The organism is Rhodoblastus sphagnicola, from assembly GCF_002937075.1.
GTDB classification, from domain to species: Bacteria; Pseudomonadota; Alphaproteobacteria; order Rhizobiales; family Beijerinckiaceae; genus Rhodoblastus; species Rhodoblastus sphagnicola.
Window position 1 is genome coordinate 1 of sequence record NZ_NHSJ01000126.1, and the last position, 56,737, is coordinate 56,737.

General features: G+C 64.2%; 52 protein-coding genes, 2 tRNA genes and 1 riboswitch (1 of these 55 cut by a window edge). Of the genes, 37 read left to right on the forward strand and 17 right to left on the reverse strand.

The window, feature by feature from the left end; genetic code table 11:
- A partial coding sequence (locus CCR94_RS20335) for a TonB-dependent receptor (protein WP_104509653.1) occupies positions 1–2,107 on the forward strand: 2,107 nt, incomplete at its 5' end.
- A gap of 100 nt (positions 2,108–2,207) precedes the next feature.
- A complete protein-coding gene (locus CCR94_RS20340; protein ID WP_104509654.1) occupies positions 2,208–3,125 on the forward strand; it encodes an ABC transporter substrate-binding protein in 918 nt (305 codons plus the stop codon).
- A gap of 477 nt (positions 3,126–3,602) precedes the next feature.
- On the opposite strand, the gene CCR94_RS20345 is transcribed toward CCR94_RS20340, so the two are convergent.
- The 4 genes from CCR94_RS20345 to pstB form a co-directional block, all read right to left on the reverse strand.
- Positions 3,603–3,872, reverse strand: coding sequence for a hypothetical protein (locus CCR94_RS20345; protein WP_104509655.1), 270 nt, complete (start codon positions 3,870–3,872; stop codon positions 3,603–3,605).
- A 542-nt stretch (positions 3,873–4,414) separates the two neighbouring features.
- Positions 4,415–5,995, reverse strand: a complete 1,581-nt coding sequence (locus CCR94_RS20350) for a PEP/pyruvate-binding domain-containing protein (RefSeq protein ID WP_104509656.1) — start codon at positions 5,993–5,995, stop codon at positions 4,415–4,417.
- Complete coding sequence (locus CCR94_RS20355) at positions 5,988–7,910, reverse strand: DUF47 domain-containing protein (RefSeq protein ID WP_158254852.1); 1,923 nt, start codon at positions 7,908–7,910, stop codon at positions 5,988–5,990. The genes CCR94_RS20350 and CCR94_RS20355 overlap by 8 nt, the downstream gene beginning before the upstream one ends.
- Positions 7,911–8,013: 103 nt before the next feature.
- Positions 8,014–8,877 carry a phosphate ABC transporter ATP-binding protein PstB gene (gene pstB / locus CCR94_RS20360; protein WP_104509658.1) on the reverse strand — a complete coding sequence of 288 codons (864 nt, stop codon included), beginning with the start codon at positions 8,875–8,877 and terminating at the stop codon, positions 8,014–8,016.
- 443 nt (positions 8,878–9,320) lie between these two features.
- On the opposite strand from pstB, the gene CCR94_RS20365 reads away from it, so the two are divergent.
- The gene (locus tag CCR94_RS20365; RefSeq protein WP_104509660.1) at positions 9,321–9,536 is read left to right on the forward strand and encodes a hypothetical protein; all 216 of its coding nucleotides are present in this window, start codon (positions 9,321–9,323) and stop codon (positions 9,534–9,536) included.
- A gap of 110 nt (positions 9,537–9,646) precedes the next feature.
- On the forward strand, positions 9,647–10,048 hold the full coding sequence (locus CCR94_RS20370; RefSeq protein WP_104509662.1) for a hypothetical protein: 402 nt from the start codon (positions 9,647–9,649) through the stop codon (positions 10,046–10,048).
- A gap of 41 nt (positions 10,049–10,089) precedes the next feature.
- Here CCR94_RS20370 and CCR94_RS20375 read toward each other — a convergent pair whose 3' ends face one another.
- A complete protein-coding gene (locus CCR94_RS20375; protein WP_104509664.1) occupies positions 10,090–11,430 on the reverse strand; it encodes a globin-coupled sensor protein in 1,341 nt (446 codons plus the stop codon).
- A gap of 189 nt (positions 11,431–11,619) precedes the next feature.
- On the opposite strand from CCR94_RS20375, the gene CCR94_RS20380 reads away from it, so the two are divergent.
- From CCR94_RS20380 to argC, 7 genes are all read left to right on the forward strand, one after another.
- Positions 11,620–12,426, forward strand: a complete 807-nt coding sequence (locus CCR94_RS20380; RefSeq protein WP_104509667.1) for an RMD1 family protein — start codon at positions 11,620–11,622, stop codon at positions 12,424–12,426.
- 125 nt (positions 12,427–12,551) lie between these two features.
- Positions 12,552–14,357, forward strand: a complete 1,806-nt coding sequence (locus tag CCR94_RS20385; RefSeq protein WP_425332350.1) for an ABC transporter ATP-binding protein — start codon at positions 12,552–12,554, stop codon at positions 14,355–14,357.
- 28 nt (positions 14,358–14,385) lie between these two features.
- Entirely contained in the window at positions 14,386–14,835 is a 450-nt protein-coding gene (locus tag CCR94_RS20390) for a PaaI family thioesterase (protein ID WP_244594158.1), read from the forward strand.
- A 143-nt stretch (positions 14,836–14,978) separates the two neighbouring features.
- Entirely contained in the window at positions 14,979–15,449 is a 471-nt protein-coding gene (gene rplM / locus CCR94_RS20395; protein ID WP_104509670.1) for a 50S ribosomal protein L13, read from the forward strand.
- Positions 15,450–15,451: 2 nt separating this feature from the next.
- Complete coding sequence (gene rpsI / locus CCR94_RS20400) at positions 15,452–15,931, forward strand: 30S ribosomal protein S9 (RefSeq protein ID WP_104509673.1); 480 nt, start codon at positions 15,452–15,454, stop codon at positions 15,929–15,931.
- 204 nt (positions 15,932–16,135) lie between these two features.
- The gene (locus tag CCR94_RS20405; RefSeq protein ID WP_104509676.1) at positions 16,136–16,777 is read left to right on the forward strand and encodes a hypothetical protein; all 642 of its coding nucleotides are present in this window, start codon (positions 16,136–16,138) and stop codon (positions 16,775–16,777) included.
- A gap of 67 nt (positions 16,778–16,844) precedes the next feature.
- Positions 16,845–17,756 (forward strand): N-acetyl-gamma-glutamyl-phosphate reductase, encoded by a 912-nt coding sequence (argC, locus tag CCR94_RS20410; protein WP_104509856.1) that lies wholly within the window; start codon positions 16,845–16,847, stop codon positions 17,754–17,756.
- 8 nt (positions 17,757–17,764) lie between these two features.
- On the opposite strand, the gene CCR94_RS20415 is transcribed toward argC, so the two are convergent.
- The gene (locus CCR94_RS20415) at positions 17,765–18,166 is read right to left on the reverse strand and encodes a hypothetical protein (RefSeq protein WP_104509678.1); all 402 of its coding nucleotides are present in this window, start codon (positions 18,164–18,166) and stop codon (positions 17,765–17,767) included.
- A gap of 83 nt (positions 18,167–18,249) precedes the next feature.
- Entirely contained in the window at positions 18,250–20,079 is a 1,830-nt protein-coding gene (locus CCR94_RS20420) for a PHA/PHB synthase family protein (RefSeq protein ID WP_104509681.1), read from the reverse strand.
- 222 nt (positions 20,080–20,301) lie between these two features.
- On the opposite strand from CCR94_RS20420, the gene CCR94_RS20425 reads away from it, so the two are divergent.
- The 4 genes from CCR94_RS20425 to CCR94_RS20440 all read left to right on the forward strand — a co-directional run bounded on the left by CCR94_RS20425 (position 20,302) and on the right by CCR94_RS20440 (position 24,745).
- Entirely contained in the window at positions 20,302–20,655 is a 354-nt protein-coding gene (locus CCR94_RS20425) for a hypothetical protein (protein WP_146090122.1), read from the forward strand.
- A 109-nt stretch (positions 20,656–20,764) separates the two neighbouring features.
- Positions 20,765–21,979 carry an LL-diaminopimelate aminotransferase gene (locus CCR94_RS20430; protein WP_104509685.1) on the forward strand — a complete coding sequence of 405 codons (1,215 nt, stop codon included), beginning with the start codon at positions 20,765–20,767 and terminating at the stop codon, positions 21,977–21,979.
- A gap of 131 nt (positions 21,980–22,110) precedes the next feature.
- On the forward strand, positions 22,111–23,814 hold the full coding sequence (locus CCR94_RS20435) for a methyl-accepting chemotaxis protein (protein ID WP_104509688.1): 1,704 nt from the start codon (positions 22,111–22,113) through the stop codon (positions 23,812–23,814).
- Positions 23,815–23,980: 166 nt separating this feature from the next.
- On the forward strand, positions 23,981–24,745 hold the full coding sequence (locus CCR94_RS20440) for a TIGR01458 family HAD-type hydrolase (RefSeq protein WP_104509691.1): 765 nt from the start codon (positions 23,981–23,983) through the stop codon (positions 24,743–24,745).
- On the opposite strand, the gene hisI is transcribed toward CCR94_RS20440, so the two are convergent.
- The 3 genes from hisI to CCR94_RS20455 form a co-directional block, all read right to left on the reverse strand.
- The gene (gene hisI, locus CCR94_RS20445) at positions 24,742–25,134 is read right to left on the reverse strand and encodes a phosphoribosyl-AMP cyclohydrolase (RefSeq protein ID WP_104509693.1); all 393 of its coding nucleotides are present in this window, start codon (positions 25,132–25,134) and stop codon (positions 24,742–24,744) included. The genes CCR94_RS20440 and hisI overlap by 4 nt on opposite strands.
- A 102-nt stretch (positions 25,135–25,236) precedes the next feature.
- Complete coding sequence (gene aspS / locus CCR94_RS20450) at positions 25,237–27,069, reverse strand: aspartate--tRNA ligase (RefSeq protein ID WP_104509695.1); 1,833 nt, start codon at positions 27,067–27,069, stop codon at positions 25,237–25,239.
- A gap of 85 nt (positions 27,070–27,154) precedes the next feature.
- The gene (locus tag CCR94_RS20455) at positions 27,155–27,985 is read right to left on the reverse strand and encodes a pyruvate, water dikinase regulatory protein (RefSeq protein ID WP_104509697.1); all 831 of its coding nucleotides are present in this window, start codon (positions 27,983–27,985) and stop codon (positions 27,155–27,157) included.
- A 103-nt stretch (positions 27,986–28,088) separates the two neighbouring features.
- On the opposite strand from CCR94_RS20455, the gene CCR94_RS20460 reads away from it, so the two are divergent.
- Both CCR94_RS20460 and folE read left to right on the forward strand, forming a co-directional pair.
- The gene (locus CCR94_RS20460; RefSeq protein WP_104509699.1) at positions 28,089–29,897 is read left to right on the forward strand and encodes an aminopeptidase P family protein; all 1,809 of its coding nucleotides are present in this window, start codon (positions 28,089–28,091) and stop codon (positions 29,895–29,897) included.
- An 89-nt stretch (positions 29,898–29,986) separates the two neighbouring features.
- On the forward strand, positions 29,987–30,619 hold the full coding sequence (folE, locus tag CCR94_RS20465) for a GTP cyclohydrolase I FolE (protein ID WP_104509701.1): 633 nt from the start codon (positions 29,987–29,989) through the stop codon (positions 30,617–30,619).
- A gap of 33 nt (positions 30,620–30,652) precedes the next feature.
- On the opposite strand, the gene CCR94_RS20470 is transcribed toward folE, so the two are convergent.
- The 3 genes from CCR94_RS20470 to irrA form a co-directional block, all read right to left on the reverse strand.
- On the reverse strand, positions 30,653–30,994 hold the full coding sequence (locus tag CCR94_RS20470; RefSeq protein WP_206605875.1) for an NINE protein: 342 nt from the start codon (positions 30,992–30,994) through the stop codon (positions 30,653–30,655).
- Complete coding sequence (gene thrS, locus CCR94_RS20475; protein ID WP_104509703.1) at positions 30,991–32,916, reverse strand: threonine--tRNA ligase; 1,926 nt, start codon at positions 32,914–32,916, stop codon at positions 30,991–30,993. Before thrS ends, CCR94_RS20470 begins: the two co-directional genes overlap by 4 nt.
- Positions 32,917–33,552: 636 nt before the next feature.
- Positions 33,553–34,026, reverse strand: coding sequence for an iron response transcriptional regulator IrrA (irrA, locus tag CCR94_RS20480; RefSeq protein WP_104509706.1), 474 nt, complete (start codon positions 34,024–34,026; stop codon positions 33,553–33,555).
- 141 nt (positions 34,027–34,167) lie between these two features.
- Positions 34,168–34,290: riboswitch (TPP riboswitch) on the forward strand.
- Positions 34,291–34,346: 56 nt separating this feature from the next.
- Between irrA and CCR94_RS20485 the strand changes: the two genes are divergently transcribed.
- From CCR94_RS20485 to CCR94_RS20525, 9 genes are all read left to right on the forward strand, one after another.
- Positions 34,347–35,375 carry an FAD-dependent oxidoreductase gene (locus CCR94_RS20485; RefSeq protein WP_104509860.1) on the forward strand — a complete coding sequence of 343 codons (1,029 nt, stop codon included), beginning with the start codon at positions 34,347–34,349 and terminating at the stop codon, positions 35,373–35,375.
- Positions 35,344–35,541 (forward strand): sulfur carrier protein ThiS, encoded by a 198-nt coding sequence (thiS, locus tag CCR94_RS20490; RefSeq protein WP_104509709.1) that lies wholly within the window; start codon positions 35,344–35,346, stop codon positions 35,539–35,541. Before CCR94_RS20485 ends, thiS begins: the two co-directional genes overlap by 32 nt.
- Positions 35,542–35,664: 123 nt before the next feature.
- Entirely contained in the window at positions 35,665–36,021 is a 357-nt protein-coding gene (locus CCR94_RS20495; RefSeq protein ID WP_146090123.1) for a hypothetical protein, read from the forward strand.
- A 74-nt stretch (positions 36,022–36,095) separates the two neighbouring features.
- Positions 36,096–37,400, forward strand: a complete 1,305-nt coding sequence (locus tag CCR94_RS20500; protein WP_104509715.1) for an efflux RND transporter periplasmic adaptor subunit — start codon at positions 36,096–36,098, stop codon at positions 37,398–37,400.
- Positions 37,397–40,516, forward strand: a complete 3,120-nt coding sequence (locus CCR94_RS20505; RefSeq protein WP_104509717.1) for an efflux RND transporter permease subunit — start codon at positions 37,397–37,399, stop codon at positions 40,514–40,516. Before CCR94_RS20500 ends, CCR94_RS20505 begins: the two co-directional genes overlap by 4 nt.
- Positions 40,513–40,809, forward strand: a complete 297-nt coding sequence (locus CCR94_RS20510) for a copper-binding protein (protein WP_104509719.1) — start codon at positions 40,513–40,515, stop codon at positions 40,807–40,809. Before CCR94_RS20505 ends, CCR94_RS20510 begins: the two co-directional genes overlap by 4 nt.
- 144 nt (positions 40,810–40,953) lie before the next feature.
- Positions 40,954–42,954: an ATP-binding protein gene (locus tag CCR94_RS20515; protein ID WP_104509721.1), complete on the forward strand. Its 2,001-nt coding sequence runs from the start codon at positions 40,954–40,956 to the stop codon at positions 42,952–42,954.
- Complete coding sequence (locus tag CCR94_RS20520) at positions 42,951–43,145, forward strand: P-loop NTPase family protein (RefSeq protein WP_104509723.1); 195 nt, start codon at positions 42,951–42,953, stop codon at positions 43,143–43,145. Before CCR94_RS20515 ends, CCR94_RS20520 begins: the two co-directional genes overlap by 4 nt.
- A gap of 429 nt (positions 43,146–43,574) precedes the next feature.
- Positions 43,575–44,813, forward strand: coding sequence for a glycosyltransferase family 4 protein (locus tag CCR94_RS20525; RefSeq protein ID WP_244594159.1), 1,239 nt, complete (start codon positions 43,575–43,577; stop codon positions 44,811–44,813).
- 30 nt (positions 44,814–44,843) lie between these two features.
- Here CCR94_RS20525 and CCR94_RS20530 read toward each other — a convergent pair whose 3' ends face one another.
- Together CCR94_RS20530 and CCR94_RS20535 are read right to left on the reverse strand one after the other, a co-directional pair.
- Positions 44,844–45,554 (reverse strand): DUF2161 domain-containing phosphodiesterase, encoded by a 711-nt coding sequence (locus CCR94_RS20530; protein ID WP_104509725.1) that lies wholly within the window; start codon positions 45,552–45,554, stop codon positions 44,844–44,846.
- 206 nt (positions 45,555–45,760) lie between these two features.
- A complete protein-coding gene (locus tag CCR94_RS20535) occupies positions 45,761–46,180 on the reverse strand; it encodes a secondary thiamine-phosphate synthase enzyme YjbQ (protein ID WP_104509727.1) in 420 nt (139 codons plus the stop codon).
- A gap of 192 nt (positions 46,181–46,372) precedes the next feature.
- On the opposite strand from CCR94_RS20535, the gene CCR94_RS20540 reads away from it, so the two are divergent.
- From CCR94_RS20540 to CCR94_RS20570, 7 genes are all read left to right on the forward strand, one after another.
- Positions 46,373–46,591: a hypothetical protein gene (locus CCR94_RS20540; protein ID WP_146090124.1), complete on the forward strand. Its 219-nt coding sequence runs from the start codon at positions 46,373–46,375 to the stop codon at positions 46,589–46,591.
- Positions 46,592–47,066: 475 nt separating this feature from the next.
- Positions 47,067–47,438, forward strand: coding sequence for a 30S ribosomal protein S12 (gene rpsL / locus CCR94_RS20545; RefSeq protein WP_088520448.1), 372 nt, complete (start codon positions 47,067–47,069; stop codon positions 47,436–47,438).
- Between the two features lie 15 nt (positions 47,439–47,453).
- Complete coding sequence (rpsG, locus tag CCR94_RS20550) at positions 47,454–47,924, forward strand: 30S ribosomal protein S7 (RefSeq protein WP_104509733.1); 471 nt, start codon at positions 47,454–47,456, stop codon at positions 47,922–47,924.
- Positions 47,925–47,948: 24 nt separating this feature from the next.
- Positions 47,949–50,024, forward strand: a complete 2,076-nt coding sequence (gene fusA, locus CCR94_RS20555; protein WP_104509735.1) for an elongation factor G — start codon at positions 47,949–47,951, stop codon at positions 50,022–50,024.
- A 35-nt stretch (positions 50,025–50,059) separates the two neighbouring features.
- On the forward strand, positions 50,060–51,250 hold the full coding sequence (gene tuf / locus CCR94_RS20560) for an elongation factor Tu (RefSeq protein ID WP_104509738.1): 1,191 nt from the start codon (positions 50,060–50,062) through the stop codon (positions 51,248–51,250).
- Between the two features lie 70 nt (positions 51,251–51,320).
- Positions 51,321–51,839, forward strand: a complete 519-nt coding sequence (locus CCR94_RS20565; protein ID WP_104509741.1) for a P-loop nucleotide/nucleoside kinase family protein — start codon at positions 51,321–51,323, stop codon at positions 51,837–51,839.
- 111 nt (positions 51,840–51,950) lie between these two features.
- Positions 51,951–52,026 (forward strand) — tRNA-Trp (locus CCR94_RS20570).
- Positions 52,027–52,365: 339 nt separating this feature from the next.
- Here the strand turns inward: CCR94_RS20570 and CCR94_RS20575 are convergent.
- Positions 52,366–52,441, reverse strand: a tRNA-Glu gene (locus CCR94_RS20575).
- Between the two features lie 238 nt (positions 52,442–52,679).
- On the opposite strand from CCR94_RS20575, the gene CCR94_RS20580 reads away from it, so the two are divergent.
- Positions 52,680–53,564 carry an ion channel gene (locus tag CCR94_RS20580; RefSeq protein WP_104509743.1) on the forward strand — a complete coding sequence of 295 codons (885 nt, stop codon included), beginning with the start codon at positions 52,680–52,682 and terminating at the stop codon, positions 53,562–53,564.
- 37 nt (positions 53,565–53,601) lie between these two features.
- On the opposite strand, the gene CCR94_RS20585 is transcribed toward CCR94_RS20580, so the two are convergent.
- Entirely contained in the window at positions 53,602–54,345 is a 744-nt protein-coding gene (locus CCR94_RS20585) for an amino acid ABC transporter ATP-binding protein (RefSeq protein WP_104509864.1), read from the reverse strand.
- 72 nt (positions 54,346–54,417) lie between these two features.
- Between CCR94_RS20585 and CCR94_RS20590 the strand changes: the two genes are divergently transcribed.
- From CCR94_RS20590 to CCR94_RS20600, 3 genes are all read left to right on the forward strand, one after another.
- Entirely contained in the window at positions 54,418–55,278 is an 861-nt protein-coding gene (locus CCR94_RS20590) for an aldose epimerase family protein (protein ID WP_104509746.1), read from the forward strand.
- Positions 55,279–55,509: 231 nt separating this feature from the next.
- Entirely contained in the window at positions 55,510–56,727 is a 1,218-nt protein-coding gene (locus CCR94_RS20595) for an MFS transporter (RefSeq protein WP_104509748.1), read from the forward strand.
- Positions 56,724–56,737, forward strand: partial view of a bifunctional 5,10-methylenetetrahydrofolate dehydrogenase/5,10-methenyltetrahydrofolate cyclohydrolase gene (locus CCR94_RS20600; protein WP_104509751.1) — the 5' portion only. It continues 904 nt past the right edge of the window; the window shows 14 of its 918 coding nt (coding positions 1–14); its start codon is at positions 56,724–56,726; its stop codon lies off the right edge, out of view. The genes CCR94_RS20595 and CCR94_RS20600 overlap by 4 nt, the downstream gene beginning before the upstream one ends.

Consider the following 56,737-nt stretch of genomic DNA (forward strand, 5'->3'; position numbering starts at 1 on the left):
CGCCCCCCCGCCCGTTTCCGTCGCCCCCACGCAAGCGCCGGCCGCGCCCGGCGGCGGCAAGCCCCTGACCGGCAAGGCCGAGGAGGGCTACCGCCAGACCCGCGTCAATATGGGGCCTCTTGGCGACCGCAAGATTCTGGACCTGCCGTTCACCGTCCACACCATCCCCGAGGCCATCATCTCCAACCAGGACGTCCAGACATTTTCGGACCTGACGAAATACATGCCCTCGCTGCAACAGCAGGGGCATCCCGGACTGGAATTCGGGCCGCCGGTGATCCGGGGCCTCGTCGCCGACGATTCCTCCGCCAACACCCGCATCGACGGCATGAACGTGCGCGGCGACACGCAATTGCCGCTCAGCCTATACCAGAGTTTTGAAGTGCTCACGGGACCGTCCGGCGCGCTCTACGGCTTTTCCTATCCCGCCGGCACGCTCAATGGAATTTTGAAGCGCCCGACGGACGCGCCGTCCCTGAACGCCACGCTCGGTTATGTCTCCGCCGCGCGCCCGGAATTTTCGATCGATTTCGGCGGCCCGATCCCCGAAACCAACGGCGTGTTCGGTTATCGCCTCAACCTGCTGCACAGCGCCGGCGAAAGTTTTGTCAGGGGCAGCGACGTCAAACGCGACGTGCTCGGCCTCGGCGTCGATGTGAATCTCACGCCGGACACCAAGATCGAACTGAACGCCAACCGCTACCGCTATGAGCAGGACGGCCTGCCCGCCGGCTTCGCCTACAAGGGCGGTTCGGTCAAGCTGCCCTCCGCCCTCGACCCGACCAGGCAGGGCTATGGCCAGAACTGGAGCGCGCTGATTGCGCAGACCGACATCACCGACGCGAAAATCATCCATCACTTCAACCAGGACTGGAGCATCGAGGCCGGCGTCCTGCGCCAGGAGGCCGACCGCTGGTTCAACAACCGCCTGACCAACACGCTCAACGGAGACGGAACCTACAAGGCGACCTATTCCAGCAGCGCCAGCCTGACCACCGTGGTGAGCAATTTGTTCAACATCAACGGCGTCGTTTACACGGGACCGCTGAAGCATGAACTGGTGTTCGGAACCAATGGCTTCCGCACCGACGCCTATGCGCTGGCCTCGTCCGCGACCTATACGCTGGGTTCGAAAATTCCGCTCTACGACCCGCTGGTGTCCTCGACCTGGACGCCAAATTGGACGGGCGCGAAATATCTTTCCTCCACCATCACCCAGCAATCGCTGGTGCAGAACGACACCGTGCATTTCAATGAACAATGGTCGCTGCTGCTCGGCCTGAGCGAGAGTTGGCTGGACAATGTCAACTATGGTTCGTCGAGCCCGCACGCGCAGCAAAGCGAGTTCACCAAGAACGCCGCGCTCAGCCCGGTGACGGCGTTGATGTTCAAGCCGCGCGAAGACATTTCGACCTATGTGTCCTGGTCCTCGTCGGTCCAGTCCAACACCGCGCCATCCACCGGCGTCAAAAACCCCAACGCGGCGCTGGAGCCGCTGCGCAGCTCGCAGGTCGAGGGCGGCGCCAAGGCGTCCTTGCGCGGCGTGGACCTGGGCGGCGCGATCTTCTATGTCGAGCGTCCCTATGCCGCCACCGACGCCGACGGATACTACAAGAACCTCGGCAATCAGGACGATCTCGGCGCCGAATTCACCGCGCGGGGCCAGGTGACTGAAGACCTGACCGTGGTCGGCGGCGTCACCTGGCTCGACACGAAACTGGCGGACATGAAGGGCGTCAACGCCGTCAACAACGGCCATCAGGTCGTGGGCATCCCGCGCTGGCAGGGCAATTTGCTCGCCGAATACGCCGTGCCGGAATTGCGCGGCCTGACTGGCTTGCTCAACCTGCATGTCACCGGCAAGCGCGCGGCCGACGCCGAAAATTATTCCTCGGCGGCCGGCTATTTCACCACCGACATCGGCGCGCGCTACCAGTTCGATGTCGGCGCGCAAAAACTGACGCTTCGCTTCATGGTCGAGAACCTGTTCGACGAAAAATACTGGGCCTCGATCAACGGCGACATGAGCGGCTCAAATGGCGCGACCAACACCGCCTATCTCGGCGCGCCCCGCACCTACAAGGCTGCGCTGTCGGTGAATTTCTGACCGCCGCCGCACTGGAAAGACGCAAACCATGATCCGCTCTCTTTGTCTCGCCCTCGTGCTCTGAGCCGGCCTCGACGCCCGCGCGGAAAACATCGTCGATATGTCCGGCCGCACGGTTTCCGTCCCCGACGACATCAAATCCGTTTACGCCATGACCCACGCCATGCCGCTGGTCGTCGCGCTCGCGCCGGACAAACTCGCCGGCTTCGCCAGCCCCCGCGCCATGAGCGCGGAAGCCCTGAAATTGCTGCCGCCGGAGCTTTCCAAACTGCCCAATCTCGGCGGCGGTCCCGACGCCAATCTGGAAAAGCTCAAGGACATGAAGCTCGACATCGCGCTGGGATGGACCAGTCCGGGCGAAAGCTATCCGGCGCGCCAGATCGAGCGCATCGGCCTGCCGGTGGTCAACATCGAGGTCGACCGGCTGGATCAGTATCCCGCCACCTTCCGCTTCCTCGGCCGGCTGTTTCACCGCGAGGCGCTGGCGCGCGCGCTGGAGCGGGAAATGGCGGAGGTGCAGGCCGCCGTCGCGGAGGTGAAGACGCCAAAACCCCGCGTCTACTACGCGGAATCCCAGGATGGCCTGACCACCCAGTGCGACACGTCCGACCGCGTCGAGGTCATTGCGCGCGCAGGGGGCGTCAATGCCCTGCATTGCGAGCCCGGCGCGCCGTTCGCCGCCAATTATCCGCTCGGTCTCGAAAGGTTGCTCACGCTTGATCCCGATGTGATCGTCACCCGTTTCGCCGCAACGGCTGAAGCGATCCGCAAGGATCCGCGCTGGGCGCAACTCAAGGCGGTGCGGGCCGGCAAAATCTTCGCCGCCCCCAATGCGCCCTTCAACTGGTTCGACCGTCCGCCGTCCTTCCTGCGGGCGCTGGGCGCGCGCTGGCTGGCGGGCAAGCTACATCCGGAAGTGAAACTCGGCGATCTCCGCGCGGATGCGCGCGCCTTTTACGCGCTGTTTTTCGGCGTGACGCCCACCGACGCTGATCTTGATCAACTGCTCGCGCCATGACGGCGTTCGTGTCCGTTGCAGCGCCCGCGGGCGCATCTTCCACAATGGACCGCCCAGCGAAGTGCTGACGGATGAAACAATCCGCTTGCTCTACGGAATTGAATCCGTTTAATAATTTGGCGCCGAGACTGTCCTGTTCATTCAAGACTCTTGATTGGGTCCGAGATCTCCTCGGAATTGGTCCGCACACCCCTTGATGCTGTGAGGAGTCCGCTTCCGAATGATCAGTTCATTGCCCAAGGCCAACGACCGGTCCGGATCTGTTCGCGATCATTCGTTGTCCGACCGCTCCCCGCCGCGCATCTGCGCTTTCTGGAAAAACTTCCTTTTTCATATAGATCGGGCGAATATGTCTTCGTCCACGCCGGTGTCGATACGGGGGCGCATGCGAGCGGCATCCTGACGGCTGTCGCCTTGAGCGCGGCGACAAACCCCAGGTTTCTGGCGACGTTAAGAACGTGAACTCAGGACGATCGGTCAATCGCCCTTTTGCTTGCGGTAACTATCAAAGGCGAGTTCCAACAACTTGCTGAGTTTCATGTCGTGGGCCGACGCATATGTCTTGAATTCACGCCTGAAATCCGCCGAAACCTTGAAATTGATCGGCTTTTTTTCCTCTTTGGCGGCCTTGTCCGCTTTAACCTTGACGGGCTTTGCAGGCTTCAGCGTCGCTATTGTTTTCTTGCTCTCTTGAGCGGTCTTGTCGTTGTCCGCGACGGGCGGCTTTACGGCCTTCTTGGTCTTCATGTGAACTGCCTTTCCGGTTATCGTGCTTTCGTGCTTTCGTGTTTTATATTCTAGCACAAGAGCTGCCGCTTGGCATCTGGCTAGGCGCGATCATCGTAATGAAATCATTTCATGTTGGCGGAGGCCGCGTCGGGATGGCGCGTTCCTCATCCAAAAATTCAAGGAATGTTCGGGCGAGAGCTGAGCGCTCGGTCGGCGCCTCTATCGCGCCGGGTCGATCGAAAGCGTGTCGCCGGTCGCGTCAGGCGCCGTTGGCGTCCTCCGATCAATGGCGCGGCTGGATTTCAAAGGGTTTGCTCACTGCAGCATGATCCCGTCGATCAGCTTCGCCAATTCGGGCCGCAGTCTCGCGACTTGGACGGGCTGGTTGCGCCTGCGCCCGCAAGCGCCAATGTCCCGCCGCCGATCAACAGAGTCCGTGGTGTCGTCACGTGAGCCGCCTGGCGTTGCCGAGGCCGCCCCCGCGGAGGATTTGCATCCTTGGCTCGTCCGGAACATTTCCCATACGCATCGAAACTTTGTGCCCAAGGCGCTCGCCGCCATTAGGCCGCTGCAACGCGCCAGCCCGCGATGGCGGCCAGAGCCTTGTCCGGGCGTTCGGTCAGCGGCGCGAGGCGGCCGGCATAGACAGCGCCGGAATTGCCGTCGAGGGAAATGAAGTCACCCTCATTGATGAGCGTTCCACCGATCCGGCATTGACGGCGGCTGATGTCGATGTCCAGACCGGGACAGGCGACAAGGCAAACCTTGCCGAGTTGACGCGCCACGACCGCCGCATGAGAGGTGCGCCCGCCCGACGCGGTGAGGATGCCCGCCGCGAGCGCCATGCCCTCGATGTCCGTGGTCGCCGTGTCGCGCCGCACCAGGATTGTCGGACCTGCCGCCGACAGGCGTTTGACCGCATCGGAATCAAGCGCGACGGCGCCGCTGGCGACGCCCATGCAGGCGGCCAGGGCAATCGCCAGCGGCGGCGGCGGCGATTCCGCGAAGCGGGTGCGGGCGATGGCGTCGAGATCGATCTCCCCGATCTGTTTGAGCGCCTCGGACGGCGTGGTCAGGCCTTCTTCGACCATGTCCACGGCGATGTTCAGCGCCGCCCAGTCGGTGCGCTTGGCGCGCCGGGTCTGAAGCAGGAACAGCGTTCCCGACTGCACCGTGAACTCGAAATCCTGCGCATCGCCAAACAGCGCCTCCAACTCGTGGCAGATGCCGTTAAGCCGCGCCCAGATGGCCGGGAGCGCGATCGGCAGGCGGTCGTTGTCGCTCAGTTTTTGCCGCCCGGCGACAATGTCCTCGCCCTGGCCGTCAAATTGAAAGTCATAATAAAACGCCTTGGCGCCGGTCGCCGGGTTGCGGGTGAAACCGACGCCGGCGCCGGAGGCGCCGCCGGCATTGCCGAACACCATGGCCTGCACCGTCACCGCCGTGCCGCCCTCGTCGCTGATGCCGTTCAAGCGGCGATAGCTGACGGCCTTGGGCGCGTCCCAGGACCGAAACACAGCCAATGCGGCGCTGGCGAGCTGGTCCCACGGGTCGTCAGGAAAAGCCTTGCCCGTCAAGGTCCGGTAACAGTCCAGCATGGCGAGGGTCAGCTGCTTCAGGCTGCGGTGATCGAGTTCGCGCGCGGCGTCGCTCTCGGTTCGCGCCAGTTCCGCCGTCAAAAGCGCGTCGAAGGGCGCTGTCGGCAAGTCCGCCACCACCTCGGCATAGCCCTGGATGAGGCGGCGATAGCTGTCCCAGGCGAGGCGCGGATTGCCCGTCAGCCGGATCAGCGCCTCCACCGTCGCCGCGTTCAGGCCGACGTCAAGAACCGTCTCCATCATGCCGGGCATGGACACGGCGGCGCCCGAGCGCACGGAGACCAGGAGGGGCCGTCGCGTCGCGCCGAATTTTTGGCCGGTCGCGGCCTCGATCCGCGCGACGCCCTGCGCCAGCGTCCGCCGCAACGACGTTTCTCCGGAGGGGTCCAAGCGGCGGCCCCAGTTCGTCGGCAACACGAAGGCGGGCGGCGCGGGAAGCCCCGCCTTGGCGAGACGCATCAGGTTCCAGGCCTTGTTGCCCACTTCCCCGGCGCCGCCCTCCGCCAGCGGCGCGCCCGCAAGAATCGGGTAGAAATCAGCCATTGATCACATCCTCGAGCATATGTTCATGCAGGATCAGGCTGGCGCGTTGCAGCGCATCGGAAGCGTTTTCGAGCCGATCGCCGATCGCGGTGAAGAGGTGCAACTGGCGAAAATCTTCGGCATGTCGAACCGCGCTGGCGGTCAGCGCGCGCTGGGCGTCGTCGGCCTCGTGCTCCAAGGCGGCGATGCGGTCGATCGCGGTCAGGAAATCCTGCGTCTCGGCGCCGCTGGCGGCGCGGCCGATCTGGCTCGCGTGGCCGAGCGCCTTGATCCATTCCTGCGCCGCCTCCACCAGTTGATCGGCGAGACCCTGCAAGACAGCGAGCGGCTTGCCCTTGAGCGCGTCGAAGCCCATCAGCGCGACCGCGTCCTCCAACTCGTCGGCCGCATCGTCCGCCGTCCGCACCACTTGCAGAAACACTGCATAATCAGGACGCCGGGCGACGGACGCGCGCGTTTCGATCACCAGCCGGTCGGCGTCATGCTCGAAGGCGCGGGCGCGCCGCGCGCATTTCTCGGCATGTTTCCCGTCGTCCCCCGGATCGGCCCGCAACGCATCGCGCGCAAGGCTGGCGAGTTCGAAGATCAGGCCCGCGTGATCTTGGGCGACGCGGAGCAACTGCCGCTGCTCATTGCTGAAATGGGCCGCGAGCGCCACCTTGATGCGGTCGCGCAGCAACGCGGCCGACTCGTCCGAAAGCAGCCCCTGCGTCGCCGTCTTGAACACAAAGCGCAGGAAATCGAGGGTCTCGGCATCGCCGAGCACGTCGCAGAGCCGGTCGCCGAAATGCATCGACAATCCCGCGACGGCCTCGATGTTCTGATTGACCAGCCGGGCGCCGCCGAGCTCCAGAAAGCCGCGATGCCCGATCTCGGCTTCCGCCGCCCAGCTCAACAGGACGAGCCGATCCGCGCCGCGTAAAAATCCGCGCAATTGTTTGCGCGCATGGTTCCAGTCGATCAGGAACACCAGGCGCGAGCCCAGGAAGGTGAGGTAATCGCGGGCCGCCGCATCATCCGCCGCCTCAAGCCGGCCTGTGGCGAGATAAAACGCCGAGCCGGCGGACAGCGCGTCCGTGCGCTGCTTTTCCCATATGACCTTGAAGGGCTTGAGCATGTCCTGAAAAAAGCCGAGCCGCTCGACATGCACATCGGTATAGGTCACGGCGACGGCCAAGCCCCCGGCTTGCAAGCCCTCGACATGAATGACGATCACATGCGCGTCGGTCGTGCCGATGTCGTTTTGAATGATCAGACGGTTTCCGACGCGCGTCGCCGTGGTGGCGAGGCCGGGATGGTTGAATTTCAGTCGCGCGGTGCGGTCGATCCCGGCCATGAAGGCGCGCACCAGCGGGCGGTCCGCCTCGGCCAGATTATAGGCGGCGGCGCCATCCAATGTTTCCTCGGCCAGTTCCGCTTGCATCGCGTTGAGCCGCTTGTGCAGATCCATCACCAGCCGATGCAGGCTGTCGGGACCGTCATGCCCGGCCGCCATCATGGCGGATAGGACGGCGGGATCGACGAGGTCGTCCTGCGTCCCCGGCATGACCGCCAGCAAACCCTCCAGCCGCGATCCGAATGCGTCGGACTTCGCGCCGCCGACCGGCGCGGCCATGAGACGCATATCGGCGGTGATGCGGGCCAAAATGTTTCGGGCGCCCTGCACGCGGCATTTCGCCCCGACTTTTCGCGCCGAGGCGACGGCGCCGTCGAGGTCGGGATCGTCGATGCCGCAGGCGTTGCGCTCCCGCTTCAGCGTCGCCGCCGGATGCTCCGGATGCTCGGCGTGGTCCAAAGCCATTTGCAGCAGGGAGAAGAGATATTTCACCCGGTCATTGGCGGCGAGCGCGGCGTTGAGCGCCGCGGCGGGCTGCAATTCGCGCTCGCCGAGCGCGGCCAGAATCTGGGCCTTCATCGGCGTTCCCTGTGTTGCATGAAACCTGTTTGGCCTGGGCGACCAGGACATAAAGCCGCATGTGCGAAACGCGCCGCAAAACCGGCGGTTCTCCGCGCCGTCCTCAGCCGAACTTTCCCGCGAAATAATTCCTTGTGCGTTCCCGCAAGGGAGCCTCGAACATCTGCGCCGTCGGACCCGACTCGACCATTTCACCGAGATAGAAAAACGCCACCTCATCGGCGCAGCGCCGCGCCTGCTCCATATTGTGGGTCACGATCAGGATAGTGACGTTCTGTTTCAAATCTGCGATCAGCATTTCGATTTTTAGCGAGCTCAGCGGATCGAGCGCGCTGGTCGGCTCATCGAGCAGGATCACCTCCGGCCGCGCCGCAAGCGCGCGGGCGATGCAAAGACGTTGCTGCTGGCCGATCGAAATGGAGTTGGCTTGCTCCGACAACCTGTCCTTGACTTCATTCCACAGCGCGGCGCGCAAAAGGGTTTCCTGAACGCGCTCATCCATTTCGCCCTCGGACAGATTTTCGAGGAAACGCGGACCGAAGGCGACATTGTCATAGATCGACATCGGAAACGGCGTCGGCTCCTGGAACACCATGCCAATGCGCCAGCGCAGCAGGTTCAAGTCGACATCCGGGCCGAGGATGTCGCAACCGTCCATCTCCACCTCGCCGGTGGCGCGCTCGTTTGGATACATGTCGTACATGCGGTTAAGAACCCGCAGCAAGGTCGACTTGCCGCAGCCCGAGGGTCCGATCAGGGCGGTCGCCCGCTTTGCCGGCGCCTTCAGGGTCACGCCCCTCAACGCCTGGGTTTCGCCGTAAAAGAAATCGAGGTTTGTGATCTGGATCGCGCCGCATTGCTCAATGGCGCCGGCTTGCGCCCGGGAACTTGGTTTAGCGGCATAGCCGGAAGATGCGGGGGGCGACGCTCCGGGATTCGCAGCGCCTTGGCCGACTGCATTGCTCATGTCTGTCGTGAACCTTTTGCCGGAAGGACGAAGACAACACGCGGATCCGCATTACGCCGATTGAATCATTCGTCTCTCGCGATCGTCTCTCGCGAGAGTCCATTTCGAGAACCAGCATAGACCGCGACGTTTCAGGAGACAGACTCGGAATGTACTCAGCAATGCCCGGACCTGGCGCATTCAATCAATGACCTGAAGCGGGGCAGTAAGAGAAGTTACGGACGTTTTTGCCGGTAGTTTCAGAAATGAAATATTTATTATAATTGCAAAACAAGTCGTTATGTCTCTATTTTCATTCCCTTCCGATATGTCCTGACAGCGTGACCGACAGGGCGCGGGGGGACGATATGCACAAAACTTGATCATAATTTTGATTGCCTGCAAAGCTGCCATTGCGTAAACTGAATCCTTGATGACGCTTTCGGTTCCGTCATAGGTGTCTCATGGAAATCTCATTACAGCAGGCGATCGAAATTCACGCCAAGGTGTTGCGCGCCCATCGTGGCCCGCTCGCCCCAGGCTTGGCGCGGTACAAGGCCGAACGCCTCGCCGACGCTGGCGACTATGAGGGACGCGACGTCTGGATGAAGGTGGCCGATTGCGCCGAAACCTTGCCGGATCGGGCGCCGTTCGAAGTCGAAACCGCCCACGCGGCCTGATCGGGCTTCATTCGGCGGTTCTTTCGCCCCGGCGCTCGGCGCGCGCCGCTTTCCCGCCTTTGCTGGGCGCAGGAGCGTCACGCCAGGATCGTCACGCACGGAGCCAAACGATGCGCGTCGTCTTGTTCGCCGTCCCTGTCCGCGCCTCTCTGGCCGCCGGCGTCTTGTTGGCTGCCTGCTTCTCCTGGCCCGCCGTCGCGGCGCCCGCGCAAACCCTGAACGAGCTTTTCGCCCAGTTCCGCGCCTGCCTGAAGTCGCCGGCTGAGACGCCGGAAGGTGAAATCACCCTGCGCTTCAGTCTGCGGCGCGACGGGGCGCTCATCGGCCGGCCGCATATCACCTTCGCGCGCCTGCCGGCCGACGATGCGAAAAAGCGCGCCGCGCTCGAAGCCGTGGCCGCCGCGCTCGACCGCTGTCTGCCCGCGCACATCACGGACTCACTCGGCGGCGCCGTCGCCGGACGACCGCTGACTCTGCGCCTGATCTCTCGCGCCAGCGAACGCGGAATTTAGAATTTCAGGCGAACCGGCGTCCGCTCCGCCTGGAAACGCGGCTACACCGCCTTGGCCAGGTCGATGAATGTCGTCATGTCCTGGCGGAGCCGCGCCGATTTCTCCGACAGCGATTGCGACGCGCTCAGCACCTCCTGCGCGGAACGGTCGGCCTCCTCGGCCGCTTCGTTGACGCCGGAGATATTGGCGGCCACTTCCCGGGCGCCCGCCGCCGCTTCCACAACGTTATGGGCGATTTCGCGGGTGGCCTCGTCCTGCTGCTCGACGCTCGTGGCGATCGTCGATGTGTTTTCGCTCAAATCGCCGATGCGGGCGCCCACCGACTCGATCGCCGCGCCGGCCTGCCGCGTCGCCCCCTGGATCTGGGCGATGGCGGCCGTGATCTCCTCGGTGGCCCGAGCGGTCTGATTGGCGAGATTCTTGACCTCGCTGGCGACCACGGCGAAACCCTTGCCGGCTTCGCCGGCGCGCGCCGCCTCGATGGTGGCGTTCAGCGCCAGCAGATTGGTCTGGCCGGCGATGGTCTGGATCAACTGGACGGTGGCGGTGATCTTTTCCGCAGTATTCATCAGCGTCAGCACCAGGGAATTGGCGGCATCCGCTTCGGAGACGGCGCGGGAGGCGGCGTCGGCGGACGCTTTGATCCGCTGGCTGATCTCAGCGACCGAGCGCGACAATTCCTCCGCCGTGGACGCGACCGACTGGACATTGACGCTGGCCTGTTCGGACGCCGAGGCGACGCTGGTCGATTGTATGCGGGTGCGTTGCGCCATGGCGGACATGCCTTGCGCGGTGGTCTGCAATTGCAGGGTCGCCGCCGCGACAGCGGCGAACATGCCTTGCGACTTGCCGTCGAAGTCGTTCAGGAGTCCCGAGAGTTTTTCGCCGCGCGCCTCCCGCTCCGCGACCAACGCCTCCTGATAGACCGAAATCGACGTTTCCATGTCCAGCATCACCGCCGTCGATATCGCCCGCAACACGTCCTTGAGCTTTCGCGGCGCCCACTTTGCGGAATCCACGGCGATGTCGAACAGCCGCGTCAGGATGAACTGATAGCCGCCGACATACCAGCGCGGCTCCAGGCCGATGCGGAAATGCACCATGCCGATGTCGCGGACGCCGGTGAAATAGGCCTGGTCGAACCGTCCGGAGAACAATTGCATCCAGTGCCCGGTCTGCGCGCGCTTGAGATGCGGGCACTTGCCCGCGATCATCCCGTCGAGATGGGGGACGGAACTCGCATGGGCGTAGAAGCCGTCGATGATTTCCGGCAGCCTCGGCTGCACCGCCTTCCAGATCTCCGGCAGCAGCCGACGCTCCTCGGGCCGAATGACGAAGTATTTCAGACGCGCGTCGATATCTTCGACGCTTTCGCGGGCCATGCCAATCTCCGTGAAAAAGTCACAAATCAGGGATTACGCATGAACTGACCCGACCGTCTCAATTCGCTTGTCTTCCAAGACATTATGCGCCTGTCGGCTTGCGCCGGGCTGGCCGTCCCGGCGCCCGCGCCAGTGAGCCGCGGCCGTGGGGGCCTGCATTTGTCACGGTTTTGCGCTACAAACTCGCTCATGAGCGAATCGCCTCCTCTCGTCGCCACGAAACTCACCGCCCACGCGCTGCTGCTGGGCGACCGCATCGACCTCGCGGGTCTGGAGCGGACCGACACCATCTCCCTGACGCCGCTTGCCTTCCGCGTCGGCCCGTCCGGCCTGGTCTCGCTCTACCGCTACGGCGTCGCCGTACTGGTGGGCCTGAGCCCGCTGGAGGAGGACGACATCATCTCCAAGCTGAAGGACCGGATTGTCGGCGCGCGGCTGCTGAAGGAGGATGAAACGGCGCAACTGGTGCTCGACGGCGCCGAAGACCGAATCGCGCCCGGCGGGGTGATCGGCCTGAAGGATCTTTCGGACGCGCGCTTCCTGGTTTTCGCCGACGCCCTGGCCAAGAGCGTCGCTCTCGGGCGCGACGAGCGCGAGGTCAATGGCGTGTTGGACAAGATCGAGCCGCTCGCTTACGGCCTGGCGCAATATGGCCGGCCCATGCGCGGACGCCGGGAAATGCTGAAGCTGATCGGCCAGGCGCTGGGCGTGCAGCACCGCGTCTCCGGCCGCGTCGCCGTCGAGGAAAAGCCCGACGTGCTTTGGGACCGCCCCGATCTCGAACGCCTTTACGCGCGTCTGGAGGACGAATACGAATTGAAGGAGCGGGCGCAGACGCTGCAGAGAAAACTCGACGTGATCGTCGAAACCGCCCGCGCCTTGGCGGACCTGATCGACGCCGACCGCTCCACCCGGATGGAGGCTGCGATCGTTGTGCTGATCGTGCTGGAACTGGCGGTTTCGCTGTTCCAGATCTTCTTCCCCCCCGGCCATTGAGCGTCGGCGGCGCCGGCCGCCGGATTGACATGGCTGGCTGAAACCCTCATCAAGGCGCGGTTTTCCGCGCTCCCGCAGCCGGAGCGCGGAGGAGACTGTCATGGCTTGCTCGCGGAAGATATTGATTGTCCTGGCTTTCTGATAAATTGGAAAAAAAGTGGTTCAGCGCCGGTCAGATGCATCTGATCGAGCGGCTGCTGCGCGAACAGGGCCGCAAGCACGTCCGGGCCTATGTCATCGCCTTCGCGATGATGGGCGTCATCGCCGCCTGCACCACGCTGTCCGCCTATGTCATGAAGGACATTATCGACCGCATTTTCGTCGACAAGTCGATCACGGCGATGTGGGCGATCGGCGCCTTCATCGTCGCCATCTACGTGGCCAAGGGTTTCGCCACCTATGGCCAGGTGGTGGTGCTGACGCGCGTCGCCAACAATATCGTGGCGGAGATCCAGACCCGCATCTTCGACAAGATGCTGGCTCTCGACCTTTCGTTCTACAACCAGACCCATTCGACCGATTTCATCGCGCGGCAGGCCTTCATTTCCGGCGCGGCCAGCGGCACGCTCAACATGCTCGTCACCGCGCTCGGCCGGGACATCCTGACCTCGATCGGCCTGATCTTCGCCATGTTTCAGCAGGATTGGGTGCTGGCGATTCTCGCGGTGGTGATCATGCCGGGCGCCATCGTGGGCACGCGCAAGCTGGGTAACCGCGCGAAAAAGGTCATGATGACCGAGTTCTCGGGATTCCAGGCCATTCTCGAAAGCCTTCAGGAAACGGCGCAAGGCATTCGCGTGGTCAAGAGCTTCACGCTCGAAGACTTCATGCGGACGCGCCAGCACGAGGCGATCCGCTCCTTCGAGAGCGCCGCCAACAAGCTGGCGCGGGTGCAATCGCGCTCCAGCCCGTTGATGGAAACCTTCGCTGGCGTCGCCATCGCCGCGGTGGTGGTCTATGGCGGCTACCGCGTCATCTACAATGGCGCGGAGCCCGGCGCCTTCTTCGCGTTCATCACCGCTCTGCTGCTGGCCACCGAACCGCTGAAGCGCGTCGCCCGCCTCCAGGTCGATCTGGCGGGATCGCTGCTGGGCGTGCAAATGCTCTATGAATTCCTCGACCGGAACGAACCGGAGCGTGAAGAGCCCGGCACGCCCGCGCTGAAGATCACGCAGGGCCGGGTCGAGTTCGAGGCCGTCGACTTCGCCTATCGCGCCGGCGAAAACGTGCTGAACAAGATCAGCTTCGTCGCCGAACCCGGCGAAACCACTGCTTTGGTCGGTCGCTCCGGCGGCGGCAAGACGACGACCATGGCCATGCTGCTGCGCTTCTACGACCCGACGGCGGGCCGAATCCTCATCGACGGTCAGGACATCTGCGCATACACGCGCCAGTCTCTGCGCAGCCAGATCAGCTATGTCGGCCAGGACACCTTCCTGTTCAAGGGCTCGATCTACCAGAACATCGCCTACGGCCGGCCCGGCGCCAGCCGGGAGGAAGTCGAGGCCGCCGCCAAGGCCGCCTTCGCCCATGACTTCATCGCCAGTTTCGAATGCGGCTACGATTCGCCCGTGGGCGAGCAGGGGATGCAATTGTCGGGCGGCCAGCGCCAGCGCATCGCCATCGCCCGCGCCTTCCTGAAGAACGCGCCGCTGATCCTGCTCGACGAAGCCACCTCCGCGCTCGACACCGAATCGGAGCGCGCGGTGCAGGAGGCGCTGAAGCAATTGTGCGCGGGCCGCACCACTTTGGTCATCGCCCATCGTCTCAGCACCGTGGCCAGCGCCGAACGCATTTGCGTGATCGAAGCCGGCAAGGTGATCGAAAGCGGCGGCCAGGACCAGCTTCTGGCGAAAGGCGGGGTTTACGCCCTGCTGTACAAGAGTCAGTTCGAAAGCGCCGCCCTGCTCGCGGAGGCCGCCGCCGAGTAGGAATTCGCCGCTCCCACAGGCGCCAGCCATGAATCGCAAGACCCTGCAGCAACCGGTTCTGACCGTTGCGGAAGTCGAGACCTTCCTCGAAGCGGAATTCCCGCAATTGCATCACGGCGGGCGCTCCGTCATGGTTGAGAGCGTAGGCCCCATGACGGCGCGCCTGCGTCTGATCGCCGATGAGCGCCACCTGCGGCCCGGCGGCACCGTGTCCGGCCCGGCCCTGTTCATGCTCGCCGATGTCGGGCTCTATGTCGCGATCCTCGCCCATATCGGCCCGGTGGCGCTCGCCGTCACCACCAATCTCAACATCAATTTCCTGCGCAAGCCGCCCCATGGCGATGTCATTGTGGAGATTCGCCTGCTGAAGCTCGGCAAAAGGCTGGCGGTGGGGGAGGCGACCCTGTTCGCCGACGGAGACGTCGAACCCGTCGCCCATGCGGTGGGGACCTATTCGATCCCGCCGGCCGCAAAATAGCGGTATTATGATACCGTGCGGCTGAAACGCCAGTATTTTCGCGCTTTTCGCGCGCAAAACCGTTGACAGGACTCCGGGGCGCCCGTAAAAGCCGGCATCCTCCCGCCGGGTTTTTCACCCGCGCTGCAACGGAAAAAAGAGACATGTACGGCAAGACCTATTCGGCCAAGGCCGCCGAAATCGAGAAGAAATGGGTGCTGATCGACGCCAAGGGTTTGGTTGTCGGCCGCCTCGCCTCGATCATCGCGCTGCGCCTTCGTGGCAAGCACAAGGCGACCTTCACCCCCCATATGGATGACGGCGACAACATCATCGTCATCAACGCCGACAAGGTGGTTCTGACCGGCCGCAAGCGCGACCAGAAGATCTATTTCCACCACACCGGCTATCCCGGCGGCATCAAGGAACGTTCGGCAAAGTTCATCCTTGAGGGCCGTTTCCCCGAGCGCATCGTGGAAAAAGCCGTGCAGCGCATGCTGCCCGAGGGTCCGCTGGCGCGCAAGCAGCTCGGCAACCTGCGCGTTTACAAGGGCGCGGAACATCCCCATGCGGCCCAGAACCCGCAAGTGCTGGACGTCGCCGCCATGAATTCCAAGAACATCCGGAGAGACTGACCATGAGCGAGACCCTCTCCTCCTTGCAGGACCTGAAGGCCGCGACCTCTGCGCCCGCGCCGGAAGCGCCCGTCCATGTGCAGAAGCTGGACAAGCTCGGCCGCGCCTACGCCACCGGCAAGCGCAAGAACGCCGTCGCCCGCGTCTGGATCAAGCCCGGCGCCGGCAAGATCACCGTCAACGGCCGCGAACTCGACGTCTATTTCGCCCGTCCGGTGCTGCGCATGATCGTCAAGCAACCGCTCGGCGTCACCGCCCGCGTGGACCAGTTCGACATCATGGTCACGGTGGCCGGCGGCGGCCTGTCCGGCCAGGCCGGCGCGGTGCGCCACGGCCTGTCGAAAGCCCTGACCTATTACGAGCCCGGCTTGCGCCCGGTTCTGAAGAAGGAAGGCTTTCTTACCCGCGACTCGCGTGTGGTCGAGCGTAAGAAGTATGGCAAGCGCAAGGCGCGCAGAAGCTTCCAGTTCTCGAAGCGCTGAGTTTTCTCAGCTTCCAAGCTTTCGACGGCGGGCCTTGGCCCGCCGTTTTTCGTTGGGGAAAGCGAAAGATGCCCGGCGGTTTTCTCCCTCTCTCCGCTTGCGGGGAGGGGACCGCGCTCCCCCTGCATTGACCATTCCCGCGCCCCCCTTGCGTCGGTCCGCAAGACAATGAACAATGTTCATATTATTAGAGGGCCAGTGTCCATGCCGCAAAAATCCGCCGCGCCGCTCTGGCTCAAACTGGCCTATTCCGCCTTCGTCGCTGTCCTCGTCCCGGTCTACTGGCATAATTACGGCCCGGCGAACTTTCTCTATTTCTGCGACATGGCGCTGCTGCTGACGTTTTTTGGCCTGTGGCGCGAGGACAGATTGCTGATTTCCATGGGCGCCTGCGGCATTGTCGCGCCGCAAATCCTGTGGGTGCTGGATTTCGCCGCCCACGCCTTTGGCCTGAAGATCACCGGCGTCACCGACTACATGTTCGCCGACTCCTCCGCCTTCCTGCGGGGCCTGTCGCTGTTCCACGGCTGGCTGCCGGTCCTGCTGGTCTGGCTGGTGTGGAAGCTCGGCTACGACCGTCGCGCCCTTTTGGCTTGGACGGGTTTGGCCTGGAGCGCCATGCTGGTGAGCTATTTCTTCCTGCCCCCGCCGTCGCCCGACGCCGGCCTCGCCGCTGTCAACGTCGATTATGTCTTCGGCCCGTCCGACACCGAGCCGCAGCGCTGGATGGCGCCGTCGCTCTGGCTGGTCACGCTGATGTCGGGTCTGCTGGCCGTGTTCTGGTTTCCCTCGCATGTCGTGCTGAGCAAATGGCGCGGGACGGCGGCTTGCGCAAAAAAGACATGAAAACGCAAAAGCGGCGGGCTATAGGTCCGCTGTTTTGTTTTACGCGCGCCGCAGCAGGAACACCGCCATGGCCAAAATCTTCATCGACGGCGAAGCCGGCACCACCGGCTTGCAGATTCGCGAGCGCCTCGACGGGCGCGCCGATGTGACGCTGGCCTCGATCTCGGCGGATGACCGCAAGAACCCCGCCGCCAAGGCGGAAATTTACAAGAATGTCGATCTGGTCATCCTCTGCCTGCCCGACGACGCGGCCAGGGAGAGCGTGGCGCTGGCCGACACACTGGGCGAAAAAGCGCCAAAGATTCTCGACGCCTCCACAGCGCACCGCGTCGCGCCGGGCTGGACCTATGGCTTTCCCGAACTGTGCCCCGGTCAGGCAGAGGCGATCCAGGCGGCGCAAAAGGTCGGCAATCCCGGCTGCTACGCCACCGGCGCCATCGCGATTGCGCGCCCGCTGATCGACGCGGGCCTGCTGTCGGCCGACGAGACCCATGCGATCAACGCGGTGTCCGGCTATTCCGGCGGCGGCAAGGCGATGATCGCCGCCTACGAAGCCGGACAGGCGGCGCCGTTCGAGCTTTACGCGCTGGGCCTGGAGCACAAGCACATCCCGGAAATCATGGCCTATGGCCGGCTGGCGCGACGGCCGATCTTGGCGCCGTCGGTCGGCAATTTCCGCCAGGGCATGCTGGTCAGCCTGCCGCTGGCGCTCGACACGCTTCCGCGCCAGCCCGAGGCGGCCGATATCGAAGCGGCGCTGCAAAAACATTACGCCGGCGCGAAATTTGTGCGCGTCGTGACGCCGGAGCCGGGCGGCAAGCTGGAGCCGCAGGCGCTCAACAATACCAACGATCTGGAAATCCGCGTCTACGCCAACGCCGCGCATCGCCAGGCTGTGATCGTCGCCAGACTCGACAATCTCGGCAAGGGCGCCTCGGGCGCCGCCGTGCAGAATATGGAACTGATGCTGGGGCTGTAACCCCGGCCTCACTCTTCGGACATCACCCCGCGCCGCACGACAAAGATCGGCTGGCGATGTTTGCGGTGTCCGAGTTCGATGATGTGCGGCGGTTGCCGGAACACCACCGGCTTGTCCGTCAGGACGGTCACGCGGGGGAGGCGCGGGCGGAACGCTCCGGGATAGACGAAGTCGTGGGTGACGAACTCGCGACTTTCCACCATGGGCGGCGGCGCGAACAGGGGCCAGCCGAATCCATTGCCTCCGCCATGATGGCGGTGATGATGACCGTGGGGGCCGCCGGGATGATGGTGGGCGAAACCAGGCGCATGGAAGGGCGGGCGATGCGAAGGTCCGGCCGGGGCGGCGACAGCCGCGCCGGTCAAGGCCAGCGCGGCTGATATCGCGAGCAAGAAAGCGAACTGTTTCATTTTGCGGCTCCCCGCCGGCGAAAACGTTCCGAAAGGGAACGTCTAATATATACTGTCACCGAAGGGGCAAGAGGGGCGCCGCTTTAAGCCTTCACCCGCACGTAGTCGCCGGGCGCGTCGCCAAAAGTCTTGCACCGGCCGCCGGGCTTGCGGGCTTTCACCTTTTCGGGCGCCTGCGCGCTGACCCAGGCGACCCAATCCGGCCACCACGAACCCGGATGCGAGTCCGCCTTGGCGACCCAGTCCTCGAACGCGCCCTCGGGGCGGGGGCCGGTCCAGTACTGGTATTTCGGCTTGGGGCCGGGTGGATTGACCACGCCGGCGATATGCCCGGAGCCGCCCATCACATAGCGCATCTCGCCGCCAAACAGTTGTGCGCCCAGAAACACCGATTTCGCCGGCGCGATATGGTCTTCCTTGGTGGCGAGATTGTAGATGGGGATGGTGATCTTGCCCAAATCCAGCTTCACGTCGCCCAAAACCATCTCGCCCTGGGCGAAGCGGTTTTCCAGATAGCAGTTGCGCAGGTAATAGGAATGGTTTGCCCTGGGCATGCGGGTGGAATCGCTGTTCCAGGTCAAGAGGTCGAAGGCCATCGGCTCGATGCCCTTGAGGTAATTGTTGACGACATAGGACCAGATCATGTCGTTCGGCCGGAGCATATTGAAGGCGTTGGCCATCGACTTGCCTTCGAGATAGCCGGACAGTTCCATCTCATGCTCGATGTTCTTGATGCGGTCCTCGTCCGCGAACACCTTTAGATCGCCGGAATAGGTGAAATCGACCTGGGTGGTGAACAACGTCGCGGAAGCGATGCGGTCGTCGCCCTTCGCCGCCATATAGGCCAGCGACGCCGCCGTCAGCGTGCCGCCGACGCAATAGCCGATCGCCGTCACCTGCCGCTCGCCGGTGATTTTCTTGATCCGGTCGAGCGCGGCGAACACGCCGTCGGTCATGTAGGAAAAGAAATCCTTGTCGGCGTGGCGGGCGTCCGGATTGACCCAGGAAATGCAGAACACGGTCAGACCCTGGGACACCGCCCAGCGGATGAAGCTCTTGTCCGGGTTGAGGTCGAGAATATAGAACTTGTTGATCCAGGGCGGGACGATCAGCAGCGGCCGCTTGAAAACCTGTTCGGTGGTCGGCGCATATTGCAGCAGTTCGATCAGTTCGTTGCGGAACACCACCTTGCCCGGCGTGGTGGCGAGATTGACGCCGAGCTTGAAATTCTCGCCGGAGGTCTGGCGGATGCGCAGGGTGCCCTCGCCGGCCTCGATGTCCTCGGCCAGCATTTTCATGCCGCGCGCGAGATTTTCGCCGTCCGCCTTCCAGGTGGCGTGCAGCACTTCCGGATTGGTCAGCAGGAAATTGGACGGCGCCAGCGCCGCCGCGACCTGCCGGACGTAAAAAGCCGCCTTGTCATGGGTGCGCTTGTCGAGTTTGGCCCCTTCGACCATCTGGTCGCACCAGGAGGACGTGATGCTGTAGGCCTGGCGCAGGAAATCGAAAGCCGGATGCGCCTGCCAGTCTTCCGAGACGAAGCGCTTGTCGCGCGGGTCGACGGGAATCAGCGGCTTGGTCTCTTCGCCCGCCATGCGGCGCAGCGTGTTGGTCCACAGGTCGAGAAAGCTGCTGGACAGACTGGTCTGCGCCTCGATGGTGCGGACGGGATCGGACAGCCAGTACTCGGCCACGTGGCCGAAGGTTTTCACGGCGTCGGCGACATCGTCGGCAAAGCCGGTCTTCACCTTGCCTTCCTCGACCGGCTTGACCATGGCGGCGAGCGCCTTGCCGCCATGTTCCACCGCCTTGGCGAAATTGTCGGCCATGCGCTCGAAATCGGGCATGTTCGAGGACGAGCTTTCGGATGTCTGGCCGGCTTGTTCGAATTGCTTCCCCGGACTCACGTTCATGGGGTTTCCTCACCTGTTGTCGGGCTCTTTTCGTGCGGCCTGTGGGGCCGCCGTCCCGTTTCGGACATAATAAGACGTTATGTGACAATATGCGTAGTTATCCGATAGGCTGTCGCCTATTGGTTAGGTTATACCGCTCGAACAGAAAACCAAGGTCCAATGCCGCACTTTTTCGCCCCGCCTTTAAAAGTGGGACGCCGTAGTTTCCGCAAGGACGCGACCTTGGTCGCAGCCCTTCTCGCCGGCCTCGCCGCGTCGATGGGGGCGCCGGCCTGGGGGCAGGAGAATCCGCTGCGCGCGGTCACCAACGCCATCGGCCTGACGGCGCCGACGGGGGAGCGCCCCGACTTCGTGCGCGAAAGCCGGCCGGACGAGGAGAAAATGGACTTCGTGCCTTTCCTCGGGCCGGAAAAGAAGCGCATCCCCCTGAAAACGCAGGAACAGACGGCGGCCGACGACGCCGCTCTGGTCGCGGACAAGAACCGGGCGCAGGGCCGACAGAAGAAGCTGCAATCCGAGGCTGTCGAGCAACTGGCGCCCGCGCCGAAACCGCCGGCGATCACCGACAAGTTCTGAGGCGATTCGCTCCAAAAAGCGCCTGACACCGGTCAATCCCGGTGCTAATCAGCAGATTCCCACGGCCAAGATGGAAAAACGGCCTGGCCAAAGCATGAGGACGAGATTGATGAGCGATTTTTATCGCGTGCGGCGCCTGCCGCCCTATGTGTTCGAACAGGTCAATCGTCTCAAGGCCAAGGCCCGCGCCGCCGGCGCCGACATCATCGATCTCGGCATGGGCAATCCCGATCTTCCCGCGCCAAAACATGTCGTGGACAAGCTGGTTGAGACCGCGGGCAAGCCGCGCACCGACCGCTATTCCGCCTCCAAGGGCATAGCCGGTCTGCGCCGGGCGCAAGCCGGCTATTACGAGCGTCGCTTCGGCGTCAAGCTCGACCCCGACACCGAAGTGGTGGCGACGCTCGGCTCCAAGGAAGGTTTCGCCAATATGGCGCAGGCCATCACCGCGCCGGGCGATGTGGTGCTGGTCCCGAACCCGTCCTATCCGATCCACGCCTTCGGCTTCCTGATGGCGGGCGGCGTGATCCGCTCGGTGCCGATCGAGCCCAACGAGGAATTCTTCCGCGCCGCCGAGCGCGCGATCATGCATTCCATCCCCAAGCCGATCGCCGTGGTGGTGTGCTATCCGTCCAACCCGACCGCCATGGTGGCCTCGCTGGATTTTTATCGCGATCTCGTGGCCTTCGCGAAGAAGCACGACATCTACATTCTCTCGGACATCGCCTATGCCGAGGTCTATTTCGACGACGACCCGCCGCCCTCGGTGTTGCAGGTGCCCGGCGCCAAGGATATTTGCGTCGAGTTCTCCTCCCTGTCGAAAACCTTCTCCATGGCGGGCTGGCGCGTCGGCTTCGCGGTCGGCAACGAGCGCCTGCTCAACGCGCTGAGCCGGGTGAAGTCCTATCTCGATTATGGCGCGTTCACGCCGATCCAGGTCGCCGCCACCGCGGCGCTCAACGGCCCGGACGATTGCATCAAGGAAATGCGCGCCACTTACAAGAGGCGGCGCGACGTGATGGTCGAGAGTTTCGCGCAGGCGGGCTGGCATATCCCCGCGCCTTCGGCCTCGATGTTCGCCTGGGTGCCGGTGCCGGAGAAATACCGCCCGCTCGGCAGCATCGAATTTTCAAAACTGCTGATCGAGAAGGCGGATGTCGCCGTGGCGCCCGGAATCGGCTTTGGCGAGCACGGCGACGATTACGTGCGGCTGGCGCTGGTCGAGAACGAGCAGCGCATCCGCCAGGCGGCGCGCGGCATCCGCCGCTTCTTCGATGGCGAGGACACGCTGCACAACATGATCCCGGCGCAGGCGCAGGCCTGAGCAGAGGCGGGATTCTCTCCCTCTCCTCGCCTGCGGGGAGAGGGAACAGTCGTCGCTCCTGAAAGCGGATTAACCAGCCTCGCGCAAGCGGATTCGGCGAGATTGCGGCACTTTTCCTGGAGTTGGCCGCAATGCGCAGCGATACCCCGCGCCTCCGTTTTTCGCTTTCCATCACTCAAATGGTCCTGGCGCTGGCGCTGGCCGCGCTGGCCACGATGGCGCTCGGCACCGGCATCGCCTTCGTCAATTTCTACCAAGAGACGCTGGAGCATCGCCGCGCGGAACTGCGCGCCGAGGTCGACATGGCCTCGCAAATCCTCAAGGTGAGCGTCAACGAGACGGGCGGCGACCGGCAGGCGGCGATCCGCGCCGGCCTTGAGCGGCTGCGTCCGCTGCGCTTCGGACAATCCGGTTACATTTTTGCCGTCTCGCTCGACGGCGTGGGACTGTTGGCGCCGGCCACGCCGCAAGTCGAAGGCACGGATCTGCTGGCGGTCACCGACCCGAATGGCGGCCATCCGTTCCGGATCCTGACGGATTTCGCGCGGACGCAGGGCGAGGGCTTCACGACCTACATCTGGAAGAAACCTGGCGGCGGCGGCGCGCTCGTGGACAAGCTCGCCTATGTCAAATCCATTCCCGAACTCGGACTCGTGGTCGGCAGCGGCGTCTATCTCGACGACAATCTCGCGCAAATCATGGCGGTGGCCGGGCGCGTCGCCCTTTATGTGACGCCGCTCGTGGTCCTGTTCGTCGCCCTCGCCCTCGGCGTCGGCCGCTTCATCGCGGGACGGATGACGGGCATGACCGGCGCGCTGCGGCGGATGGCGCAGGGCCACTATGACGCGGCGCTACCCGGCCTGCAAAACGCTGACGAACTGGGCGCGATGGCGCGCGAGGTCGAAGCCTTCAAGCAAAGTCTGGAGGAAAGCAACCGGGCGGCGAGCGCGCAGCGCGCGGAAGCGCGCCGCGAGGCGGCGCAGGCGCGCTCCGGCGACATGCGCGCCCTGGCGGAACGGTTCGAGGCGGCGGTCGGCGGCGTCGTCGGAGCGGTGGCGGGCGCGGCGCATCAACTGGAGACGGTGGCGCGTTCGCTGGCGAAGGAGGCGGGTTATACCGGCGAACAGGCGGAAATCGGCGCGCGCGCGGCGGACACGGCGGCGTCCAACATCCGTTCGGTGGCGGCGGCGGCCGAGCAACTCGCCCATTCGGTGGAGGAAATCGGCGGCCAGGCCAACCGGTCGCGGGGGGTGTCGTCCAATGCGGAAACGGAGGCCGACAAGACCCACGGACGCATGGAGGAACTCAGCGGCGCCATCCAGCACATCGGCGGCATTGTGGAGCTGATCACCAGCATCGCCCAGCAGACCAACATGCTGGCGCTCAACGCCACCATCGAGGCGGCGCGCGCGGGCGAAATGGGGCGCGGTTTCGCCGTGGTGGCGCAGGAGGTGAAGTCGCTGGCGGAACAGACCACGCGCGCCACCGCCGAAATCGCCGACCAGATCGGCAATGTCCAGCGCGCCTCGCAGGAGGCGGCGGGCTGCATCGGGGCGATGACGGAAGCGAGCCACGAGGTCAATTCCATCGCCTCGGCCATTGCGGCTTCCGTGACCTCGCAGGGCGAGGCGACGCGGGAAATCGCGCAGAACGTCCACGAATCGGCGGCCCGGACAGCGGAGCTGACCAAGGTGATGGACGAAGTGCGCAACGCCTCGCGGCAATCGGGCGCATCGGCCAATCAGGTGCTGGATTCCGTGATGGGCCTGTCGCGCCACACCCAAAAGCTGCGCGAGGAATGCGACGCGTTTCTGGCGCAGGTGCGTGCGGCGTAGGCGCGCGCACAAAACCGGGATGTGCGTGCGGCTTAGCCGCACGCACAAAACCGGGATGTGCGTGCGGCGTAGGCGCGCGCACAAAACTCAGGCGTTCGGGCGGCGTGATGGAGCCTTGCGCCGGCCCCCGTGGTCGTGAGAGCATGGCTTCAGCCTGGAGCATCCCATGCCCCTCTCCGCCATTGCCGGCCTGCTTCTCGATCTCGACGGCGTTGTTTATGTTGGCGGCGGTCCGCTGCCCGGAGCCCTGGCCGCCATCGACCGGCTGCGCGAGGCGAAAATCCCCCTGCGTTTCGTCACCAACACCACGACGAAACCGCATCGCCGCCTGATCGCGGATCTCGCCGCCCTCGGCCTCATCGTAAAACCTGACGATCTCTTCACCCCGGCGAGTCTCGCCCGCGACGCCCTCGTTGCGGCGGGCCAAAAGCCATACCTGTTGATCCACCCCGGTCTCGTCGAAGATTTCGACGGCCTCGAACCCGGCGAGGACGCCGTGGTGATCGGCGACGCCCGAGAGGCCTTTACTTACGCCAATCTGAACAGGGCTTTCCGCCTGATCCAGGACGGCGCCGCCTTCCTCGCGCTGGCGCGCAACCGCAATTACCTCGACTGGGACCAAAAGCTCAGTCTTGACGTCGGCGGCTTCGTCGCCGCGCTGGAATACGCCTCGGAGAAGCCGGCGCATGTGTTCGGCAAACCCTCGGCGGATTTCTTTCTCGGCGCCGTCCACGCCATGGGTTTGCAGCCGCGCCAGACCGCGATGATCGGCGATGACGCGGAGGCGGATATCGGCGGCGCCATGAAGGCGGGACTCTCGGGCATTCTGGTGCGCACCGGCAAATATCGCCCGGGCCAGGAAGGCTTGATAGCTCCGCCCACACTGATCGCCGACGACCTGGCGCAGGCGGTCGATGTCCTGCTGGCCTAAACTTCCGTAAGCCCGCCCTCGGGCGAAACCGCCCGGTAAAAACAGCTTTTGCGCCCGGTGTGGCAGGCCTTGCCGTCGCCGCCGACCTCAACGCGCAACAGCAGCGCGTCCTGATCGCAATCGACGCGCAGGTCCACCAGTTTTTGCACCTGCCCGGAGGTATCGCCCTTGCGCCACAGCGCGTTGCGCGAGCGCGACCAGTAATGGGCGATCCCGGTCTCCAGTGTCTTGTCCAGCGCCAGCGCATTCATATAGGCGAGCATCAGGATTTCACCGCTCGCCGCCTCCTGCGTGACGCAGACGATCAGCCCATGCGCATCGAATTTCGGCGTGAAGGCGAGGCCTTCTTCAAGCTCATGCTTATCGGTGGGAGGAGGGGGGAACTGCATATGAAGCGCTCAATCAAACCCCCTCTCCCCGCGTGCGGGGAGAGGGTAGGGGTGAGGGGCAGGGGCATTAGCCCCGACGTCATCAGGAAAGCCAGGCCAGCCTCAGCTCTTGGCCTCGACATTCACCCGCATATGCAATTCGCGCAACTGCTTGGGCGTCGCGGGCGAGGGGGCGCCCATCAGAATGTCCTCGGCGCGCTGGTTCATCGGGAACAACGCGACTTCGCGCAGGTTCTGCTCGCCCGCCAGCAGCATGATGATGCGGTCCACGCCCGCCGCCATGCCGCCGTGGGGCGGCGCGCCGTACTGGAAGGCGCGGTACATGCCGCCGAAGCGCTCGATCACCGTGTCCTCGCCATAGCCGGCGATCTCGAACGCCTTGACCATGCTTTCCGGGCGGTGGTTGCGGATGCCGCCGGAGGCGATTTCAAAGCCGTTGCAGGCGATGTCGTACTGGAACGCCTTGATCGTCAGCGGATCCTGCGTATTCAGCGCCTCAAGGCCACCCTGCGGCATGGAGAAGGGGTTGTGGCCGAAATCGACTTTCTTGTCTTCCTCGTTGTACTCGTACATCGGGAAATCGACGACCCAGGCCAGTTCGAACCGCTCCTTGTCCACGAGATTCAAATCCTCGCCGACTTTGGTGCGCGCCAGCCCGGCAAATCTCGCGAATTTCTCGGGATCGCCCGCCACGAAAAAGGCGGCGTCGCCGGCGTTCAGACCGAGTTGGATACGGATCGCCTCGACCCTGTCAGGCCCGATATTGTTGGCGAGCGGACCGCGCCCGCCAACGCCTGACGCATTGGGGTTTTCCTTGAGGCTGGTCTCGTCCTTGGCGCGGTCGAAGAACAGGATATAGCCGAGACCCGGCTGGCCCTCGCCCTGCGCCCAGGAGTTCATGCGGTCGGCGAAGGTGCGCTGGCCGCCTGTCGGCGCGGGAATGGCCCAGACCTCGTTTTTCGGCTGCTCCAGCAGGCGCGCGAAAATCTTGAAGCCGGAGCCGCGGAAATGCTCGGACACTTCCTGCATGACGATGGGATTGCGCAGGTCGGGCTTGTCGGAGCCATATTTGCGCAAGGCCTCGGCATAGGGGATGCGCGGCCAGGTCTTCGTCACCGGCCGGCCCTTGCCGAATTTTTCAAAAATGCCGGTGATGATCGGCTCCATCGCGGCGAACACGTCGTCCTGCGTGACAAAGCTCATTTCCAGGTCGAGTTGGTAGAATTCGCCGGGCAGGCGGTCGGCGCGCGGGTCTTCGTCGCGGAAACAGGGCGCGATCTGGAAATAGCGGTCGAAGCCCGCCATCATCAGAAGCTGCTTGTACTGCTGCGGCGCCTGCGGCAAGGCGTAAAACTTGCCGGGATGGATGCGCGAGGGGACGAGAAAATCGCGGGCGCCTTCGGGCGAGGAGGCGGTCAGGATCGGCGTCTGGAACTCGTTGAAGCCGGCCGCCTTCATGCTCGTGCGCATTTCATCGACAACGCGGCCGCGCAAAACCATGTTGTTGTGGATGCGCTCGCGGCGCAGGTCGAGGAAGCGGTATTTCAGCCGGGTTTCCTCGGGATAATCCTGGTCGCCGAACACCGGCAGCGGCAATTCGCCGGCCGGGCCTAAAACCTCGGCGGCGCGGACATAAACCTCGATCCGGCCGGTCGCCAGTTCGTCATTGTCGGTGCTCTTGCCGTCCATGGTCGGACGGCGCCGCACGTCGCCGTCGAGCCGCACCACCCATTCCGCCCGAAACGACTCGGCCAGCTTGAAGGCGGGGGAATCGGGATCGACCACGCATTGGGTGATGCCGTAATGGTCACGCAGATCGATGAACAGCACGCCGCCGAAGTCTCGGATACGGTGGCACCAACCGGACAGGCGGGTGGTTTCGCCAATGTGCGTTTCGCGGATTTCGCCGCAGGTGTGGGAGCGATAGGCGTGCATGAGTCTTGAGCCTTGAAAGGAGTTTGGGCCGTGCCTAGCCTAAAAAGCCCCCGGCGTGAAGGGGAGGCGGCGGCGGTCGCCTCGCCTAATCCGACAGGAACTTCATCTGGTGCAAGCGATGCAGATCCATGATCGACGCCGCCGTTTCCTCGATGGAGCGGCGGGTGACGTCGATCATCGGCCATTTGCGCTCGTTGAACAGGCGCCTGGACTGGGCGATCTCGTCGGACACCATGGCGCGGTCCACATAGGGCGTATTGTCGGCGACATTGAGCGACAGCAGCCGATTCTCGCGAATCTGCACGATGCGCTCGGGCGAGGCCAGCAGGCCGACCACCAGCGGGCGGTTGAGCTGAAAAATCGCCTCGGGGATCGGCGCGCCGGGCACCAGCGGCAGATTTGCGGTCTTCACGCCGCGATTGGCGAGATAGATGCTGGTCGGGGTTTTCGACGTCCGGCTCACGCCGAGCAGCACCACGTCGGCGCTCTCGAATTCATCCACGCCCTGGCCGTCGTCATGGGCCATCGTATAGTTCAGCGCCTCGATGCGGCGGAAATATTCGGAATTGAGCGTGTGCTGGGCGCCGGGACGCGGGCTTTGCGCCGGGCCGAGATAGGAATGGAACAGGTTGACGATCGGCTCCAGCACCGACATCGACACCGCGCCGAATTCGGCGCAGGCCGATTGCAATTCGTCGCTGAGGGTCGGATCGACCAGCGTGTAGAGCACAATGCCCGGCGCCGACTGGATCTCGTTGATCACCCGCGCGAGCTGGTCGGCGTTGCGCACCAGCGGATAGACGTGCTCGATCGACACCGTGCCCTGATATTGCGCCGCCACCGCGCGGCTGACGGCGATCAGGGTTTCGCCGGTGGAATCGGACACAAGGTGAAGATGGAAATAGTTGCGGTTCATCGTCCTGACCTTCGGCGTGCGAGTCATTCTTTCTAGCGTTTTTTGTGGCGATGTGTAGCGGGGCGCTCTTTCTTTGCGTCGGCAAAAGGGATTAACTAAAAAAATGTTTGACTCCCTGTATCAGGATTTCACCGAAACGGCCGATCCCACGCGCGGCGCGCCCCGGCTGAAGCAAATGCGCGGAAAATTGCGGGCGGAGAAACTCGACGGCTTTCTCGTTCCCCGCGCCGACGCGCACCAGAACGAATATGTCGCGCCCTGCGAGGAGCGGTTGGCCTGGCTGACCGGTTTTACCGGCAGCGCCGGCTTCGCCATCGTGCTGCGCGACAAGGCCGCGCTGTTCGTCGATGGCCGCTACACGATTCAGGCGCGTGAGCAGGTGGATTCGCAAGCTTTCGCCGTCGTCCCGCTCGACCAAACCCCTCCGGCGGACTGGTTGGCGCAAAACGCGCGGAAAAAGGGTCGGATCGGTTACGATCCCTGGCTGCACACGCCCGCGCAGGTGGCGCGCTACGAGGCGGCGGCGCGGCGCGCGGGGGCGGAGCTGGTCGCGGTCGAGGCCAATCCCATCGACGCCTTGTGGCGCGACCGGCCCGCGCCGCCTTGCGGCCCCGTCGCGTTGCATTCGCTGAAGAACGCCGGCGAAAAGGCGGACAAGAAACTCGCCCGCCTGCGCGAGGGTCTGGCCGACGCCTTCCTCGTCAGCGATCCGCACGATCTCGCCTGGCTTTTCAACCTGCGCGGCGCCGACCTCGGCCATACGCCGGTCGCGCTCGGCTTCGCCCTGGTTTTCCGTGCGGAAAAACCGAAACTGTTCCTGGCGGCGGACAAGCTTTCCGCTCGGGTCGGCGCGGCGCTGGGCGCGCTGGCCGATCTCGCCGATCCGCAAGACCTGCCGGCGGTTTTGGCCGAGCTTGGCCGGAAAAAGCGCAGGATCCTGTTCGATTCCGCCACGGCGGCGGCGGCGCTCACGCAAATCGCCAGCGCGGCCGGCGCGGAAGTGGAGCTGGCGCAAAGCCCCATCGCGCTGATGAAGGCGCAAAAGAACGCCCGCGAACTCGATGGCGCCCGCGCCGCCCATTTGCGCGACGGCGTGGCCCTGACCAAATTTCTGTGCTGGTTCGACGCGCAGGCGCCGAAGGGAAAGCTCGCGGAAATCTCCGCCGCCCTGGCGCTGGAAAATTTTCGCCGCGACACCGGGGCGCTGAAAGACCTGTCCTTCCCCACCATTTCGGCTTTCGGCGCCCATGCCGCCCTGCCGCATTACCGCGTGACCGAAGCCTCCGACGCAAAAATCGGCAAGGGCGTCTATCTGGTGGATTCCGGGGCGCAATATCTCGACGGCACCACCGATGTCACCCGCACGGTGACGGTGGGGCCGCCCAGCAAAGCCTTTGTCGACGCCTATACGCGCGTGCTGAAAGGCCATATCGCCATCGCCCGCGCCTTGTTTCCGCGCGGAACAGTCGGCGCCCAACTCGACGCTTTGGCGCGCCTGTCCTTGTGGCGGGCGGGGCTCGACTTCGACCATGGCGTCGGCCATGGCGTCGGCTCCTACCTGTCGGTGCATGAGGGGCCGGCGCGCATTTCCAAAATGGGGATGGTGGCGCTGGAGTCGGGCATGATCCTCTCCAACGAGCCCGGCTATTACCGCGAGGGCGCGTTCGGCATCCGCATCGAGAATCTGGTGGCGGTGGAGCCGCGCAACATCGCCGGGGCCGAGCGTGACATGCTCGGCTTCGAGACCCTGACGCTGGCGCCGATCGACACGCGGCCGGTCGATGCGAAAATGCTCGATGCGGATGAAAAAGCCTGGCTCAACGCTTTTCACGCGAGGGTGCGGAAAATCCTGTCGCCGCTGCTTTCGCCGAAAGAACGCGCCTGGCTGAAGCGGGCGACAGCTTCCGTTTAGCTTCGGCTGCGTAAAATCAGGGCGACTGCTGGCAATCGCCGAGCCACAGCCTATATTTGAATTATTGGTCCGCCTGACGGAGACGATCCTTGGACGATGTGGTGAAATCGGCCCGCCCTCAGCGTGAGCGCACCGCCGAGAAGAATGATGCGCGCAAGCCGACCCGGGAAGAGGCCGAGGCCGCCGTAGCCACCTTGCTGGCCTGGGCCGGCGACGATCCCAGCCGCGAGGGTCTGCGCGACACGCCCGCGCGGGTCGCAAAGGCTTACGAGGAATTGTTCGCGGGCTACGCCCAGGATCCCTCCGACGTGCTCGACACCGTGTTCGAGGATGTCGGCGGTTACGGCGAAATGGTGCTGGTGCGGGACATTCCGTTCTATTCCCATTGCGAACACCACATGGCCCCGTTCTTCGGCCATGCCCATATCGCCTATTATCCGTCCGGCGGCGTGTTCGGCCTGTCGAAATTCGGGCGTCTCGTCGATATTTACGCGCGGCGCCTGCAAACGCAGGAGACCATGACCGCACAGATCCTGGCGGCGCTCGACGCCCGCCTGCATTCGCGCGGCGCGGCGGTGATGATCGAGGCCGAGCACATGTGCATGTCGATGCGCGGCGTGCGCAAGCCCGGCGCCTCGACCGTCACCATGCAGTTTTCCGGCCCGTTCAAGACCGATCCCGCCGAGCAGGCGCGGTTTCTTACTCTGGTGCGGGGCAGGTGACGCTTGCGGCGGCGAAACTTTCGCCGCCGAGTCTCACGTCCACAGATTAAGTTTCTGGCCCTGCTTGTCGGTGAAATTTCCGAACAGGATCATCACGAGATCATAGACGGTCCAGACGACGAAACCGCCGCCGGTCAGCAATTGCAGCAGGCCGGTCCAGATTTTCCCGACATAGAACCGGTGGAAGCCGAACAGGCCGAAGAAGAAGCATAGCAGCGCCGCCGGCAGGATGCGCTTGGTAGTGCCGGTGTTGGGCGCGCCGCAATTGGGGCAGGCGAGGGCGGATACGTGAATTTCACGACCGCAGCCCCGACAAATGCGCATTGTCGGGACTCCCGAGAGCAGGTTGGGCGCGCCGGCGGGACCAAAACTCATCGCAAATCCGGAGGGGTCGCCTCCGCTCCCAGGTTGGCCAGCGCCTCGTCCAGCGACGCAGAGGTCTGCGCCTGCGAACCGAGTCGCCGGATCGACACGGTGCGCTCCGCCGCCTCTTTCCGCCCCACCACGATGAGAACGGGAGTCTTGGCCAGCGACAATTCGCGCACCTTGTAATTGATTTTCTCATTACGCAGGTCGGCATCGACCCGCAAGCCGGCTTTTCGCGCCAGGGCCACGATCTCCAGCGCGTAATCGTCGGCGTCCGAGGTGATGGTGCAGACCATGGCCTGCACCGGCGACAGCCACAGCGGGAGATGGCCGGCGAAATGCTCGATGAGAATGCCGGTGAACCGCTCCAGCGAGCCGAAAATGGCGCGATGGATCATCACCGGCGTCTGCTTGTCCGAGTCCGGGCCGATGTAGAAGGCGCCGAACCGGCCCGGCAGGTTGAAATCGACCTGCGTCGTGCCGCATTGCCATTCGCGGCCGATGGCGTCGCGCAGGGTATATTCGAGCTTCGGGCCATAAAAGGCGCCTTCGCCGGGGTTGATCCCGGTCTTCACGCCCTGTTTCGTCAACTCGTCCAAAACCTGTTGCAGCGCGGCTTCGGCGCGGTCCCAATTGTCGTCGCTGCCCACCCGCTTTTCCGGCCGCGTGGACAGCTTCACCACAATGTCCTCGAACCCGAAATCCTTGTAGATGGTCATGACCATCTCGTTGATCTTCATGGCTTCCGCCATGATCTGATCTTCGGTGCAGAAAATGTGGGCGTCGTCCTGCGTGAAGGCGCGCACGCGCATCATGCCGTGAATTGCGCCGGACGGTTCGTAGCGATGGACAATGCCGAATTCGGCGATCTTCATCGGCAGGTCGCGGTACGATTTCAAGCCGTTCTTGAAAATCTGCACATGGCCCGGACAATTCATCGGCTTCAGCGCGAAAACCCGCTCATCTTCCGTCGTGGTGATGAACATGTTCTCGCGATAGGTCTGCCAATGGCCGGAGGTCTCCCACAGCGCGCGGTCCAGCACCTGCGGCGTGTTGACCTCGATATAGCCCAACGCCTGCTGGCGCCGTCGCATGAACGAAATCAGCGCCTGGAACAGGGTCCAGCCCTTGGGATGCCAGAAAATCGTGCCGGGGCCTTCCTCCTGGAAATGGAACAGGTCCATTTCGCGCCCGAGTCGGCGATGGTCGCGGCGCTCGGCCTCTTCCAACCGCTTGACATAGAGGTCGAGGTCGTCCTGCTTGGCGAAGGCGGTGGCGTAAATGCGCTGCAACATCGGCTTGGTGGAATCGCCGCGCCAATAGGCGCCCGCGACCTTCATCAGTTTAAAAGCCTGCCCGATCTTGCCGGTCGAGGGCATGTGCGGCCCCCGGCACAGGTCGAGCCAATCGCCCTGGCGATAGATCGAAATCTTCTGGTCGGCCGGAATCGTCTCCACCAACTCGACCTTGAACGCCTCGCCGTGCTTTTCGAACCAGGCCACCGCCTCGTCGCGCGACCATTCCTCGCGCACGATCGGTTTGTCGGCGGCGACGATCTCGCGCATCTTCTTCTCGATGGCGGCGAAATCGTCGGGGGTGAACGGCTGCTCGCGATAGAAATCGTAGTAAAACCCGTTCTCGATCACCGGCCCGATGGTGACCTGTACGCCGGGATAGAGCGTCTGCACCGCTTCGGCCAGCACATGGGCGGCGTCGTGCCGGATCAGTTCCAGCGCGCGCGGGTCGTCGCGGTTCAAAAATTCAATCTTGGCGTCGGCGGCGATCGGCGTGGCGGCGTCCACCATCTCGCCGTTCAGCATCATGGCGACGGTTTTCTTGGCCAGCGAAGGGGAGATGGATTTTGCGATGTCGAGGCCGGAAACACCGGCTTCATAGGCGCGCGACGCGCCATCGGGGAAGGCGATAATCATGTTTTCTCCTGCTCACTCGCCGAGACGAGCCGGCGTAAGCTGTTAGGCAGGTCCACTAACTAGCCATTTTGCCGCCGCCGCGCAATCGCGCGCGACAGCTTCCGCAATGTTCAAGCAAGCCTCCCGCCGGCGCGCCGCGCAAAAAGTGAAAATGCAATCCGCGCGACTCCGGAGTGAAAATCGGCAAATCACAACAGTGTGTTCATGATTTGTTTCATGTGAAACGTCCGCCGTAACGGAGAAATGGCGTAACTGATTGAATTAAAAGTCAATGCAGGCGTCGCCGCCAAGGGGCAAGCCCCGAGCCGCCCCGCACATCTTGTGTGCAACCGCTGAATTGCTTGGGCAAAAATCGTCAGTTTTTTGCGGATTTTTGCGAGAAATTCACAACAATCGCGCGCTTTTCCGCGATTTCGGCCGCGCCAAAAACAACCAAAGGTAGAAATTTCCACGACGATCGATGGTCCCCGTCGCCCTCATGCTGCGATCCCGTAGCCCCTCATGGTGAGGAGGCCGCGCAAGCGGGCGTCTCGAACCACGAGGGCGGTCCACGGGTCCGGCTGTCGCCGATGCGACGCATGGGGCAGCGCGCCCGTCTCGAATCATGGCCATCGAACCGGGACTTTGACCGTCCCCTCAATTATCGTCCGCCAGCCTCACAATCACATCCACCCCAACAATCCGCTTCCCCTTGGGCGCCTTCAACTGCAACTGATGGGTGACATCCTGCTCCATGTCGAACAGCACGGAGTGGTCTTCGTCGTAATAATGGCAATGCGACCCGGTTTTTGTGTCATACCAGACCTTTGCGCCATAAAGCGCGATCTCGCGCACCAGGCCGGCATCTGCGAACTGGTGCAGCGTATTGTAAACCGTCGCCCGCGACAGCGGCATCTTTAACGCCTGCGCCTCGGCGAAGACCTGTTCGGCGGTGACATGGCGGTCGCCGGCGACAAACAGCAGGCTGGCGATGCTCACCCTCTGCCGGGTCGGGCGCAATTCGGCGCCGCGCAGCTTTTCCCGCACCAGACGCGCCAGCGCCCCGTTGACCCAGTCATAGGCCGGTTTGGCGACCTTTGCGCCAATCTTGATCGTCGTTTGCGCCGTCATGCTTACCTCTCCGGTGTCAGGATTAGCACGGTCAAACATTCTTAGAAAGACTCTAAGTTTGTCTTGTTGCCACCAAAGCAAGACCGGCGCCAGAAACGCCGAAGCCGGCTCTTGACGACCTGTCGCAACACGGCCAGAATCGCGAAAGCCAAGGGGAGCCCCGGCAGGGGGCTGAGAGGCTGGCGGCGGTTGCAACAAACCGGCCCGGCGACCCTCACACCTGATCCAGTTCGTACTGGCGGAGGGATGGCGCGAAACGACCCGGCTGCAAAATCTCCAGCACGAGCCTTTCCGCGCCGACAGATGCGGGAGGTTTGTTCGTGCGGGTACGACTCATCGGGGCGGGCGCCGCCGGCCTGACGGCGGCTTTCGAACTTGTCCGCCACGCCGAAACGCTCAAGCGCGACATCGCCGTCGAACTGGTCGAAAAGGCCGAGGGGCCGGGGCGGGGCTGCTCGCATTACGCCGGCGGCATGATCGCGCCCTGGTGCGAGGCCGAATCGACCGAACCCATCGTCGCAACGCTCGGCGAAGAGGCGCTGGAATTCTGGACGCAAACCTTTCCGGTCGCGGAAAAGCGCGGCAGCCTCGTGGTCGCGCCGAAACGGGACCGGCCCGATCTCCTCCAATTCTCCCGCCGCACCAAAAACTTCGTCACCCTCGACCGCGAAGGTCTGGCCGCGCTCGAACCCGACCTCGCCGCAAACTTTGATACCGCGCTCTATTTCGAGCAGGAGGCCCATCTCGCCCCCCGCCAAGCCCTGGCGAAACTGGCCGAACACCTCGCCACAAAACCCAACGTGACCCTGCGCTACGGCGTGGACGCCACAACCCTGCCCAACGACGCCGACTGGACCCTCGACTGTCGCGGTTTCGCCGCCAAGCCGGAGCTGAAGAACCTGCGTGGGGTCAAGGGTGAAATGATGATTCTCCGCGCCCCCGACATCAATCTGACCCGCCCCGTGCGCATGGTCCACCCGCGCCATCCGGTCTATCTGGTCCCGCGTCCGGACGGAACGATCATGGTCGGCGCCACCATGTACGAGAACGAGGAGCGCGCCCGCGTCACCGCCGAAAGTTTGGTGGAGCTGGTGAATTCCGCCTTCGCCCTCAACCCCGCTTTCGCCCAGGCCGAGGTGGTGGAGACCGGCTCCGACGTGCGCCCGAGTTTCGCCGACAATCTCCCGCGCATCCGCCGCGAGGGCAAAAAGCTCTACCTCAACGGCCTCTACCGCCACGGTTTCCTGCTCTCGCCGCCCCTCGCAAGCCGGGCGGCGCGCGTCGTCTTGGAAGACGCCTATTTCCCGGAGGTGATGGATGAAGATCGCGGTCAACGGCGAAGCGCTTGATGCGAGAGCGGAGACGCTCAAAGCTCTGCTGAGCGAACTGGACTACGATTCCGCCGTGGTCGCCACGGCGGTCAACGAGGTTTTCGTCCGCGCCAAGGACCGCGCGGCGACCGCGTTGAAGGACGGGGACAGAGTTGAAGTCCTCAGCCCGAGGCAGGGAGGCTGACAGGAAGGCTGAAATGCGCGCCGAGAAACAGCGGTCGCAACGAGTCCGCAACAGGAAAGGCGCCGGGGTAGCCGCTTTCCTCGTCGCCGCAATCGCGCTATGCTGGGCCGACAAGGACGCTTCGTGACGCGCTGGATTCGCCTCATTGTCTCAATATTGGCGCTGGTCGGCCTGATGGCTTCGACGGCGGCGGTCGCGCGTCCCCATCCCGGCGGACACGTCCATTACGCCCAGGCGAGCGCGCAGCCTTCCAGCGCGCATTCTTGCTGTCCCAACCAACCCGAGCCGTCCCCTGACCATTCCGGCGCGCCGGACTGCTGCCTCGCCGGCCTTTGCGCCTGCGTCGCGTCGGCCTTTGCGCCGCCGCTCGCGCTCAACCAAAAGGCGCCCGCGTTCGTCACGGCCGTGCGTCCGCCGCCGCGCGCGTCGCGGCTCGCGAGTCTGTCGCGCCCGCCCGACCCGAGACCTCCCAAAGCCTGACTCCGCCGCGCGCTGCGCCTTTCGCGCCGCGCCTCGCCTTGTCCTGCGCGCCGTTTATCGGCGGGAGTCGTCCCATGTTCAGAACCTTATCCCTTGCGGGCGCGTTTGCGCTCGCCGCGCTGCTGTGCGCGCCCGCGCCAACGCGCGCCGAACCGGAAATCCTGTTCTATCGCGACCCGATGGGCGGCCCGGACCTGTCGAAAACGCCAAAGAAAGACGCCATGGGCATGGACTTCCTGCCCGTGCGCGCCTCGGACCTCGCGGGTCGTCTGCCCGCGCTCGACGGCGCGCCGCCACCCCATCGCAAGATTCTCTATTACCGCAACCCGATGGGGTTGGCCGACGTCTCCGCGACGCCCAAAAAAGACGCGATGGGGATGGATTACATCCCCGTCACCGAGGGCGACGAGGCCGATTCGACCACGATCAAACTCTCGCCGGGCAAAATCCAGCGCGCCGGCGTGCGCTCCGAGGCCGCGCGGCTGAAAACCCTGACCGCCACCCTGCGCGCGCCCGGAACCATCCAGATCGACGAGCGCCGCCAGACCATTGTCGCGACCCGCTCGCCGGCCTTCATCGAGAAGGTCGGCGAGGCCACCACCGGCGAAGCCGTGCGCAAGGGGCAAATCCTGTTCCGCTTCTATGCGCCGGATGCGTCGGCGGCGGCGGCGCAATATGCCGCCAATCCCGGCTACGAGGGCGCGCGCACCCGGCTCGACGTGCTCAACATTCCCGAAGCAACCATCGCCGAAATCGCGCGCACCCACAAAGCGCCGCTGAGCATCGCCTGGCCGGCGCCGCACGACGGCGTCATCCTGGAGCGCAACGCCATCGAGGGCATGAAGGCCGAAGCCGGCCAGACCCTGTTCCGCCTCGCCGATCTCTCCTTGGTCTGGGCGCTGGTCGATGTCGCCGAGCGCGACGCCGTCAGGCTGAAACCGGGCCAGAGCGTCACGCTTTTCGCGCGCGGCGCCCCGGAGCGCAAATTTTCCGGCCGCATCACCGTGATCTACCCGCAAATCAACCGCGACAGCCGCACCGCCCGCGTCCGCGTCGAACTCGCCAACCCCGATCTTTTCCTGCGGCCCGACATGTATGTCGAGGCGGAGATCGCGACGGAACAGGCCAAGCCCGTCGTCACCGTTCCCACCAGCGCGGTGCTGGATTCCGGTTTGCGCAAGATCGTGCTGGTCGATCTGGGCGAGGGGCGTTTCGCCCCGCGCGAGGTGCGGTTGGGCCGCCAAAGCGAAGGCGTCACGGAAATCGGCGACGGCCTCGCCGAGGGCGAGCAAGTGGTTGTCACCGCCACCTTCCTGATCGATTCCGAAAGCAACCTCAAAGCCGCGCTGCAAAGCCTCGCGCCGGAGCAAAAGCCATGATCGCGCGTCTGATTGACTGGTCGGCGCGCAATCTGCTGCTCGTCTTCATCGGCGCCTTGTTCGCGGCGGGCGCCGGCGTGCTGGCGCTGAAAACCCTGCCGCTCGACGCGCTGCCGGACCTCTCGGACACCCAGGTCATCGTCTACACCGATTATCCCGGACAGGCGCCGCAGGTGGTGGAGGATCAGGTCACCTATCCGCTCGCCAGCGCTTTGCTCACCGCGCCGCATTCAAAAGTGGTGCGCGGTTTCTCCTTCTTCGGCGTCAGCTTCGTCTATGTGATTTTTGAAGACGGAACCGACATTTACTGGGCGCGCTCGCGCGTGCTGGAAACGCTCAATGGCGCCGCGAAGCTGCCGGCTGGCGTCACCCCGACGCTCGGGCCGGACGCAACCGGCGTCGGCTGGGTCTATCAATATGCGCTGGTTGCGAAAAACCTGACGCTGGCGCAATTGCGCTCCGTGCAAGACTGGACCTTGCGCTACGGTCTCGCCAAGGCCGGGGGCGTGTCGGAAATCGCCAGCGTCGGCGGCTTCGTCAAGCAATACAATATCGTGGTCGATCCCAACCGGTTGCGCGCGTTAAATGTGCCGCTGACGAAAATTCGCGACGCCCTGCGCCTCAGCAATGCCGATTTCGGCGGCCGCAGCCTGGAGCTGTCCGAATATGAATTCATCGTGCGCGGGCGCGGTTTTCTTCGCGGTATTGAAGACATCGAGAGCATCGTGCTGCGCGCCGACAATGGCACGCCGCTGTTGCTCAAGGACGTCGCCCGCGTCGAACTCGGGCCGGACGAACGGCGCGGCCTCACCGAACTGAACGGCGAGGGCGAGGTGGCCAGCGGCATCGTGCTGCAACGCCAGGGCGCCAACGCGCTCGATGTCATCGACAATGTCAAGGCGGCGCTGAAGCAGGTGGCGACGAGCCTGCCTGAGGGCGTCGATATCGTTCCGGTTTACGACCGCTCGCGCCTGATCCATGCCGCCATTGCAACGCTGCAATCGACCCTGTTCGAGGAGAGCCTGATCGTCGCGCTGGTCTGCGTGGTGTTCCTGCTGCATCTGCGCAGCGCGCTGGTGGCGATCCTGATGCTGCCGGTCGGCGTTCTCATGGCCTTCGCCGCCATGAAGGCGCTGGGACTCGGCGCCAACATCATGAGTCTGGGCGGCATAGCCATCGCCATCGGCGCCATGGTGGACGCGGCCATCGTCATGATCGAGAACGCCCACAAGCATCTGGAGCGCGCGCCAAACGCGCCGCGCCTAAATGTGCTGATCGCGGCGGCGAGCGAGGTGGGACCGGCGCTGTTCTTCAGCCTGCTGATCATCACCGTTTCCTTCCTGCCGATTTTCACGCTGGAGGCGCAGGAGGGCCGGATGTTCAGCCCGCTCGCCTATACCAAAACCTTCTCCATGGCGGCGGCGGCGCTGTTGTCGGTGACGTTCGTCCCGGCGCTGATGGTGGTGTTCGTGCGCGGCAAAATCGTCAGCGAGCAAAAAAATCCGCTCAACCGCCTGCTGATCTGGGCCTACCGCCCGATGATCTCCGGCGTTTTGCGCGCGCGCCTGCTCACAATGGGCGTCGCGCTTCTGGCGCTGGCGGCGACATGGTTTCCCGCGCAAAAAATCGGCGGCGAATTCATGCCGACCCTGAACGAGGGCACGCTGTTCTACATGCCGACGGCGCTGCCCGGCCTGTCCGTGACCAAGGCGGCGGAGCTGCTGCAAAAACAGGACGCCATCATCAAAAGCTTTCCGGAAGTGGAGAGCGTTTTTGGCAAGGCCGGCCGCGCCGCCACCGCCACCGATCCCGCGCCGATGGAAATGTTCGAGACCATCATCGCGCTCAAGCCTCAGGAAAACTGGCGGCCCGGCCTGACCACCGAAAAACTGGTGGCGGACCTGGACGCGGCGCTGCAATTCCCCGGCGTGTCCAACGCCTGGACCATGCCGATCAAGGCGCGACTCGATATGCTCGCGACCGGCATTCGCACCCCGGTCGGCGTCAAGATTTTCGGGCGCGACCTCGGGCAGATCGAGGGTCTCGCGCGCGAAGTCGAGCAGGCGCTGAAGAAAGTGTCGGGCACGGCCAGCGCCTATGCCGAGCGCATCACCGGCGGCTATTACGTCGAAATCGTCCCGGACCGCGCCGCGCTGGCGCGCTACGGGCTGACGATCGGCGACGTGCAGGATCTCGCGGCGGCGGCGCTGGGCGGCGAGACCGTCACCACCACGGTCGAGGGTCGCGAGCGTTATGGCGTAACCATCCGCTATCCCCGCGATTTCCGCGACAGCCCGGAAACCATCGCCCGCGAAGCTCTGCTCGCTCTGCCGGGCGGCGGAACCGTCCCGCTCGGCGAGGTCGCGCAAATTTCGCGCACACGCGGCCCAGCCTCGATCCGCACCGAAAACGGCCAACTCGCGGCTTACGTTTTCGTCGACGTGCGCGACCGCGACATCGGCTCCTACGTCGCGGCGGCGCAACAGGCGGTGGAGCGCGACGTCGCTTTTCCGGCGGGCGCCTATGCGGTCTGGAGCGGCCAGTTCGAATATATGCAGCGGGCGCGGGCGCGGCTGAACATTGTCGCGCCCGTGACTCTGCTGATCATCTTCCTGCTGCTCTATCTCAATTTCCGCCGCGTGACGGAAACCCTGATCGTGATGGCCTCGCTGCCGTTCGCGCTGGTCGGCGGCGTCTGGCTGATGGCGGCTCTCGGCTTCAACATGTCGGTCGCCGTGGCGGTCGGCTTCATCGCGCTGGCCGGCGTCGCGGCGGAAACCGGGGTGGTCATGCTGATCTATCTCGACCACGCCTGGCGCGACGTCCGCGCCGAATGTCTGGCCGAAAACCGCGCGGCGACGCGGGCCGACCTGCATCGCGCGGTGATGCGCGGCGCGGTCGAGCGCGTGCGCCCGAAAATGATGACGGTGGCGGCGATCATCGCCGGCCTGGCGCCGATCCTGTGGAGTCACGGCGCGGGGTCGGAAGTGATGCAGCGCATCGCCGCGCCGATGATCGGCGGCATGGTGTCCTCGACCGTGCTGACGCTGATCGTCATCCCCGCGCTCTACGATCTCATCAAGGGCTTTGGTCTGGAAAAAGGAGAAAGACAATGAAGAGACGCATGATGCTCGCCGCAATGGCCATGGTTTTGGCCGCGCCCGCCGTCGCGGCGGAGCCGGCCGAGGGGGTGGGCGTGGTCAACGCCATCGACGCGGCGAAACACCGGCTCAACATCACCCATCAAGCCATCGCCGCGCTGAAATGGCCGGGCATGACCATGGATTTCCAGACGGCGCCGGCGCTCGATCTCTCGGGCCTGAAACCCGGCGAGAAAATCCGCTTCACGCTCGGGCGCGACGCGCAGGGCCTCTATGTCATCGAGGCGGTGACGCCCGAAACGCATTGAGACGGGACGCCTGTGTCCGGCGCGCGAATGGGGCTTGACTAAGGCGCGGCGCGACGAAACCATGAGGTTGAGCGGCCGGTGGCCTTGGTCAAGGCGTGGAATTGCAATGCCCATGGAAAAGAGGTTCCCGTTCGGCGAGGTGGCATGAACCACTCAAATCTGGACAGCCGCCCGCACGCCATCCTCGTCGCGCTCGTCCTCGTCCTCGTCGCGACGCTGTTGCGCCTGACCTTGCTGCAATCGTGGGGCGCGAGCTTCGCCTTCATCACCTTCTATCCCGCGGTGATGTTAGCGGTGCTCCATGGAGGGGCGGCGTCGGGACTCACGGCCACCCTGGCTTCGACGGCGATCGCCGACTATTTCTGGTTGGAGCCTGCGGGTTCGCTTGTCGTCGCCGCGCCGAATCAATGGCTGGCGCTGGCGGTTTTCGTGGCCTCGAACCTGCTGGTGGTCAGGGTCGCCGGCCAAAAGGAGCGCGCCTGCGACCAACTCAGGCTGCTGGAGCGCGCGCGCGTCGAGGATTTTGAACGGCGCGCCGAAGAGTTGGAGCGGCAAGTCGCCAAACGCACGGCCTCCCTGGACAAGGAGATTTCCGAGCGCCGCCGCGCCGAAGCCGATCTTTGGCAGGCGACGGCGATCCTGCGCGGCATCGGCCAGCACTCGCCCGATCCGATCTATGTCAAGGATGTCGAGGGCCGATTTCTCTACGCCAATCCCGCCGTGCTCGCGGTCATCGGAAAGAGCGCGGCGGAGGTGCTCGGCAGCACCGACGCCGAATTGCATTCCAACGACGAGCAGGCCGCCGCCGTCATGGCCAACGACAGGCGGATCATGCGCGGCGGCGCCGCCGAAGTGATCGAGGAGCGTTGGGACGGCGCCGGCCCGCGCCAGCGCATCTTCCGTTCGGCCAAGGCGCCTCTTTTGCTCGACGACGGATCGCTCGCCGGCATCGTCTGCGTGTCCTCCGACATCACCCAAAGCAAGGCCGCCGAGCAGGAATTGCGCATGGCCAAGGCCGAGGCGGAGCGCGCGGTGCTGGCGCGCTCGAAATTCCTGGCCGCCGCCAGTCACGATCTGCGCCAGCCCGTGCAATCGCTGGTCCTGCTGCTGGCGATGCTGAAACAGAACGCCGTGGCGCCGAAAGTGGTCAAGGCGGCGGAACTGATGGGACAGGCGCTGGATGGCCTGACCCTGCTGCTGAACAGCATTCTCGACATGTCGCGCCTCGACGCCGGCGTGGTCATGCCGCAAGTGCGGAGCGTCGATGTCGGGGCGTTGCTGGACCGGTTGTCGGGCGAATACGCCGCTCAGGCCGAAGCCAGGGCCTTGCGGTTCAAGGGATCGGGCCTCCAGGCCTGGCGCGCGACGCTCCATGCCCGGACCGATCCGGCGCTGCTGGAGCGCGCGCTGCGCAACCTGATCGAGAACGCGCTCCGCTACACGCGGCGGGGCGGCGTCCTCGTCGGCGTGCGGCGACGCGGCGACCGCGTGCGGATCGACGTGGTCGATACCGGCGTCGGCATCGCCGCCGAAAAGCTGTCGCACATTTTCGAGGAGTTTTACCAGGTCTCGAGTGCGGGCCGCGAGCGCGCCAACGGACTTGGACTCGGCCTGTCCATCGTCGAGCGCATCGCGCATCTGCTGGGGGCGGAGATCGAGGTCCGGTCGCGCGAAGGGAGGGGAAGCCGCTTCTCGCTGCTGCTGCCGCTGGATGACGAACCGGCGGGGACGGCGGTCCCGCCGGACGCCACCGGGGCCGAAACCGGGCGCATCCTGGTGATCGACGACGACGAGGCGGTGCGGTTCGGCCTGCGGATGCTGCTGGAAGGCTGGGGCTACCAAACCATCGCGGCGGCTTCCGGCGACGAAGCGCTCGCCCTCGGCGCGGCGGAGGCGTGGCGCTTCGACGCCATTGTCGCGGATCACCGCCTCGGCCCCGGCCTGACCGGCGTGGCGACCGTCCATGAAATTCAAGCCCGCGCCGGCCGGACCTTCCCGACCCTCGTCGTCACCGGCGACACCGCGCCCGAGCGCATCGCCGAGATTCACGCCAGCGGCTTCGATTTGCTGCACAAGCCCGCGGGCGCCAGGGAGCTGCGGCTCAGGATGGCGCGTCTCCTGGCGGGGGCGCCGCGCGAGGATTGACTGCGCGACTGAGTCTGCGCCGCCCCGGTCTGGCCGTCCTGTTCTGCCTTTCCGGCTGGCGCGAGGGCCTGGCCGAATGTCTGGCCCGCCGGGAGACCGCCGCGCCGCTCGTCCGCGAAATCGCGCCGCATCTCGCGCTTCTGCCGGCGGGCGCGCCGCCGCCCAATCCCCATGACCTGATCGCCTCGTGATCTACGACGCGCCGGCGGGGCCGGCCAGTCGGTGGGCGTCGAGATGGTCTTTCGAGACATCGACGCCGATGGCATCATTCTGCATCTTTTCCGCGCCTCTGCTTGTCATCCGGGGCTCTCCTCCAGGTATCAGTCCAGGCCAAAAGGAAAAGACGAGGGCGATCGAACTCCAACTCGACCCGTCAAACGGTCGGCATAGCCTCGATCCGACCCTCACCGCTGGGAGAGGGCCGCCCCCTCTCCCAGCGGTCCTATTTTGCCTCAACGGCGCGGAGCCCGGAATTTGCTCGTCAAAGTAGTATTCAACTCCGTGGTTGCGTATCAGAGGTTGTATTTTTCAATTGACGCAACTAAATTTTTAGATTCTTTTTGAAGGCCAAGAGCGCGGCGGATTCGCCGCGGCCACCCAAAAAACCCGGAGAAAACAACGTGTCTTTGACGCGAACGGGAAAGTCGTGCGTGATCGTGGTCGAAAACATTCCGGCGCCCGACGACCGCCGCTTGTGGCAGGAGGCGCGGGCGCTGCGTCGCGCCGGACTCGACGTCTCCGTGATCTGCCCGGCCACGCCGGAGCATCCCGCCGCCTTCGAAATCCTCGACGGCGTCGAAATCCATCGCCATCCGTCGCGGGCGCGCGCCCACAGGGGATCGCTGCTCGAATACGCCTGCGCGCTGTTTCATCAGACGCGGCTGCTGTTCAAAATCCAGCGCCGACGCGGCGTCGATGTGATCCAGGCCTGCAACCCGTCCGATCTCATCGTCCTCGCCGCCTTGCCGTTGCTGGCGTTGGGCGCGCGCTTCATTTTCGACCAGCGCGACCTCTGCCCCGAGCTTTACGAAGCCAAGTTCGGCCGGCGCGGTCCGTTCTACTGGCTGCTGCGGGCGCTGGAGCGGCTCACCTACGCCTGCGCCGACCACGTGGTCACGGCCAACGACGCCTTCCGCGACATCGCGCTGTCGCGCGGGGCCAAGGCGCCGGAGCGCGTCGTCTCCGTCTACTCCTACCCGGACGCCGCGTTCCCGCGCGGGCGGGCGCCGCAACCGGGGCGCAAGACCCTCGTGCTCGGCTATATCGGCGTGATCGGCGACCAGGACGGCGTCGACAATCTTGTCCGCGCCGTCTCCCATCTCGTCGACGTCCGCCGTTTCAGGGACTTCCACGCCGTGATCGTCGGCGACGGGCCGGCCCTGCCGAGCGTCCGCGCCCTGGCGAAGGCGCTCGACGTCGAGGATTTCATCACCTTCACCGGCTTCCTCGGCGGCGAGGCCCTGGCGGCGCATCTGGCCGCCTTCGACATCGGCGTCATCCCCGACCCGCCCAACCCCAGCAACGACAAGATGAGCATGAACAAGGTGTTCGAATATTGCGCGCTCGGCATTCCCGTCGTCGCCTTCCCGCTGACCGAGACCCGCCGCCTGCTCGGCGACGCCGGGGTTTACGCCCGGGGCGCCGCGCCCCGGCATCTGGCGGAAGCCGCGCTCGTCCTGATGCGCGACGCCGGTTTGCGCGAGCGGCGCGCGGAATGCGCCCGCCTGCGGGCGGCCACGGCGTTCGACTGGTCGCGCGAGGCGCGCAAATATGTGGCGGTCTATGGCCAATGCCTGCGCCTGCCGGAGCCGGCCTTCGACGACCGCCGCAGGGAGGAAGCGCTGATCCCGGACGCATGACCCCCGTCGCCGCGCGGCGCGGGCGCCGTATCAGGGCCGCGCCGGCGGGGAGGACTCGTCGCCAGCGACACGCGGCGAACATTCGGGCGTCGGATGAGGCGCCCAGGTGACGAGCGCGGCGCGGCCGGCGGGCGTCAATCCGTAAAGCCCCCGGGCGATGCGCTCGAACCAGCCGTAGACGTTGCGCAGCAAGATTTTCGCGGCGTCCGGCGCGAGAATTTTGAAATCGCGCGGCCGAAGCGGCCCTTCGGACAAAGCGCGGGCGATGGCCAGCGCCTGCTGGCGATAGGCGGTCATCTGCGGAACCCGCGTGGACCCGCCGACGACGGGATCGCCCCTGCGGCGCCGGTGCTCCTCGACAATGCGCGAGCGCCGTTTTGGGTCGCGCCTCGGCGTCCACGGCGCCGGCTCCACCAAAAGCTCGACGCGGCCATCGGCGGCGACCGCGAGCAGGCCGAATCCGAGCAGGCGGCAAAGCTTTTTCACCCGACTGTCGCCTTCGCGGCCGCGTCCGCGCCGGGAGAGGGCGACGGCGAGCCAGACCTCATCGCAGGCGGAAACGCGATCGACGCCTTGCAGCACGAGTTCCAGCGTAAAACTCTGCTTGAGTTCGCCGATCACCACGCGCTCGGTCGCGTCTTGCGAAACCGCGACGAGATCGCAGCCGCGCACCTCGCCCTTGACCTCAAGGCCGAGGCTTTCCAGATGGCGCTTGATCGGAAGGTAGAGGTCGGTTTCCAAGGTCGGCTCCGCCAGGCAGGATTCTCGAAAGGAGGGCGCCGGTTTTCGGTTGGAAATCCCGCGCCAACAAACAAGCCAAGCCTGAACGCGTTGAGTCGACGCATTCGTTCTCAGGCGCGCGGCCAAACTGGCGGGGCGTGGTTAACAAAGGCTCAACATCAGTCGCGAATCGCGCCGCCGCGCGCCAATGCGCGCGTAAAACGCAATCATTCCCCGATGATTTTGATCAGCGCGCGTTTTCTGCGCCCACCGTCGAATTCGCCGTAAAAAATCTGCTCCCAAGGCCCGAAGTCGAGCTTGCCATCGGTGATGGCGACCACGACCTCGCGGCCCATCACCTGCCGTTTCATATGGGCGTCGGCATTGTCCTCGCCGGTGCGGTTGTGGCGATAGCCCGACACCGGCTCATGCGGCGCCAGCTTCTCCAGCCAGACCTCGTAATCGTGATGCAACCCGCTTTCATCGTCGTTGATGAACACACTTGCGGTAATGTGCATGGCGTTGACCAGACACAGCCCCTCGCGCACGCCCGATTCGCGCAAGGCCTGCTCGACCTGCGGCGTGATGTTGAGGAATCCCCGGCGTCCCGGCAACTCGAACCACAGTTCCTTGCGAAAGGATTTCATCGGCGCGATCCTTTTTTTGCGATCATAGCGGACAGGGGAGGGGGATCAAGCGCGGCGCCTCCCCCATTTGGGGGATGCGGGATCGGTTGGCGCCATGCTTCGTTACCAAAAAATTCCAATGGAGCAAGGAAAGCCATGCGCGCCCCCGAACAACCGGAGTTCGACTGTAACCGCGCGGAGTCCGGGAAGTACATGGTCTGTATAGGAGGCTATCCCCGCGTGATCGTGGACAGTTTCGCGGAGGCCGCCGCGCAGGCCAGCGAGATGTCGTGGCGCCACCCGGACGGCGATTTCACCGTTTATGAAATAGAGACAGGGATTCACTTCGACCTGCCGTGCGGTTCGCGACTCGATGACGGTTACATGGCGCTGCTGCGGCTTCTCGCCGACGACACCCAGCGGATGGGGTGAGTCCAGCGCCAGTACGGGAATCGGATCGCTTTGTTTTCGCAGCCAATTCATCGAGAGCCGCCCGCGGCTTTTCGTGCGTCGCGCCGGGCGCGGAAACAGAGGTAAAATGCGGCCATCGCGCAAAAATCATTTGACCTTTGCGACTCTGCCGCCTATACGACGGCCACTCAGGCAGGCCGTAGACGGGCATGTCTCTGGCGCCGCGCTGGAGACCCAGGCAGTCTAAACGCTGTCGACCAGCTATTCGACTGAAAGAGTCATTCGACCTCGCGGAGCGAAAGTTTCGTCATGGTCGTCCATCGACACGACTGGCGCGCATCCTGCGTTGGTCCTCTGTCTGTGAAAGCGCCGGAGGCCGATCATGGCCGATGGCGCTTATACGTTTCGCTATTGGCCAAAAGCCTGTCGCGGGGCGGGGCGAAGCGCAAGCTTCGTTCGACGTCATTATTCAACATTTCGTCCGGAAAGGCGAAGGATGCCCACAATTTCCCAGTTGATCCGCAAACCGCGGCAACCAAAAACCTATCGCGAAAAAGCCCGCCATCTGCAGGCCTCGCCGCAGAAGCGCGGCGTGTGCACCCGCGTCTACACCACCACGCCGAAGAAGCCGAACTCGGCGCTGCGCAAGGTGGCCAAGGTTCGCCTGACCAACGGCTTCGAAGTCATCGGTTACATTCCCGGTGAAGGCCACAACCTGCAGGAACATTCCGTGGTGATGATCCGCGGCGGCCGCGTCAAGGATTTGCCCGGCGTGCGCTATCACATCCTGCGCGGCGTGCTCGACACCCAGGGCGTCAAGGACCGCAAGCAGCGTCGTTCGAAGTACGGCGCGAAGCGTCCGAAGTAAGATTTAGGAGCGGATATGTCTCGTCGTCACAGCGCGGAAAAGCGCGAAGTCATCCCGGACGCCAAATATCACGACCTCATCGTGACTAAATTCATGAACTCGATCATGTATGACGGCAAGAAGTCCGCCGCCGAGCAGATCGTCTATGGCGCGTTCGAAATCATCGAGAACAAGGCCAAGGTCGAGCCGTTGGGCGTGTTCAAGCAGGCGCTGGAAAATGTCGCGCCGGCCATTGAAGTGCGCTCCCGCCGCGTCGGCGGCGCCACCTACCAGGTGCCGGTCGAAGTCCGCATGGAGCGTCGTCAGGCGCTGGCGATCCGCTGGATCATCACCGCCGCGCGCGGCCGCAACGACAAGACCATGGTCGATCGTCTTTCGGCTGAGCTGCTCGATGCGTCGAACAACCGCGGTTCTGCCGTGAAGAAGCGTGAAGACACGCACCGCATGGCGGAAGCCAACCGCGCCTTCTCGCATTACCGCTGGTAAAGCCAAGTTTTAGGGAACTCGACAATGCCGCGCAGTCATCCGATCGAAGACTACCGTAACTTCGGCATCATGGCCCACATCGACGCGGGCAAGACCACGACGACCGAACGTATCCTCTACTATTCCGGAAAGTCCCACAAGATCGGCGAAGTCCACGAGGGCGCCGCCACTATGGACTGGATGGAGCAGGAGCAGGAGCGCGGCATCACGATCACCTCCGCTGCGACCACCACCTTCTGGAATGGCAAGCGCCTGAACATCATCGACACCCCCGGGCACGTCGATTTCACCATCGAGGTCGAGCGCTCTCTGCGTGTGCTCGATGGCGCGGTCTGCGTGCTCGACGGCAACCAGGGCGTGGAGCCGCAGACGGAGACCGTCTGGCGTCAGGCCGACAAATACGCCGTGCCCCGCATCTGCTTCGTCAACAAGATGGACAAGATCGGCGCCGATTTCTACAAATGCGTCGACGACATCAAGACCCGCGTCGGCGGCCGTCCGGTTTGCGTGCAGCTGCCGATCGGTTCGGAGTCGAACTTCAAGGGCGTCATCGACCTGATCCGCATGAAAGCGGTGGTGTGGGACGACGAAGGTCTTGGCGCGAAGTACCACGACGAGGACATTCCGGCCGACCTGCTTGAGAAGTCCAAGGAATATCGCGAGAAGCTGATCGAAGCCGCCGTCGAAATGGACGACGACGTCATGGCCGCTTACCTCGATGGCGTTGAGCCGGACGTGGCGACCCTGAAGGCGATGATCCGCAAGGCCGTCCGCCGGATCGCCTTCCATCCGGTGTTCTGTGGCTCGGCCTTCAAGAACAAGGGCGTTCAGCCCCTGCTCGACGCCGTCGTCGACTTCCTGCCGTGCCCGATCGACCGTGAAGCGGTCCAGGGCGTCGACATGGACACCGGCGAAGTGATGACCCGCAATCCGGTCGACAGCGATCCGTTCTCCCTGCTCGCCTTCAAGATCATGGACGACAAATATGTCGGCACCATCACCTTCTGCCGCGTCTATTCCGGCAAGGTGGAGTCCGGCACCACCGTGCTGAACTCGACCAAGGACAAGAAAGAGCGCGTCGGCCGCATGCTTCTCATGCACGCCAACGACCGCGAAGACATCAAGGAAGCCTATGCCGGCGACATTGTCGCGCTGGCCGGCCTCAAGGACACCCGCACTGGCGACACCCTGTGCGATCCGCTGAAGCCCGTCATTCTGGAACGCATGGAATTCCCCGATCCGGTCATCGAGATCGCGATCGAGCCGAAGACCAAGGCCGACCAGGAAAAGCTCGGCATCGCCTTGCAGAAGCTCGCCGCCGAGGATCCGTCCTTCCGCGTGTCGACCGATCAGGAATCCGGCCAGACCATTCTCAAGGGCATGGGCGAACTGCATCTCGACATCAAGGTCGATATCCTCAAGCGCACCTATATGGTCGACGCCAACATCGGCGCGCCGCAGGTGGCCTATCGCGAGCGCCTCTCCAAGCGCTGCGAGATCGACTACACCCACAAGAAGCAGACCGGCGGCACGGGCCAGTTCGCCCGCGTGAAGATCATCTTCGAACCCAATGAGCCCGGCGCGGGCAATGTGTTCGAAAGCAAGATCGTCGGCGGCGCGGTGCCGAAGGAATTCATTCCCGGCGTCGACAAGGGCATCCAGTCGGTGATGGGCGCCGGCATCCTGGCGGGCTTCCCCGTCGTGGACGTCAAGGCCACCCTGATCGACGGCGCCTTCCATGACGTCGACTCCTCGGTGCTCGCCTTCGAAATCGCCTCGCGCGCCGCCATGCGCGAAGCTTTGCAGAAGGGCGGCTCCGTGCTGCTCGAGCCGATCATGAAGGTCGAAGTGGTGACCCCGGAAGACTATACCGGCTCCGTCATCGGCGACCTGAACTCGCGGCGCGGCCAGATCCAGGGCCAGGACATGCGCGGCAACGCCAATGTCATCAACGCCATGGTGCCGCTCGCCAACATGTTCGGCTACGTCAACCAGCTGCGGTCCTTCACGCAGGGGCGCGCCAACTTCACCATGCAATTCGACCATTACGAGCAAGTGCCGGCCAATGAGGCCGCCAAGGTTCAGGCGAAATACGCCTGAACCGCTTGACTTAGGAACAGACAAGGAGTCCGGCCATGGCCAAGGAAAAATTTTCGCGTAACAAGCCGCATTGCAACATCGGCACCATCGGTCACGTCGATCACGGCAAGACCTCGCTGACGGCGGCTATCACCAAGATCCTCGCCGAAACCGGCGGCGCGACCTTCACCGCCTACGACCAAATCGACAAGGCGCCGGAAGAAAAGGCCCGCGGCATCACCATTTCGACGGCGCACGTCGAATATGAGACCGCCAACCGCCATTACGCGCACGTCGATTGCCCCGGCCACGCCGACTATGTGAAGAACATGATCACCGGCGCGGCGCAGATGGACGGCGCCATTCTGGTGGTGTCGGCCGCCGACGGCCCGATGCCGCAGACCCGCGAGCACATCCTGCTCGCCCGTCAGGTCGGCGTGCCCGCGCTCGTCGTTTACCTGAACAAGGTCGATCTGGTTGACGATCCGGAACTGCTCGAACTGGTCGAGATGGAAGTCCGCGAACTGCTGTGCAAGTACGACTTCCCCGGCGACGACATTCCGATCACCAAGGGTTCCGCCAAGGTGGCGCTGGACAATGGCGACAAGACCATCGGCCATGATTCGATCCTGGCGCTGATGAAGACGGTCGACGAGTACATCCCGCAGCCGGAGCGTCCGGTTGACCAGCCCTTCCTGATGCCGGTCGAGGACGTGTTCTCGATCTCCGGTCGCGGCACGGTGGTGACCGGTCGCGTCGAGCGCGGCGTGGTCAAGGTCGGCGAGGAAGTCGAGATCGTCGGCCTGAAGGCGACGGTGAAGACGGTCGTGACCGGCGTGGAAATGTTCCGCAAGCTGCTGGACCAGGGCCAGGCCGGCGACAACGTCGGCTGCCTGCTGCGCGGCACCAAGCGCGAGGACGTGGAGCGCGGCCAGGTGCTGTGCAAGCCCGGCTCCGTCAAGCCGCACACCAAGTTCAAGGCCGAGGCGTACATCCTGACCAAGGAAGAGGGCGGTCGTCACACCCCGTTCTTCACCAACTATCGTCCGCAGTTCTACTTCCGCACCACGGACGTGACGGGCATCGTGACCCTGCCGGAAGGCACGGAAATGGTGATGCCGGGCGACAACATCACGGTCGATGTTGCGCTGATCGTTCCGATCGCGATGGAAGAGAAGCTGCGCTTCGCCATCCGCGAAGGCGGCCGCACCGTCGGCGCGGGCGTGGTTGCGTCCATCATTGAATGATGGACCGGAACGGACAAAAGTTTGAGGGGGAGCCGCGAGGCTCCCCTTTTTCTTTGGCGACGAGGCGGCCATGGCCGAACCCAAGCTGATCATCCTGTCCGGCCTGCCCGGCGTCGGCAAATCGACGCTCGCGCGGGCGTTGGCGCTTGAACTTGGCGCGCTCTGGCTGCGCATCGATTCGATTGAGCAGGGCATTCGCGATTCGGGCGTGGCGAAGGGATCGCTCGATGACGCCGGCTATCGCGCCGCCCAGGCGATCGCCGCCGACAATCTGGGCCTTGGGCATATCGTCATCGCGGATTGCGTCAATCCGTGGGAGATCACGCGCGACGCATGGCGCGCCGTGGGCGTAGGGGCAGGGGTTCCCGTCGTCGAATTCGAACTGGTCTGCTCCGACCGGGAGGAGCATCGCGCGCGCGTCGAAAGCCGAACGGTCGCCATCGCGAATTTAACGCCGCCGAGTTGGGAGGAGGTTCTGGCGCGGGATTACCGCCCCTGGCGCCGCGCGCCGGTCCGGATCGACACCGCCGGCAAAAGCGTTGGCGAATGCTTGAAATTGATGTGTTCGGCGCTGGGGACGGCTCCATGACATTTCGTGGCGCGCGCCCGTCCGAAGTTTGTGTTTTTCTTCGGTTCAAGCGCCGCGCGGGCTTGCGTTACGCCGGTCATTGCGATTAGAAGATCAAACGCTTCGGCGTACAGGAGTGTAGCTCAGTTGGTAGAGCACCGGTCTCCAAAACCGGGTGTCGTCGGTTCGAGCCCGGCCACTCCTGCCAGAAATTCAAAGATTTAGGCGATCCACCGCGATCCCGCTCCAAAGCGAGGTCATTAGTGGGGGAACAGAAAGAGGCGGGTAACGGCCCTTTTTCGCCCCCGGATGTCCATCACGCCGATTTCGGAGACAAATGGGCGGCTGACGTCACGTGTAGTCCGTCGTGAGTTTGGGCGGAATGGGGCGGCGGGCGATTCGCGCACATGACATACGCCCGCTCTTTGCGAGTTTCGGAAAATCCCGCGGTTAGAATGGTCGATAACTCTCGGCTCAATCTTGGCGCCAGCGACTTACGCTTACGCCTCAAGGCTCTCAAATCATCTGCAAGTCATTGAAATTGTTATGGTGCTCCCTAGGGGACTCGAACCCCTGTTTTCGCCGTGAGAGGGCGACGTCCTGGACCGCTAGACGAAGGGAGCAACGTTGGGTCTCTATAGCGATATCTAATTCGCTTCGCAAGCCGGCAAGAGCGCAAAGCTTGTGGATGCCGTCCGGATCGTCCTTGCCGAAGGAAAACGCCGCGCTGAAAGCGGAACTGGCGGGGGCGCGGGCGAAAGCCTCGCGATCGCCGGCCGATATTCGGAGAGGGGGAGAGAAAAGGGCTGAGCTTGGAGCCCGGCTTTTGACGCCGCCGCGATCGGCTGCTATCGACCGGGCATGATCCTCAATGCCAATGACAGGGCGAGAAAAATCCTCGTCGCCGACCGCGAATTCCTGGCGCGTGGGTTGAAGCCGACCTTGTTCGGCGATCTGTTCCACAATTCCATGCGGGCGTCCTGGCCCGTCTTCTTCGCCGGTTTCGCCGTCTATTTCCTGACGATGAACCTAGCCTTCGCCACGCTGTTTCATCTCGGCGGCGACTGCATCGCCAATGCGCGGCCCGGCTCTTTCCTCGACAAATTCTTCTTTTCCGTCGAGACGCTGGCGACCGTCGGCTATGGCGACATGCACCCGGGCGACGTTTACGCCCATGTCATCGTCACCGTCGAAATTTTTACCGGCCTTTCGACGCTGGCCGTCTTCACTGGCCTGATCTTCGCCCGATTCGCCCGGCCGCGCGCCCGCGTGCTGTTCGCCCATGCGCTGGTGTTCGGCCCGCACAACGGCCAGACCACGCTGATGGCGCGGCTCGCCAACGCCCGCCACAGCGCGGTGATGGAAGCGGAGGCCGAACTGTGGTTCATCTTCGCGGAAGACACTGCGGAGGGGAAGCGCTACGTCCGGTTTCGCCAGTTGACGCTGACGCAATGGCGCAACCCGATTTTCGTCCTGTCCTGGACGCTGTTTCATCCGATCGACGAAGCCAGCCCGCTGCATGGGTTTTCCGAGGCCGATTTGCTGGCGATGGACGCGCGATTCCTGCTGATCTTCAACGGCCTCGACGAAGTGTCGGGACATCGGCTCAATGTGCGCCGCGCCTATGGCGGCGCCGATCTGCGTTTCGGTCACGTGTTCGCCGACATCGCCACGCCCTCGGCCGAGGAGGGGGCGCCGGTGGAAATCGACTATCGCAAGATCCACGACACCGAACCGTTCGGGTGATTCGGCGCGCTGTCTCCTCGCGGGGGCCGGACCGCCGTCAATGCAGGATGCGTTGCAGGAACGCCTTGGCCCGCTCATGCCTGGGCGCGCCGAAAAAAGCCTCCGGCGCGGCGATTTCGACGATCTGACCCTGATCGAGAAACACCACGCGGTCGGCGACCTGTCGCGCGAACCCCATTTCGTGCGTCACCGCCAGCATGGTCATGCCTTCGCGCGCCAGCTCCACCATGCAGTCCAGCACCTCCTGCACCATTTCCGGGTCGAGCGCGGAGGTCGGCTCGTCGAACAGCATGATCTTCGGCTTCATGCACAAAGCGCGGGCGATGGCGACGCGCTGCTGCTGGCCGCCCGAAAGCTGGCTCGGATATTTGTCGGCGTGTTCGACGATGCGCACGCGTTCGAGATAGGTCAGCGCGAGGTCGCGCGCCTCGGCCTTCGGCGTCTTGCGCACGTTGAGCGGGGCCAGCGTGCAATTGTCCAGCACGGACAGATGCGGGAACAGGTTGAACTGCTGGAACACCATGCCGACCTCGCGCCGCACCTCCTCGATGGATTTGACGTCGTCGGTCAGTTCCACGCCGTCGATCACGATTTTTCCCGCCTGATGGCTTTCCAGCCGGTTGAGGCAGCGGATCAGCGTCGATTTGCCCGAACCGGAGGGGCCGCACAAAACCAGCTTCTCGCCGGGCGCGACCTCAAGATCGATGTCGCGCAGGGCATGGTAGGCGCCATACCATTTGTTCACGCCCACCATGCGAATCGCTTTTTCGGGTTGCGTCATGCCGAACTCCAAGCTCACAACCAGCCTAAAGCAATTCGCCCGCCCGCGCCAAGGCGCCGGGGCCGCGCGGCGATGAGCGGCTCCCTCGAAATCGCCTGCGGCGACGCCCGCGCCCGCATCGCCTTGCGCGGCGCCGAGCTGAAAAGCTGGCGGGTCGGCGCCGACGATCTGCTCTGGCCGGGCGATCCCGCCAGTTGGCCGGACAGCGCGCCGCTGCTGTTCCCGGTGGTCGGCTGGACCCGCGACGGCGCGCGCGTGGACGGGCGGCGATATCCCTTGGGCCTGCACGGTTTTGCGCGCGGCGAAACGTTCCGCGTCGTGGCGGCGGGCGAGGACAGGGTCACGCTCGCGTTGAGCGCCCATGCGGACACGCGGGCGCTCTATCCCTTCGCCTTCTGCTTTACCGTCGAATACATTATAACTAATAATAAGTTACACCAAGTTATTCATGTGGAGAATGAAGATGTGCGGCCCATGCCCTATGCCGTGGGCCTGCATCCCGGCTTTCGCTGGCCGCTTCCCGGCGCGTCCGGTCCGCACCAGATCGTCTTTGAAGCCGAGGAATCCCCTGAAACGCCGGTGATCGCGCCGGGCGGGCTGTTTTCCGACGAAAAGCGCGCCATTCCGCTGGAACAAGGCCGCCGCCTGCGTCTGACGCCCAACCTGTTCAGCGAGGCGCTGTGCTTTCTCGACGCGCGCAGCCGGTTTCTGGAGTTTTCTTCTGAAAACAGGGTATTGCGCATGGAACTTGAGAATTTGCCTCACATCGCGCTGTGGACGCTGCCGGGGGCGGAATTTCTTTGCCTGGAAGCCTGGACCGGCCATGGCGATCCCGTCGGTTTCAGCGGCGACCTCTACGCCAAACCCTCGATGCGCGTGCTGGGGCCAAAAGAAAAGGCGCGCCATGGCGCGACCTTTTGTTGGTTGCCGTGAAAAACCGGAAAAGGCGCGCCGCAGGCTGCCGACAAAGTCTCGTTGCGTGGCCATGGTTCGAGACGCCGCTTGCAGCGACTCCTCACCATGAGGGTTTGGCAAATAATGTAGCCCTCACCCTGAGGCGCGTCGCGAAGGGTGGGGGCGATCCACGGCTTTGTCAGCGATCTAATGCGCGCCCTGGCGCGACATTTTGTTGGCGTCGCGGTTGAAACTCTGTAGGAAACCGGCATGGTCTCCTCGTTTTCCGTCGGGCGCAACATCGTCCTGTTCCTGCTGATGCGGGGGCTTGGCGCCTTCACCGCGCAAATGCTCGATGTCGCCATCGGCTGGCACGTCTATTCCCGCACCGGCAGCGCGCTGAGCCTCGGCCTCGTCGGCCTGGCGCAATTCCTGCCGCTGCTGGTTTTGCTGCGCTGGAGCGGCCCCGCCGCCGACCGTCACGACCGCCGCAAAATCTCCGCCCTGGCCGCGCTCGGCCAGGGCGCCGCCTCGCTCGCGATCTTTTTCATCGCGTTTTTCGACGCGCCCATTCCCTGGATCTATCTGGCCCTGTTCGCGCTCGGGGCGTCGCGGGCGTTTTCGGGGCCGGCCAATTCGGCGTTGCTGCCGCAAATCGTCGACCGCGCCCATTTTTCCCGCGCCGTGGCGCTCTCGACCACCATGTTCCAGGCGGCGACCATAGCCGGCCCGGCGCTTGGCGGCCTGCTTTACGCCCTCGGGGCGGAGAAGATCTTTCTCGCCTGCGCGATCCTGGCCGCCGCCGCCGCGCCGCTGGCGCTGACCATCGTCATGCCCAACGCGCCCGCCGAAACCAAAACAACCGACGAAAAGAACGCGCTCGACGGACTGCGCTACATCTGGTCGAACAAGGTGCTGCTCGGTTCGATCTCGCTCGACCTGTTCGCGGTGCTGTTCGGCGGGGTGACGGCGCTGCTGCCGATCTATTGCCGCGACATTCTGCATGTCGGCCCGGAAGTTTTGGGGTTTTTGCGCGCGGCGCCCGCCGCCGGGGCGATCTGCGTCAGCCTGCTGCTGTCGGTGTTTCCGCTGCGTCGGCGCGTGGGCGTCAAAATGTTCGCCGCCGTCGCTGCCTACGGCCTCGCGACCGTCGTTTTCGCGCTGTCGCAAAACATCTGGCTGTCCGCCGCCGCCTTGGCCTCGCTCGGCGCGTTCGACGTGGTGAGCATGGTGGTGCGCCAGACCCTGTCGCAAATCGCCACGCCCGATTTTATGCGCGGCCGGGTTTCGGCGGTGAACTTTTTGTTCATCGGCGCTTCAAACCAGTTGGGCGAGTTTGAATCCGGCGTCGCGGCGTCGCTGCTCGGCGCGGTTGGCGCGGCTTTGTTTGGCGGCGTCGCCGCGATTGTCGTGGTCGGACTGTGGGCGGCGCTGTTTCCGGACTTGCGGCGCGCCGACCGATTCCAAGGAAGCGAGGAGAAAGCATGAGCGAGATCGT

Bases quoted from the DNA above. Each gene is read 5' to 3' on its own strand.
- CCR94_RS20340 (WP_104509654.1), top strand. From the start codon at position 2,208: ATGTCCGGCCGCACGGTTTCCGTCCCCGACGACATCAAATCCGTTTAC.
- CCR94_RS20345 (WP_104509655.1), bottom strand. From the start codon at position 3,872: ATGAAGACCAAGAAGGCCGTAAAGCCGCCCGTCGCGGACAACGACAAG.
- CCR94_RS20350 (WP_104509656.1), bottom strand. From the start codon at position 5,995: ATGGCTGATTTCTACCCGATTCTTGCGGGCGCGCCGCTGGCGGAGGGC.
- CCR94_RS20355 (WP_158254852.1), bottom strand. From the start codon at position 7,910: ATGAAGGCCCAGATTCTGGCCGCGCTCGGCGAGCGCGAATTGCAGCCC.
- pstB (WP_104509658.1), bottom strand. From the start codon at position 8,877: ATGAGCAATGCAGTCGGCCAAGGCGCTGCGAATCCCGGAGCGTCGCCC.
- CCR94_RS20365 (WP_104509660.1), top strand. From the start codon at position 9,321: ATGGAAATCTCATTACAGCAGGCGATCGAAATTCACGCCAAGGTGTTG.
- CCR94_RS20370 (WP_104509662.1), top strand. From the start codon at position 9,647: ATGCGCGTCGTCTTGTTCGCCGTCCCTGTCCGCGCCTCTCTGGCCGCC.
- CCR94_RS20375 (WP_104509664.1), bottom strand. From the start codon at position 11,430: ATGGCCCGCGAAAGCGTCGAAGATATCGACGCGCGTCTGAAATACTTC.
- CCR94_RS20380 (WP_104509667.1), top strand. From the start codon at position 11,620: ATGAGCGAATCGCCTCCTCTCGTCGCCACGAAACTCACCGCCCACGCG.
- CCR94_RS20390 (WP_244594158.1), top strand. From the start codon at position 14,386: ATGAATCGCAAGACCCTGCAGCAACCGGTTCTGACCGTTGCGGAAGTC.
- rplM (WP_104509670.1), top strand. From the start codon at position 14,979: ATGTACGGCAAGACCTATTCGGCCAAGGCCGCCGAAATCGAGAAGAAA.
- rpsI (WP_104509673.1), top strand. From the start codon at position 15,452: ATGAGCGAGACCCTCTCCTCCTTGCAGGACCTGAAGGCCGCGACCTCT.
- CCR94_RS20405 (WP_104509676.1), top strand. From the start codon at position 16,136: ATGCCGCAAAAATCCGCCGCGCCGCTCTGGCTCAAACTGGCCTATTCC.
- argC (WP_104509856.1), top strand. From the start codon at position 16,845: ATGGCCAAAATCTTCATCGACGGCGAAGCCGGCACCACCGGCTTGCAG.
- CCR94_RS20415 (WP_104509678.1), bottom strand. From the start codon at position 18,166: ATGAAACAGTTCGCTTTCTTGCTCGCGATATCAGCCGCGCTGGCCTTG.
- CCR94_RS20420 (WP_104509681.1), bottom strand. From the start codon at position 20,079: ATGAACGTGAGTCCGGGGAAGCAATTCGAACAAGCCGGCCAGACATCC.
- CCR94_RS20430 (WP_104509685.1), top strand. From the start codon at position 20,765: ATGAGCGATTTTTATCGCGTGCGGCGCCTGCCGCCCTATGTGTTCGAA.
- CCR94_RS20435 (WP_104509688.1), top strand. From the start codon at position 22,111: ATGCGCAGCGATACCCCGCGCCTCCGTTTTTCGCTTTCCATCACTCAA.
- CCR94_RS20440 (WP_104509691.1), top strand. From the start codon at position 23,981: ATGCCCCTCTCCGCCATTGCCGGCCTGCTTCTCGATCTCGACGGCGTT.
- hisI (WP_104509693.1), bottom strand. From the start codon at position 25,134: ATGCAGTTCCCCCCTCCTCCCACCGATAAGCATGAGCTTGAAGAAGGC.
- aspS (WP_104509695.1), bottom strand. From the start codon at position 27,069: ATGCACGCCTATCGCTCCCACACCTGCGGCGAAATCCGCGAAACGCAC.
- CCR94_RS20455 (WP_104509697.1), bottom strand. From the start codon at position 27,985: ATGAACCGCAACTATTTCCATCTTCACCTTGTGTCCGATTCCACCGGC.
- CCR94_RS20460 (WP_104509699.1), top strand. From the start codon at position 28,089: ATGTTTGACTCCCTGTATCAGGATTTCACCGAAACGGCCGATCCCACG.
- CCR94_RS20470 (WP_206605875.1), bottom strand. From the start codon at position 30,994: ATGAGTTTTGGTCCCGCCGGCGCGCCCAACCTGCTCTCGGGAGTCCCG.
- thrS (WP_104509703.1), bottom strand. From the start codon at position 32,916: ATGATTATCGCCTTCCCCGATGGCGCGTCGCGCGCCTATGAAGCCGGT.
- irrA (WP_104509706.1), bottom strand. From the start codon at position 34,026: ATGACGGCGCAAACGACGATCAAGATTGGCGCAAAGGTCGCCAAACCG.
- thiS (WP_104509709.1), top strand. From the start codon at position 35,344: ATGAAGATCGCGGTCAACGGCGAAGCGCTTGATGCGAGAGCGGAGACG.
- CCR94_RS20500 (WP_104509715.1), top strand. From the start codon at position 36,096: ATGTTCAGAACCTTATCCCTTGCGGGCGCGTTTGCGCTCGCCGCGCTG.
- CCR94_RS20505 (WP_104509717.1), top strand. From the start codon at position 37,397: ATGATCGCGCGTCTGATTGACTGGTCGGCGCGCAATCTGCTGCTCGTC.
- CCR94_RS20510 (WP_104509719.1), top strand. From the start codon at position 40,513: ATGAAGAGACGCATGATGCTCGCCGCAATGGCCATGGTTTTGGCCGCG.
- CCR94_RS20515 (WP_104509721.1), top strand. From the start codon at position 40,954: ATGAACCACTCAAATCTGGACAGCCGCCCGCACGCCATCCTCGTCGCG.
- CCR94_RS20535 (WP_104509727.1), bottom strand. From the start codon at position 46,180: ATGAAATCCTTTCGCAAGGAACTGTGGTTCGAGTTGCCGGGACGCCGG.
- CCR94_RS20540 (WP_146090124.1), top strand. From the start codon at position 46,373: ATGGTCTGTATAGGAGGCTATCCCCGCGTGATCGTGGACAGTTTCGCG.
- rpsL (WP_088520448.1), top strand. From the start codon at position 47,067: ATGCCCACAATTTCCCAGTTGATCCGCAAACCGCGGCAACCAAAAACC.
- rpsG (WP_104509733.1), top strand. From the start codon at position 47,454: ATGTCTCGTCGTCACAGCGCGGAAAAGCGCGAAGTCATCCCGGACGCC.
- fusA (WP_104509735.1), top strand. From the start codon at position 47,949: ATGCCGCGCAGTCATCCGATCGAAGACTACCGTAACTTCGGCATCATG.
- tuf (WP_104509738.1), top strand. From the start codon at position 50,060: ATGGCCAAGGAAAAATTTTCGCGTAACAAGCCGCATTGCAACATCGGC.
- CCR94_RS20565 (WP_104509741.1), top strand. From the start codon at position 51,321: ATGGCCGAACCCAAGCTGATCATCCTGTCCGGCCTGCCCGGCGTCGGC.
- CCR94_RS20580 (WP_104509743.1), top strand. From the start codon at position 52,680: ATGATCCTCAATGCCAATGACAGGGCGAGAAAAATCCTCGTCGCCGAC.
- CCR94_RS20585 (WP_104509864.1), bottom strand. From the start codon at position 54,345: ATGACGCAACCCGAAAAAGCGATTCGCATGGTGGGCGTGAACAAATGG.
- CCR94_RS20590 (WP_104509746.1), top strand. From the start codon at position 54,418: ATGAGCGGCTCCCTCGAAATCGCCTGCGGCGACGCCCGCGCCCGCATC.
- CCR94_RS20595 (WP_104509748.1), top strand. From the start codon at position 55,510: ATGGTCTCCTCGTTTTCCGTCGGGCGCAACATCGTCCTGTTCCTGCTG.